The organism is Microbacterium sp. ACRRU (assembly GCF_022346945.1).
GTDB lineage: Bacteria > Actinomycetota > Actinomycetes > Actinomycetales > Microbacteriaceae > Microbacterium > Microbacterium mcarthurae.
This window is the reverse complement of record NZ_JAKRNI010000005.1, coordinates 1-57,375: the sequence shown is the minus strand read 5'-3', so window position 1 is coordinate 57,375 and position 57,375 is coordinate 1. Positions and strand designations below refer to the sequence as shown.

General features: G+C 69.7%; 53 protein-coding genes and 1 tRNA gene. 22 read left to right on the top strand and 32 right to left on the bottom strand.

Annotation, left to right across the window (positions count from 1 at the left end):
- Positions 1-35: 35 nt before the first annotated feature.
- Positions 36-614, bottom strand: coding sequence for an orotate phosphoribosyltransferase (gene pyrE, locus MHY30_RS04735; RefSeq protein WP_239275540.1), 579 nt, complete (start codon positions 612-614; stop codon positions 36-38).
- Positions 615-693: 79 nt separating this feature from the next.
- Between pyrE and MHY30_RS04730 the strand changes: the two genes are divergently transcribed.
- From MHY30_RS04730 to MHY30_RS04715, 4 genes are all read left to right on the top strand, one after another.
- On the top strand, positions 694-1,539 hold the full coding sequence (locus tag MHY30_RS04730) for an exodeoxyribonuclease III (protein WP_239275538.1): 846 nt from the start codon (positions 694-696) through the stop codon (positions 1,537-1,539).
- Positions 1,540-1,620: 81 nt separating this feature from the next.
- The gene (locus MHY30_RS04725; RefSeq protein ID WP_239275536.1) at positions 1,621-1,854 is read left to right on the top strand and encodes a hypothetical protein; all 234 of its coding nucleotides are present in this window, start codon (positions 1,621-1,623) and stop codon (positions 1,852-1,854) included.
- Between the two features lie 165 nt (positions 1,855-2,019).
- Positions 2,020-2,433: a YciI family protein gene (locus MHY30_RS04720; protein WP_239275534.1), complete on the top strand. Its 414-nt coding sequence runs from the start codon at positions 2,020-2,022 to the stop codon at positions 2,431-2,433.
- An 11-nt stretch (positions 2,434-2,444) separates the two neighbouring features.
- Positions 2,445-3,374: an RNA polymerase sigma factor gene (locus MHY30_RS04715; protein ID WP_374204589.1), complete on the top strand. Its 930-nt coding sequence runs from the start codon at positions 2,445-2,447 to the stop codon at positions 3,372-3,374.
- Between the two features lie 107 nt (positions 3,375-3,481).
- Here the strand turns inward: MHY30_RS04715 and MHY30_RS04710 are convergent, their stop codons facing one another.
- The gene (locus MHY30_RS04710) at positions 3,482-4,054 is read right to left on the bottom strand and encodes an NADPH-dependent FMN reductase (protein WP_239275532.1); all 573 of its coding nucleotides are present in this window, start codon (positions 4,052-4,054) and stop codon (positions 3,482-3,484) included.
- A 143-nt stretch (positions 4,055-4,197) separates the two neighbouring features.
- Between MHY30_RS04710 and MHY30_RS04705 the strand changes: the two genes are divergently transcribed.
- From MHY30_RS04705 to MHY30_RS04690, 4 genes are all read left to right on the top strand, one after another.
- Positions 4,198-5,469 (top strand): sensor histidine kinase, encoded by a 1,272-nt coding sequence (locus tag MHY30_RS04705; protein ID WP_239275530.1) that lies wholly within the window; start codon positions 4,198-4,200, stop codon positions 5,467-5,469.
- Positions 5,462-6,148 carry a response regulator transcription factor gene (locus MHY30_RS04700; RefSeq protein WP_239275528.1) on the top strand — a complete coding sequence of 229 codons (687 nt, stop codon included), beginning with the start codon at positions 5,462-5,464 and terminating at the stop codon, positions 6,146-6,148. Before MHY30_RS04705 ends, MHY30_RS04700 begins: the two co-directional genes overlap by 8 nt.
- Positions 6,149-6,305: 157 nt before the next feature.
- Positions 6,306-7,190 carry an ABC transporter ATP-binding protein gene (locus tag MHY30_RS04695; protein ID WP_239275526.1) on the top strand — a complete coding sequence of 295 codons (885 nt, stop codon included), beginning with the start codon at positions 6,306-6,308 and terminating at the stop codon, positions 7,188-7,190.
- On the top strand, positions 7,187-8,314 hold the full coding sequence (locus MHY30_RS04690; RefSeq protein ID WP_239275524.1) for an ABC transporter permease: 1,128 nt from the start codon (positions 7,187-7,189) through the stop codon (positions 8,312-8,314). Before MHY30_RS04695 ends, MHY30_RS04690 begins: the two co-directional genes overlap by 4 nt.
- Before the next feature lie 92 nt (positions 8,315-8,406).
- Here the strand turns inward: MHY30_RS04690 and MHY30_RS04685 are convergent, their stop codons facing one another.
- On the bottom strand, positions 8,407-9,102 hold the full coding sequence (locus tag MHY30_RS04685; RefSeq protein ID WP_239275522.1) for a hypothetical protein: 696 nt from the start codon (positions 9,100-9,102) through the stop codon (positions 8,407-8,409).
- Positions 9,103-9,129: 27 nt separating this feature from the next.
- Positions 9,130-10,899 carry a glycoside hydrolase family 15 protein gene (locus tag MHY30_RS04680; protein ID WP_239275520.1) on the bottom strand — a complete coding sequence of 590 codons (1,770 nt, stop codon included), beginning with the start codon at positions 10,897-10,899 and terminating at the stop codon, positions 9,130-9,132.
- Positions 10,900-11,014: 115 nt separating this feature from the next.
- Between MHY30_RS04680 and MHY30_RS04675 the strand changes: the two genes are divergently transcribed.
- Positions 11,015-12,382 (top strand): glucose-6-phosphate dehydrogenase, encoded by a 1,368-nt coding sequence (locus tag MHY30_RS04675; RefSeq protein WP_239275518.1) that lies wholly within the window; start codon positions 11,015-11,017, stop codon positions 12,380-12,382.
- Positions 12,383-12,482: 100 nt separating this feature from the next.
- Positions 12,483-13,067 (top strand): nitroreductase family protein, encoded by a 585-nt coding sequence (locus MHY30_RS04670; RefSeq protein ID WP_239275516.1) that lies wholly within the window; start codon positions 12,483-12,485, stop codon positions 13,065-13,067.
- 242 nt (positions 13,068-13,309) lie between these two features.
- Here MHY30_RS04670 and rraA read toward each other — a convergent pair whose 3' ends face one another.
- The 3 genes from rraA to MHY30_RS04655 all read right to left on the bottom strand — a co-directional run bounded on the left by rraA (position 13,310) and on the right by MHY30_RS04655 (position 17,419).
- Positions 13,310-13,777 carry a ribonuclease E activity regulator RraA gene (rraA, locus tag MHY30_RS04665; protein ID WP_239275514.1) on the bottom strand — a complete coding sequence of 156 codons (468 nt, stop codon included), beginning with the start codon at positions 13,775-13,777 and terminating at the stop codon, positions 13,310-13,312.
- 265 nt (positions 13,778-14,042) lie between these two features.
- Positions 14,043-16,247, bottom strand: a complete 2,205-nt coding sequence (locus MHY30_RS04660; RefSeq protein WP_239275512.1) for an ATP-dependent Clp protease ATP-binding subunit — start codon at positions 16,245-16,247, stop codon at positions 14,043-14,045.
- Between the two features lie 185 nt (positions 16,248-16,432).
- Positions 16,433-17,419 carry a GlxA family transcriptional regulator gene (locus MHY30_RS04655; protein ID WP_239275510.1) on the bottom strand — a complete coding sequence of 329 codons (987 nt, stop codon included), beginning with the start codon at positions 17,417-17,419 and terminating at the stop codon, positions 16,433-16,435.
- Positions 17,420-17,503: 84 nt separating this feature from the next.
- Between MHY30_RS04655 and MHY30_RS04650 the strand changes: the two genes are divergently transcribed.
- A complete protein-coding gene (locus tag MHY30_RS04650; RefSeq protein WP_239275508.1) occupies positions 17,504-17,743 on the top strand; it encodes a hypothetical protein in 240 nt (79 codons plus the stop codon).
- On the opposite strand, the gene MHY30_RS04645 is transcribed toward MHY30_RS04650, so the two are convergent.
- The 4 genes from MHY30_RS04645 to MHY30_RS04630 form a co-directional block, all read right to left on the bottom strand.
- Complete coding sequence (locus MHY30_RS04645) at positions 17,719-18,960, bottom strand: glycosyltransferase family 4 protein (protein WP_239275506.1); 1,242 nt, start codon at positions 18,958-18,960, stop codon at positions 17,719-17,721. The two genes, MHY30_RS04650 and MHY30_RS04645, sit on opposite strands and share 25 nt — an antisense overlap.
- Positions 18,961-18,964: 4 nt before the next feature.
- Positions 18,965-20,173, bottom strand: a complete 1,209-nt coding sequence (locus tag MHY30_RS04640) for a glycosyltransferase (RefSeq protein WP_239275504.1) — start codon at positions 20,171-20,173, stop codon at positions 18,965-18,967.
- 442 nt (positions 20,174-20,615) lie between these two features.
- Positions 20,616-22,637 (bottom strand): ABC transporter ATP-binding protein, encoded by a 2,022-nt coding sequence (locus tag MHY30_RS04635; RefSeq protein ID WP_239275502.1) that lies wholly within the window; start codon positions 22,635-22,637, stop codon positions 20,616-20,618.
- Entirely contained in the window at positions 22,634-24,361 is a 1,728-nt protein-coding gene (locus tag MHY30_RS04630) for an ABC transporter ATP-binding protein (protein ID WP_239275500.1), read from the bottom strand. The genes MHY30_RS04635 and MHY30_RS04630 overlap by 4 nt, the downstream gene beginning before the upstream one ends.
- Before the next feature lie 180 nt (positions 24,362-24,541).
- Here MHY30_RS04630 and MHY30_RS04625 point away from each other — a divergent pair, with 180 nt between their 5' ends.
- A complete protein-coding gene (locus MHY30_RS04625; protein WP_239275499.1) occupies positions 24,542-25,135 on the top strand; it encodes a hypothetical protein in 594 nt (197 codons plus the stop codon).
- A 30-nt stretch (positions 25,136-25,165) separates the two neighbouring features.
- Here MHY30_RS04625 and MHY30_RS04620 read toward each other — a convergent pair whose 3' ends face one another.
- The 6 genes from MHY30_RS04620 to MHY30_RS04595 form a co-directional block, all read right to left on the bottom strand.
- Positions 25,166-25,888: a potassium channel family protein gene (locus MHY30_RS04620; protein WP_239275497.1), complete on the bottom strand. Its 723-nt coding sequence runs from the start codon at positions 25,886-25,888 to the stop codon at positions 25,166-25,168.
- A gap of 75 nt (positions 25,889-25,963) precedes the next feature.
- Positions 25,964-26,410, bottom strand: coding sequence for a heat shock protein transcriptional repressor HspR (locus MHY30_RS04615; RefSeq protein WP_239275495.1), 447 nt, complete (start codon positions 26,408-26,410; stop codon positions 25,964-25,966).
- Positions 26,411-26,477: 67 nt separating this feature from the next.
- Positions 26,478-27,464 (bottom strand): DnaJ C-terminal domain-containing protein, encoded by a 987-nt coding sequence (locus MHY30_RS04610; RefSeq protein ID WP_239275493.1) that lies wholly within the window; start codon positions 27,462-27,464, stop codon positions 26,478-26,480.
- An 8-nt stretch (positions 27,465-27,472) separates the two neighbouring features.
- Positions 27,473-28,081, bottom strand: a complete 609-nt coding sequence (grpE, locus tag MHY30_RS04605) for a nucleotide exchange factor GrpE (protein WP_239275491.1) — start codon at positions 28,079-28,081, stop codon at positions 27,473-27,475.
- Positions 28,082-28,093: 12 nt separating this feature from the next.
- Complete coding sequence (gene dnaK / locus MHY30_RS04600) at positions 28,094-29,962, bottom strand: molecular chaperone DnaK (protein WP_239275488.1); 1,869 nt, start codon at positions 29,960-29,962, stop codon at positions 28,094-28,096.
- Positions 29,963-30,382: 420 nt separating this feature from the next.
- On the bottom strand, positions 30,383-32,125 hold the full coding sequence (locus MHY30_RS04595; protein WP_239275486.1) for a DEAD/DEAH box helicase: 1,743 nt from the start codon (positions 32,123-32,125) through the stop codon (positions 30,383-30,385).
- A 138-nt stretch (positions 32,126-32,263) separates the two neighbouring features.
- Here MHY30_RS04595 and MHY30_RS04590 point away from each other — a divergent pair, with 138 nt between their 5' ends.
- Positions 32,264-33,646 (top strand): MFS transporter, encoded by a 1,383-nt coding sequence (locus MHY30_RS04590; RefSeq protein ID WP_239275699.1) that lies wholly within the window; start codon positions 32,264-32,266, stop codon positions 33,644-33,646.
- Positions 33,647-33,748: 102 nt separating this feature from the next.
- On the opposite strand, the gene MHY30_RS04585 is transcribed toward MHY30_RS04590, so the two are convergent.
- On the bottom strand, positions 33,749-34,264 hold the full coding sequence (locus tag MHY30_RS04585) for a MarR family winged helix-turn-helix transcriptional regulator (RefSeq protein WP_239275484.1): 516 nt from the start codon (positions 34,262-34,264) through the stop codon (positions 33,749-33,751).
- A 109-nt stretch (positions 34,265-34,373) separates the two neighbouring features.
- Here MHY30_RS04585 and MHY30_RS04580 point away from each other — a divergent pair, with 109 nt between their 5' ends.
- On the top strand, positions 34,374-35,171 hold the full coding sequence (locus MHY30_RS04580; protein WP_239275482.1) for a MarR family winged helix-turn-helix transcriptional regulator: 798 nt from the start codon (positions 34,374-34,376) through the stop codon (positions 35,169-35,171).
- A 167-nt stretch (positions 35,172-35,338) separates the two neighbouring features.
- Here the strand turns inward: MHY30_RS04580 and dcd are convergent, their stop codons facing one another.
- Complete coding sequence (gene dcd / locus MHY30_RS04575) at positions 35,339-35,944, bottom strand: dCTP deaminase (protein WP_239275480.1); 606 nt, start codon at positions 35,942-35,944, stop codon at positions 35,339-35,341.
- 242 nt (positions 35,945-36,186) lie between these two features.
- Between dcd and MHY30_RS04570 the strand changes: the two genes are divergently transcribed.
- A tRNA-Gly gene (locus tag MHY30_RS04570) sits at positions 36,187-36,260 on the top strand.
- Positions 36,261-36,340: 80 nt separating this feature from the next.
- Here the strand turns inward: MHY30_RS04570 and MHY30_RS04565 are convergent.
- Complete coding sequence (locus MHY30_RS04565) at positions 36,341-38,851, bottom strand: MMPL family transporter (RefSeq protein ID WP_239275478.1); 2,511 nt, start codon at positions 38,849-38,851, stop codon at positions 36,341-36,343.
- 112 nt (positions 38,852-38,963) lie between these two features.
- Between MHY30_RS04565 and MHY30_RS04560 the strand changes: the two genes are divergently transcribed.
- Positions 38,964-39,545: a TetR/AcrR family transcriptional regulator gene (locus MHY30_RS04560; RefSeq protein WP_239275476.1), complete on the top strand. Its 582-nt coding sequence runs from the start codon at positions 38,964-38,966 to the stop codon at positions 39,543-39,545.
- On the opposite strand, the gene MHY30_RS04555 is transcribed toward MHY30_RS04560, so the two are convergent.
- The 3 genes from MHY30_RS04555 to MHY30_RS04545 form a co-directional block, all read right to left on the bottom strand.
- Positions 39,542-39,991 (bottom strand): BLUF domain-containing protein, encoded by a 450-nt coding sequence (locus MHY30_RS04555; RefSeq protein WP_239275474.1) that lies wholly within the window; start codon positions 39,989-39,991, stop codon positions 39,542-39,544. The two genes, MHY30_RS04560 and MHY30_RS04555, sit on opposite strands and share 4 nt — an antisense overlap.
- On the bottom strand, positions 39,991-40,272 hold the full coding sequence (locus tag MHY30_RS04550) for a hypothetical protein (protein ID WP_239275472.1): 282 nt from the start codon (positions 40,270-40,272) through the stop codon (positions 39,991-39,993). Before MHY30_RS04550 ends, MHY30_RS04555 begins: the two co-directional genes overlap by 1 nt.
- 84 nt (positions 40,273-40,356) lie before the next feature.
- Positions 40,357-40,746 (bottom strand): ester cyclase, encoded by a 390-nt coding sequence (locus MHY30_RS04545; protein WP_239275470.1) that lies wholly within the window; start codon positions 40,744-40,746, stop codon positions 40,357-40,359.
- A gap of 127 nt (positions 40,747-40,873) precedes the next feature.
- Between MHY30_RS04545 and MHY30_RS04540 the strand changes: the two genes are divergently transcribed.
- The gene (locus MHY30_RS04540) at positions 40,874-42,181 is read left to right on the top strand and encodes a cytochrome P450 (protein WP_239275468.1); all 1,308 of its coding nucleotides are present in this window, start codon (positions 40,874-40,876) and stop codon (positions 42,179-42,181) included.
- A gap of 120 nt (positions 42,182-42,301) precedes the next feature.
- A complete protein-coding gene (locus MHY30_RS04535) occupies positions 42,302-43,633 on the top strand; it encodes an APC family permease (protein WP_239275466.1) in 1,332 nt (443 codons plus the stop codon).
- Between the two features lie 30 nt (positions 43,634-43,663).
- Here the strand turns inward: MHY30_RS04535 and MHY30_RS04530 are convergent, their stop codons facing one another.
- The 5 genes from MHY30_RS04530 to MHY30_RS04510 all read right to left on the bottom strand — a co-directional run bounded on the left by MHY30_RS04530 (position 43,664) and on the right by MHY30_RS04510 (position 48,817).
- Positions 43,664-45,148: an amino acid permease gene (locus tag MHY30_RS04530; protein ID WP_239275697.1), complete on the bottom strand. Its 1,485-nt coding sequence runs from the start codon at positions 45,146-45,148 to the stop codon at positions 43,664-43,666.
- A gap of 73 nt (positions 45,149-45,221) precedes the next feature.
- Positions 45,222-46,220 carry a magnesium/cobalt transporter CorA gene (gene corA, locus MHY30_RS04525; protein WP_239275465.1) on the bottom strand — a complete coding sequence of 333 codons (999 nt, stop codon included), beginning with the start codon at positions 46,218-46,220 and terminating at the stop codon, positions 45,222-45,224.
- Between the two features lie 44 nt (positions 46,221-46,264).
- Positions 46,265-46,597, bottom strand: coding sequence for a DUF3140 domain-containing protein (locus MHY30_RS04520; RefSeq protein ID WP_239275464.1), 333 nt, complete (start codon positions 46,595-46,597; stop codon positions 46,265-46,267).
- Positions 46,598-46,671: 74 nt separating this feature from the next.
- A complete protein-coding gene (locus tag MHY30_RS04515; protein WP_239275462.1) occupies positions 46,672-47,541 on the bottom strand; it encodes a DMT family transporter in 870 nt (289 codons plus the stop codon).
- A gap of 7 nt (positions 47,542-47,548) precedes the next feature.
- Positions 47,549-48,817 carry a serine hydrolase gene (locus MHY30_RS04510; RefSeq protein ID WP_239275695.1) on the bottom strand — a complete coding sequence of 423 codons (1,269 nt, stop codon included), beginning with the start codon at positions 48,815-48,817 and terminating at the stop codon, positions 47,549-47,551.
- A gap of 171 nt (positions 48,818-48,988) precedes the next feature.
- Between MHY30_RS04510 and MHY30_RS04505 the strand changes: the two genes are divergently transcribed.
- Positions 48,989-49,642, top strand: a complete 654-nt coding sequence (locus MHY30_RS04505) for a heme oxygenase (biliverdin-producing) (protein ID WP_239275460.1) — start codon at positions 48,989-48,991, stop codon at positions 49,640-49,642.
- Positions 49,643-49,672: 30 nt separating this feature from the next.
- Here MHY30_RS04505 and MHY30_RS04500 read toward each other — a convergent pair whose 3' ends face one another.
- The gene (locus MHY30_RS04500; RefSeq protein ID WP_239275458.1) at positions 49,673-51,049 is read right to left on the bottom strand and encodes an ATP-dependent RecD-like DNA helicase; all 1,377 of its coding nucleotides are present in this window, start codon (positions 51,047-51,049) and stop codon (positions 49,673-49,675) included.
- A gap of 9 nt (positions 51,050-51,058) precedes the next feature.
- Positions 51,059-51,514: a MerR family transcriptional regulator gene (locus MHY30_RS04495; protein WP_239275456.1), complete on the bottom strand. Its 456-nt coding sequence runs from the start codon at positions 51,512-51,514 to the stop codon at positions 51,059-51,061.
- Between the two features lie 19 nt (positions 51,515-51,533).
- Here MHY30_RS04495 and MHY30_RS04490 point away from each other — a divergent pair, with 19 nt between their 5' ends.
- Together MHY30_RS04490 and MHY30_RS04485 are read left to right on the top strand one after the other, a co-directional pair.
- On the top strand, positions 51,534-52,400 hold the full coding sequence (locus tag MHY30_RS04490; RefSeq protein ID WP_239275454.1) for an NAD(P)/FAD-dependent oxidoreductase: 867 nt from the start codon (positions 51,534-51,536) through the stop codon (positions 52,398-52,400).
- Between the two features lie 56 nt (positions 52,401-52,456).
- Positions 52,457-53,536: a hypothetical protein gene (locus MHY30_RS04485; RefSeq protein WP_239275452.1), complete on the top strand. Its 1,080-nt coding sequence runs from the start codon at positions 52,457-52,459 to the stop codon at positions 53,534-53,536.
- 14 nt (positions 53,537-53,550) lie between these two features.
- Here MHY30_RS04485 and MHY30_RS04480 read toward each other — a convergent pair whose 3' ends face one another.
- Together MHY30_RS04480 and MHY30_RS04475 are read right to left on the bottom strand one after the other, a co-directional pair.
- Positions 53,551-55,548, bottom strand: a complete 1,998-nt coding sequence (locus MHY30_RS04480; protein ID WP_239275450.1) for a cytochrome c oxidase assembly protein — start codon at positions 55,546-55,548, stop codon at positions 53,551-53,553.
- A 79-nt stretch (positions 55,549-55,627) separates the two neighbouring features.
- Positions 55,628-55,915, bottom strand: a complete 288-nt coding sequence (locus MHY30_RS04475) for an HU family DNA-binding protein (RefSeq protein ID WP_022878194.1) — start codon at positions 55,913-55,915, stop codon at positions 55,628-55,630.
- A 544-nt stretch (positions 55,916-56,459) separates the two neighbouring features.
- Between MHY30_RS04475 and MHY30_RS04470 the strand changes: the two genes are divergently transcribed.
- A partial coding sequence (locus MHY30_RS04470) for an ETX/MTX2 family pore-forming toxin (RefSeq protein WP_239275448.1) occupies positions 56,460-57,375 on the top strand: 916 nt, incomplete at its 3' end.

Genomic DNA, 57,375 nt, shown 5'->3' with positions numbered 1-57,375 from the left:
AGGGAATCGCCTGTTCTCGGAACGGCCGCGAGGAGTTACTGCGGCTGCAGTCCGAGGTCGTCGAGGTCGATGGATGCCAGCCACTGCAGGCCTTCGGCCTCGATCGCGGCCTGCGCTCCCGTCTTCCGGTCGACGATGACGGCGACCGCGACGACCTCGGCACCTTCACGACGGAGGGCCTCGACGGCCTTGAGAGCCGACTGGCCTGTCGTCGACGTGTCCTCCACGACGACGACGCGCTTCCCCTTCACGTCGGCGCCTTCGATCTGGCGTCCGCGACCGTGGTCCTTGGGCTCCTTACGCACGACGAACGCATCGAGCGGGCGGCCCGCGTGCACCGACTCGTGCATGACGGCGTTGGCGATGGGGTCGGCACCGAGCGTGAGTCCGCCGACGGCGACCACGCCGTCGAGGTCCTTCACCAGGTCGAGGACCAGCCGCCCGATCGCGGGGGCGGCGCGGTGATCGAGGGTGAGCTTGCGCATGTCGACGTAGTACGTCGCCTTCTTCCCGCTCGAGAGCGTGAAGTCGCCGTGGAACACCGCCTCGTCGGAGATCAGGCCGATGAGGGCCTGGCGGTCGGCTTCGAGCTCGGGCGTGGAGGCGGCGGTCACGGCGACGAGTCTATTGCGCCGGCAGCGGGACACCCCGGGAGGGACGGCGGTGTCGGCGGCCGAAAGTAGGCTGGATGCCATGCGCCTGGCCACCTGGAACGTCAACTCCATCCGCGCCCGCGTCGCCCGCACCGTCGAATTCGCCGTGCGCGAGCACATCGACGTGCTGGCGATGCAGGAGATCAAGTGCAAGACGGAGCAGTTCCCGTACGCCGCGTTCGAAGAGGCCGGGTACCACGTCGTCGCGCACGGGCTGAACCAGTGGAACGGCGTCGCGATCGCCAGCCGTGAGCCGATCGAAGACGTCGAGATCGGCTTCCCCGGCATGCCCGGGTTCGAGAAGGGCAAGGAAGGCCCCGACCTGCCGAAAGAGGCGCGCGCGCTCGGCGCGACCATCGACGGGGTCCGGGTGTGGAGCCTGTACGTCCCGAACGGCCGCGGGCTAGACGACCCCCACTACCGCTACAAGCTCGACTGGATCGACGCCTTGCGTCGCCACACGGAAGACACCCTCGCGGCGGATCCCCGCCTTCCGCTCGCCCTGACCGGTGACTTCAACATCGCCCCGACGGATGCCGACAACGGCGACCCCACGGTCATCGAGGGCGTGACCACGCACGTCTCGCCGCCCGAGCGCGCCGCCTTCACGGCGTTCGAATCCGCCGGACTCGCCGATGTCGTGCGCCCGCTGGTCCCCACGGGCTACACGTACTGGGACTACAAGCAGCTCCGCTTCCCCCGCAACGAGGGGCTGCGCATCGACTTCATCCTCGGCTCTCCGGCGTTCGCCGATGCCGTCCAGGGCGCCGAGATCCACCGCAACGAACGCAAGGGCGAGGCGCCGAGCGACCACGTCCCCGTCGTCGCCGACCTCGACCTCTCGCGCGGGGAAGTCGACGACGACCTCCCGATGATCTTCGGCTGACGGCATCCCTCTTCTCCGTCGCACGGGGGAGGCGCGGCAGCGGCGGTGTTCGTAGGCTCTGAGCGATGAAGGAGGTGCTCCATGGCATCGACCAAGGATCCCCACGGATCGACCGCCGTCGGGTATTTCGTCGCGGCCGTGTTCGTGCTGACCCTCCCGAACCTGCTGTTCCCCGAGGTGCATCTGGCCCTGCGGGTCGCGTTCCTCGCGGCCGGCCTCGCGTTCATGGCCGTCGGGTTCGTACAGCTCCGTCGCGAGACCGCTGCGCGAAACCGGCGAGCCGACGGTGGAGGCTCCGACCCCGGAGACGAGTGATCGGATCCGGGTTTCGACGGCGCGGTGTCGCGGATGATCCGCGAGTGACGGCATCCCGGAAACTTCCCCGACGCCCTGTCGATTCCGCCCGCCGCCGTTCGACGCGATAGTAGGGGCAAGCATCCGCTCCCCCGGAATCCACGTCAGCAGGGAAGAGAAGAGACCATGACGAAGTACATGCTGATCATGCGCGGCACCGACGAGGCGTACGCCGCGTACAAGCAGATCCCGTTCGAGCAGGTCATCAACGAGATGGGTGCCTACAACGAGGCGATGATGACGGCCGGCGTGCTCGTCGCCGGCGACGGCCTCGCCGAGGACATGAGCCAGAACTTCGTCGTCGAGTTCGGCGGCGAGGAGCCCGTGGTCACCGACGGCCCCTACGGCGAGACGCACGAACTGTTCAACGGCTTCTGGATCATCGAGGTGTCGTCGCGGGACGAGGCGATCGAGTGGGCGCGACGCGCGCCGCTGATCGCCGGCAACAAGCTCGAGGTGCGCCGGGTGACCGACGAGACCGACTTCGCGGCGTTCGCCGACAACGAGTACATCCAGAAGGAAGAGGGCTGGCGCGAGTAGCAGTCCGCGCGGTGACCTCCGACCCCGACCTCCCGCGCCGCGTCGCGGCGATCTGGCGCATCGAAGGTGCCCGGATCGTCGCGACGCCGGCTCGCGTCGTCGGCGGCCTCGACATCGAGGCGATCGCACGGATGTTTCTCGTGTCCGTCCCCACGATGCAGCAGCGGATCGTCCGCGCCAAGAAGGCGCTGAGCGCGGCGCGCGTCCCCTTCGCGGTGCCCGAGCCCGCCGAGTGGCCCGCGCGGCGCAGAGCGGTCCTCACCGTCGTCTACCTCATCTTCACCGAGCGCTACGTCGCGAGCACGGGCGACGCCGTCCTGCGGACCGAACTGGCCCACGAGGCGCTGCGCCTCGGCCGCGTCCTCGATCGGCTGCTCCCCCGTGAGCCGGAGGTGCTCGGCCTGTCCGCGCTGATGGAGTTCCAGGCATCCCGATTCGCCGCCCGCGTCGACGCGAACGGGGATCCCGTGCTCCTCGCCGACCAGGACCGCCGGCGCTGGGACCGCTCGGCGATCGCTCGCGGACGCGAACTCCTCGAACGCGCTGACGCCCTCGGCAAGGGGCGTGGTCCCTATCAGCTGCAAGCCGCGATCACGTTGTGTCACGCGGAGGCCGCGAGCGTCGAGACCACGGATTGGGACCGCATCGTGTTGCTGTACGAGCTACTCGGCCGCATCACCGCGAACCCCGTCGTCGAGCTGAATCGTGCGGGTGCCGTGTCGATGGCATCCGGCCCCGAGGAGGGCCTCGCGATCGTGGACGCGATGGATGCCACGGGCCTCGGCGGCTCGCACCTGCTGCCCTCGGTACGCGGCGAGCTGCTCGCGCGCCTGGGACGCATCGAGGACGCCCGCGCCCAGTTGCTCGCCGCCGCGACGCTCACGCGCAACAAGCGAGAGGCCACGCTGCTGCGTCGAAAGGCCGACGCGCTCGGCGGTTGACCCGACGCGGTCGTTCGGCCCCGCGTTTGGGGCGCGTTCTCCGCCGTGGGGCGTGAAAAAACACGCCCCAGAACGCGAAACGCGCCCCAAACCGGGAAGGCGCAGCGTCAGGCCGCGGGAACCTCGGCGGGTGCCGTGCGTCGCACCAGCGTCACGAGCGCCTCGATGATCGAGCGGAGGAACGCCGCGGTCGACTCGTCGGTGACAGTGCCGTCGTCCTCGAACAGACCGGGCGTGGACTGGATGTAGCCCTCGGGCTGACCGAGAACGAGAGCGTTGTAGTGCAGGAGCACCGAGCGCAGGTGCTGCTGCCCGGCCGCGGTGGCGATTCCGCCCTGCGAGGTGCCGACGACGGCGGTGGGCTTGTCGTTGAACGAGGCCTCACCGTACGGGCGGGCGGACCAGTCGAGGGCGTTCTTGAGGACGCCGGGGATCGAGCGGCTGTACTCGGGGGTGACGATGATGACGCCGTCGGCGTCCTCGATCGCGCTCTTGAACTCCTGCGCGACCGGGGGGAAGTTGCCGTCGTAGTCGGGCGAGTAGAACGGCAGCTCCTTGATCGGGATCTCCTTCAGGGTCACGCCCTCGGGCGCCACCTTCTCGAGCGCCTTCGCCAAACGGCGGTTGATCGAGGTGCTGGAGATGCTTCCGACGATGTAGCCGATCGTGTACTCGGTCACGATGTTCCTCTCTGGGACGACGAGGGCGGGAAACGCCCGGTGCATTCACTTGCAAGCTTTTCTTCCTCGGCCCTATTCCCCCCGGGGGTTGACTCCGCCCGGAGGGGGATGCCGAACGCCGGGCGTGCCCATAACGTGGAAGGATGCCGAACCTCTCGCGAGCGCAGTGGCGCAACGACATCGTGCTCGCGGCTGTGCTCTTCGTCGGCGGTCTGCTGAGCGCGGTGCTGTCCTCCGTCGCCGGAATCTACGGCGACCGCCAGTCCGAGTTCGTGCTCGCCGTCGTGTACGTCGCCGTCCTGTCGGTCCCGCTCGCGTTCCGCCGCCGGTGGCCGTCGGTCGTGGCGGTGATCGTGTCGCTGGCGTACTTCTTCGCCGTGACGCTGCGCATCCCCGAGGTGTACGCGGGCAACATCGCCATCTTCATCGCGATCTACACCGTGGGGGCGTGGTCGACCGACCGACGCCGGGCGACGATCGTCCGCGTGGCCATCACCCTCGCGATGTTCGCCTGGCTGTTCGTGACGATGTTCCAGGACGCGACGGTGCCCGTGGATCAAGTGCCCGAGGGGTTCCCCTCCCGGACGGGCGCGTTCTCGCCCTTCGTTGCGTCACAGTTGCTGGCGCTCGGACTCAATGCCCTTTTCTTCGGAGGCGCGTACTACTTCGGCGAGCGCTCGCATCAGCAGCGGATGCAGCGCGCGGCCCTCGAGGAACGCACCGCCGAGCTCGAGGCCGAGCGCGAGATCACGGCCGCACAGGCGGTGGCCCTCGACCGCGTCCGCATCGCCCGTGAGTTGCACGACGTCGTCGCCCATCACGTGTCGCTCATGGGTGTGCAGGCCGGCGTCGCCCGTTCCGTCATGGACCGCGACGCCGATAAAGCACGCGAGGTGCTCAGCGGTGTCGAGGAGTCCGCGCGCACGTCGCTGCGCGAGCTCCGCCACCTCCTCGAAACCCTGCGGACCCCGGATGCCATCGAGGGAGACGTACCCGGCACCGACACCGCCCCGACCACGCACGGCTTGGCATCCATCCCGTCGCTCGTCGCGGAGGCGTCGGCCGCGGGGCTGCCGACGACGTTCGCCGTCATCGGCGACCCGCCCGTGGAGCCGCCACCGCTCGTGCAGGTGAATCTGTTCCGTATCGCTCAGGAGGCGCTCACGAACGCCCGCCGCCACGCGGGACCTGACGCGACCGCCGACGTGCGCGTGCGTTACGACGACACCAGCGTCGAACTCGAAGTCACCAACACCGGCCGCGGCGGCTCCGCCGCGCCGGGGCTGGGCCAGCGGGGCATGCGCGAACGCGCCGCGGTCTCGGGCGGCAGCATCGAGATAGGGCCGCGGGCGCGCGGAGGGTATCTCGTACGGGTCCGCGTGCCCCTGGTGGACGCGGGGGTCTCGCATGTCTGAACTGCGGGTGCTACTCGTCGACGACCACGCGATGATGCGGGCTGGCTTCCGGACGATCCTGTCCCTCGAGGCCGACATCACGGTCATCGGAGAAGCGGGCACGGGCGTCGAGGCCATCAGCGCGGCCGCGGAGCTGCAGCCGGACGTGATCTGCATGGACGTGCAGATGCCCGATATGGACGGTCTCGAGGCGACGCGCCGCATCGTCGCCGACCCCGCTTCGCACGCCGCCGTCCTCATCGTCACGACGTTCGACCGCGACGACTACCTGTTCGACGCGCTCGCGGCGGGGGCCAGCGGTTTCCTGTTGAAGAACGCCGGTCCCGAGGAGCTGGTGGCCGCCGTGCGGGTGGTCGGAGCGGGCGACGCGCTGCTCGCGCCCGAGGTCACGCGTCGGGTGATCGCGCGGTTCGCGGGTGCCGGCGCCGAGGCGGTGGCATCCACACCCGCCCCGCGCGCGGCCACGGCCGAGCCTCTCGGGTTGGCCGAGCCTCTCACCGAACGCGAAGCCGAAGTGCTCCGCCTCGTCGCGCAGGCGCTCAGCAACGCCGAGATCGCCGCGCGCCTGTACATCGGCGAGGCCACGGTGAAGACGCACGTGTCGAACGTGCTGCAGAAGCTCGGGGCGCGCGACCGCGTGCAGGCGGTCGTGCTCGCCCACCGCCACGGCCTGACGTAGGTCGCCCCGGGACCGCGACCCGGGCGCCGGTCATCCCGCGTCGCGTCCGCCTCCGACGTCTCCCCCGCACGGGGGAGGAGCGCAAACCCTCCCCGAGGCGGATGCCGCTGCCCGGCGCCATCCGTAGCGTGGAGCCATCACCAGAAAGGGGTGGACCGTGCTCGAACTGGACGGCATCACCAAGAGCTACGGCGGTCGCCGCGTCCTCGACGACGTGAGCTTCACCGTGGCCCCCGGCCGGCTCACCGGCTTCGTCGGCGGAAACGGCGCCGGGAAGACGACGACCATGCGCATCGCGCTGGGCGTGCTCGCCAAGGACGCGGGCACCGTCGCGATCGACGGCGCGGCCCTGACCGCCGCCGATCGGCGACGCTTCGGCTACATGCCCGAGGAGCGCGGCCTGTACCCGAAGATGAAGGTCGTCGAGCACATCGCCTACCTCGCGCGGCTGCACGGCTTCGGCAAGGCAGAGGCCACGGCCAAGGCCACGGCGCTCCTCGAGCGGCTCGGCCTCGGTGAGCGCCTGGGAGACCTCGTCGAGACCCTGTCGCTCGGCAACCAGCAGCGCGCGCAGATCGCCGCCGCACTCGTCCACGAGCCCGATGTGCTCATCCTCGACGAGCCGTTCTCGGGTCTGGACCCGCTCGCGGTCGACGTCGTCGCCGGCGTCCTGCAGGAGAAGGCGTCCACCGGCACCGCCGTGCTGTTCTCCTCGCACCAGCTCGACGTCGTGGAGCGTCTGTGCGACGACCTCGTCATCATCGCCGGTGGCACGATCCGTGCGGCCGGTAGCCGTGAGGCCCTCCGCGCCGAGCACGCGACGCACCGCTACGAGCTGCTCTCGGGTGGGGATGCCGGCTGGTTGCGCGAACAGCCCGGAATCACGGTAAGGGACTTCGACGGCGGATACGCCGTCTTCGACGCCGCCGACGACGACACGGCACAGGCCGTGCTGCGGGCGGCCGTCGCCCGCGGCGACGTCGCCAGCTTCGCGCCGCAGCGTCCGACTCTCGCGGACATCTTCAAGGAGGTCATCCAGTGAGCACCGTAACGACGCCGCGCCGGTCGACGCCCGGCGCGCCCGGCGAGCTGCAGAGCGTGTGGCTCGTCGCCGAGCGCGAGATCGGCTCCAAGCTGCGCAGCAAAGCCTTCGTCATCTCGACCGCGATCCTCGTCGTCGCCGCGCTGGCGTCGGTCCTGTGGGGCGGTTTCGCCGCACGCGATGCGGTCGGCAGCGGCATCCCGGTCGCCGTGACGAGCCAGACGCAGTCGGCGCTCTCGGGTCTCGAGGGCATTGAAGCGACGGTCGCCGATTCCGACGACGCCGCGCGAGCCCTCGTCGAAGACGACACCGTGGATGCCGCCCTGGTATCGGGGTCGTCGAACCCCGCGTTCGACTACACCGTCGTGGTGAAGGACGGGGTGCCGGGCACTCTGCTGCAGATGCTGAGTGAGACGCCCCCCGTGGAGTCGCTCGAACCCGGCGCCGGTGCCGCCGACGTGCTCCGCTACTTCATCGCGCTCGGTTTCGGCGTGGTCTTCCTCATCGCCGCGAGTACGTTCGGCGGCACGATCGCCCAGAGCGTCGTCGAGGAGAAGCAGACCCGCGTCGTGGAGATCCTGATCTCGGCGATCCCGGTGCGGGCGCTGCTGGCCGGCAAGGTGCTCGGCAACACGATCCTCGCGATGGCGCAGATCCTTCTCCTGGCAGCGGTGGCGGTGGTGGGTCTGGCCGTGACGGATCAGATCGGAGTGCTCGGGGCGCTCGGCGCACCGATCGCGTGGTTCGCGATCTTCTTCCTCTTCGGCTTCGTGCTGCTGGCATCCCTGTTCGCGGCGGCCGCGGCGATGGTTTCGCGCCAGGAGGACATCGGGGCCACCACGACGCCCATCACGATGCTCGTCATGGCGCCGTACTTCCTCGTGATCTTCTTCAACGACAACCCCGTCGTTCTGACGATCATGTCGTACGTGCCGTTCTCGGCCCCGGTCGGGATGCCGCTGCGGATGTACCTGGGCGACGCGCAGTGGTGGGAGCCCGTGCTGTCGCTCCTGATCCTCATCGCCTCGTGCGTCGCGGCGATCGCCATCGCGGCCCGGATCTATCAGAACTCCCTGCTGCGCATGGGGGCCCGCGTCAAGCTGGCGGAGGCGCTGCGGGGCTGACCGGCTCGGGCCCGGTCACCGGCGGGATGGATGCCACGGCTTCTGGCATCCATCCCGCTTCTCGTGTCGTTCCGTGAGGGCCGCGGGGTCGCTCACTCGGTGACGTAGGCCGTCACCGAGTCGGACAGGCGCACCGGCGTCCCCCGGATCGACATCCGCGACGTGTCGCCGAGCGCGATGCTCAAGTGCTGGTCGATGCCGAAGACGGCACCGTCGTCGAAGGGGCTCCCGGTCGTGCACCCCGCCGACCAGGGCTGGTCGTTCACGACGATGAACGTGACGACGCAGACGCCGTCTCCGCGTTCGGGTTGAGCCAGGAACACGCGGAAGCCCCGCATGACCGCGATGTAACGGGTGGTGGCGCGATCGATACCGCTGTCGTCGATGAGGCTCGCGGAGATCACGTCGTCGTCGGTCTGCGGCAGGACCAGCTCCGGGTAGGGCTCCGACGAGGTGGGAGACGGCGTCGGCGAGGCGGCGAGGAAGGCGGGCGAGGCGACACCGGCGGCGAAGCCCGCCCCGAGCAGGACGCCCGCTCCCGCGAGCGCCGCGAGGACGACGACTCCGCGGTGATGACGGGGCGCGGGGGTGTCCGGCTCGTCCTCGGGTTCCGCGGTCGGGTCCGGTGCGGTGGCAGCGGGCGGGGCGACCCGGTCCGGGGTCCGCCGCGCTCGGACCATCTCCTCCAGCTCGGCGAGGCGCGCGATCTCACCCGGGGTGGCCGGTGCTCCGGTGTCGCCGTAGACGCGCTCGCGCAGGCGGTTCAGCTCGACGTCGTCGTCGCTCATGGCACGACTCTAGAGCCCGCGCGCGGCTCACGGGCCGGTGGTGCCGAGAGCGTCCGCTGCGGCGACGAGCGCGAGATGCGACAGTGCCTGCGGGGTGTTGCCGGCGTGCCGTCGTCCGCGCGGGTCGTACTCCTCGGACAACAGACCCACGTCGTTGGCGACCGCCGTGAGCCGTCGCATCAGGGTGACCGCATCGGCGCGGCGCCCCGACCGCGCATACTGGCCGACGAGCCAGAACGAGCATGCGAGGAAGGGGTGTTCGTCGCCGGCCAGACCGTCGACGCCGGTCGTGCGGTACCGCAGCAGCCACCCGTCGGGCATCAGGGTCTGCTCCATGCGGGCCACGGTGGCGAGCATGCGGGGGTCGTCGTACGCGCAGAACCCCACCTGCGGCAGGATCAGCAGCGACGCGTCGACCTCGTCGGTGTCGAAGTGCTGCGTGAACCACCCGCCGGCGTGCACACCGCGCGCGTCGATGTCGGCGCGCGCGCGGTCACGCAGGACCCGCCACGTCTCGACCTCGCCGTCGAGCCCGTCCCGCTCGACGGCCCGGATGCCGCGGTCGAACGCCGCCCACACCATCGCCCGTGAGTGGGTGAAGAAGTGCGGTTCGCCGCGCATCTCCCAGATGCCGTTGTCGGGGCGGTCGAACCACTGCACCAGCTGAGCGAGCAACGCGCGTTGCAGCGCCCACGAGAACGTCGTCTCCGACACTCCGGCGTTGCGCGCGGCCTCCAAGGCGACCATGACCTCGCCGATGACGTCGGCCTGATACTGATCGACCGCGCCGTTGCCGATGCGCACCGGCCGCGCGCCGCCGTAGCCCGGCAGGTTCGCGACTTCGCGCTCGGGGAGATCCCGCTCCCCCGCGATGCCGTACATGATCTGCACGTCGGCCGGGTCGCCCGCGATCGCCCGCAGCAGCCAGCGGCGCCAGCGCCGAGCCGCCTCGAGGAAGCCGTGGTCGATGTAGGCGCTGAGCGTCAGGGCCGCGTCGCGCAACCACACGTACCGGTAGTCCCAGTTGCGCTCGCCCCCGAAATCCTCGGGCAGCGAGGTCGTGGCGGCCGCCACGATCCCGCCGGTCTCGGAATGCGTCAACGCGCGCAGCACGAGGAGTGATCGGGTCACGAGCTCGGCGTGCTCGCCGCCGGCCATCACCCGTGCGGCCCACTCGGCCCACCACTCGGTCGTGCGTTTGAGCGTGGCATCCACGTCGATCGGGGCGGGCGGGTCCTGCCACGACGGACCCCACGCCAGCACCGAGTCGACGCTCTCCCCGGCGACGGTGGTCCACAGCGCTCGGTGGGCGGTGTCGACAGCGATCAGCCGCGGACCACGCAGCACCACGGCATCCGGGCCGGCGACCGCGAGGATCGCGTGCTCGTGTCCCTGACCGACCTGCCGCACCCACGGCACCGCCCGCGCGTAGTCGAAGCGGAAGCGCACCTCGCTGACGAAGTCGACGGCACCCGAGATGCCGACGACCCGCCGGATCACCGCCTCGACGCCCTCCTCGATCGGCATGGCCTCGTGCACCTCGGCGACGCCGGTCGGCGTCTCCCACCGCGAGACCAGCACGAACGTGCCCTCGTCATACCGACGTGTGACCGTGGCATCCGGGTCGGTGGGCCGCAACGACCACGCCCCGTGGGATTCATCGCCCAAGAGCGCTGCGAACATCGACCCGCTGTCGTACCGGGGCAGGCACAGCCAGTCGATGCTGCCCTCCCGCGACACGAGAGCCGCCGACCGGCAGTTGCTGAGGACGGCGTAGTCTTCGATCGGGGTGCTCACCCTCGCGATTGTGGCAGGGGATGCCGACATCCGGACAGAGCGTCGCGCTAGTGGCATCCGCGGGCTCGGTGCAAGCGACCTCGCGACGTCGGCGGGGGGCGCTACGGTGGGCGGCATGTCGGCGGACACCACCCTGATCATCCTGGGCGCCTCGGGCGACCTCACCTCGCGTCTCCTGCTCCCCGCTCTCGGGCAGCTGCTCACGCGCGAACCGAACCGGTCGGTGCGGTTGCACGGCGCGGGGATGGACGACTGGACCGACGAGCACTGGCGCGACGTCGTGCGCGCGGCGTTCGCGACGACCGGCGCCGAGGGGGCCTTCGCGACCGTGGCCGACACGACCTACAGTCAAGCCGACATCACCCAGGCCGCGGATCTGCAGCGACTCCTGGATGCCGCCGAGGGACGACCGGCGTTGTACTTCGCCGTTCCGCCCGCCGTCGCCGAGAAGGCGTGCGCCGCCCTGGCCGACGTGACGATTCCCGAGGGGACGATCCTGGCCCTGGAGAAACCGTTCGGCACCGACGAGGCCAGCGCTCACGCGCTGAATGCGCTCGTGGCCAAACTGGTGCCCGAAGAGCAGGTGTTCCGCATCGACCACTTCCTCGGCCGCTCGACGGTGCTGAACCTCCTCGGTGTTCGGTTCGCGAACCGCCTCATCGAGAGCGTCTGGTCAGCGGACGACATCGCCACCATCACGGTGGACTACCCCGAGAAGCTCGGGCTGGAGGGCCGCGCCGGCTACTACGACCACGCCGGGGCGCTCGTCGACATGATCCAGAGCCATCTGCTGCAGGTCATGGCGTTCGTCACGATGGAGCCGCCCTCCTCGCTCGACCAGCTCGATCTGCGTGACGCCACGTCCGCGGTCCTGCGGGCGACCCACGTCTGGGACGACGACCCGGTCACGAGCTCCCGTCGCGCGCGTTACACCGAGGGCACGATCGGCGACCGGCACTTCACGTCGTACGTCGACGAGCCCGGTGTCGACCCGTCCCGGCAGACCGAGACGCTCGCCGAGATGACCGTCGAGGTGCGCACCGCCCGCTGGCAGGGCGTGCCGATCGTGCTGCGCTCGGGCAAGGGCCTCGGATCCGACGGCGGTGACCGGGCGGTGACCGTGACCTTCAAGCCGGTTCGACACCTGCCCGGCGGGTTCATCGGCGAGAGTTCGCCGACGGTGCTGACGTTCTCGCTCGGCCCCGACACCATGAGCCTCGGGTTGAACGTCAACGGTGCGGACGACCCCCTCGAACTCGAGCGCGTGAGCCTTGCCGCCGACCTCGGCGAGGGCGGGCTGAAGGCCTACGGCGAAGTTCTCTCCGGCATCCTCGACGGCGACGCCATGCTCGCGGTCCGCGGTGACGCCGCCGAGCAGTGCTGGCGCATCGTGCAGCCGGTCATCGACGCGTGGCGCGCCGACGAGGTGCCGCTCGACGAGTACCCGGCGGGCACCGCGGGGCCGGCATCCTGGGGTCTGTGACCGGACTTTCTCCGTCACACGGGAACATCACGCGCGACGACGGCGTTCGATGGAAAGGGTCAACGGCGCCCCCGCACCGTATCGATCCCCAGGAGTACTGATGTCCCCCGTTCTCGACCGCACCGCACAGACCGACGTCCCGATCCTCGACGTCCTCGCCGAGCGCTGGAGCACCCGCGTCTTCGACGCCGAGACCCCGATCGACGAAGAGGCCCTGCGTGCCGCCCTCGAGGCCGCCCGGTGGTCGCCGTCCGCGAACAACAGCCAGCCGTGGCGCTTCCTGCTCGCCCGCCGCGGCACCGACGCGCACGCGCGCATCGTCGATTCGCTCGTCGGCTTCAACCAGGGGTGGGCACCGGCTGCCGGTGCACTGCTCGTCGTGCTCGCCGAGAACACCGACGCCGAGGGGAATCCGCGCCCCTGGGCCACCTACGACGCCGGGCAGGCCGCGGCGTTCTTCACCATCGAGGCGCACGCCCGCCGACTCGCGACCCACACGATGGGAGGGTTCTCGGCCGACGCCCTCCGTACGGCGTTCGAGCTCGACGCCCGCCTCGCCCCCGTGACCGTGATCGCGGTCGGCGCCTTCGGCGATCCGGATGCCGCGGACGCGGCGGTCCGCGCCCGCGAGGCCGCGCCCCGCAAGCGTCGCCCCCTCGACGAGACGCTGCTGCTCGACGCCTGAGACGGGTCGGGGCGCGCCGCTCGCGCCGGGCGCCGATCGCGCCGGTCGCCGTTCGTGCCGGTCGCCGTTCGCGCCCGTGCCGCGCGCGCCCCGCGCCGTTCGCGCCCCGTGCCGCGCGCGCCCGGTGTACTTCGCCGAGACTTCATCGCGCCGACATCGCGGCGGCAGCCTGCGCCTTTCTCGTCGGCGGAATGCGGTCTCGCCGCGACGCTTCCGAACGGGAATCGGTGTGTCTCAAGCACTCAGCGTTCGACCACGACACCGTCGTCATCGGCCCAGACGTGCCGGCCGGGCGCGAACACGACACCCGCGATCGTCACGGGGACGTCGATCTCACCGACGCCGCCCTTCGCGCTCTTGCGGGGATTCGACCCGAGCGCCTTGACCCCGAGCGGCAGGGATGCCATCGCTTCGCGGTCCCGGATCGCCCCGTGCACGATGATCCCGGCCCAGCCGTTCTCGACCGCCGACGCGGCGATGAGGTCGCCGACGAGGGCGGACTCGAGCGATCCACCGCCGTCGATGACGAGCACGGCGCCGTCGCCGGGGGTGGCCAGCACCTCCTTCACAAGCGCGTTGTCGCGGTGGCAGCGCACCGTGCGCACCGGGCCGTCGAACGCGACGTGTCCGCCGAGGTCGAGCAGCTGCAGCGAGAGGGAGTCCAGTTCGTCGCCGCGCTCGTCGTAGAGGTCGGCCGTCGCGATGGTCATGCGGCCAGGGTAGCGAGGCCGCGCGCGCACCCGCGCGCAGGCCGGGCGGGGCGTCGCGGCGGGCACCGCCGTGGCATCCCGCCCCACGCATAAACGCGATCCGCGACGATAAACACGGGGACACCGCGTTTATGCGCGCGAATCGCGTTTATGCATGAGTGCCGACCCCGGCGTGGCCCGCAGCGCGACACCGCGGGGGCCGCAGCACCGCAGCACCCCGCAGCACCACAACGCCGCAGCACCGCATTGCCGCGGCGCCCGACAGCTACTCGATGATCTCGGCCTCGATCACGTCGTCGTCCACGGCGCCGCCCTGCTCGGCCGCGGGGCCCGCGCTCGTGAGCACGAGCGACTCGCCGTCGCTCGCCACGTCGACCTTCACCAGGTCTCCGTCATGCACCCCACCGGCGAGGATCGCCATCGCGAGGCGGTCCTGCACCTCGGACTGGATGAGCCGCCGCAGCGGACGCGCGCCGTACACCGGGTCGTACCCGCGCTCGGCGAGCCACGACCGCGCGTCGGGCGTGACCGCGAGGGTGAGGCGACGTTCGCGCAGCCGCTTGTGCAGGGCGTCGACCGCGAGCTCGACGATCTGAGCGAGGTCGTCCTCGGTCAGCGCCTGGAAGATGACGATGTCGTCGAGACGGTTCACGAACTCCGGCTTGAATGCCTGCCGCACCAGCGCCTGCACCTGCTCGCGCTTGACCTCGATCGAGAGCGTCGGGTCGATGAGGATCGGCGAACCGAGGTTGGACGTCAGGATCAGGATGACATTGGTGAAGTCGACCGTGCGGCCCTGACCGTCGGTCAGCCGCCCGTCGTCCATCACCTGCAGCAGGATGTCGAAAACCTCGGGGTGGGCTTTCTCGACCTCGTCGAGCAGCACGACGCTGTACGGGCGCCGACGCACCGCTTCGGTGAGCTGACCGCCCTGCTCGTAGCCGATGTACCCCGGAGGGGCACCGACGAGCCGTGCGACGGAGTGCTTCTCGCCGTACTCTGACATGTCGATGCGCACCATGGCGTGCTCGTCGTCGAAGAGGAAGTCGGCGAGCGCCTTCGCGAGCTCGGTCTTTCCGACACCGGTGGGGCCCAGGAACAGGAAGGAGCCGACGGGGCGATTCGGGTCGCTGATGCCCGCCCGCGAACGCCGGACGGCGTCGGACACCGCCTTCACGGCATCCTTCTGTCCGATCAGGCGCTTGCCGAGCTCGCGCTCGAGGTGCAGCAGCTTCTCGGTCTCGCCCTGCAGGAGACGCCCGACCGGGATGCCGGTCCACGCGGCGATCACGGCGGCGATGTCTTCGTCGGTGACCTGCTCGTTGACCATGCGGTCGCCGGCGGGCTCTTCGCGTTCGGCGGTCATCAGCTCCCGTTCGAGCGCCGGGATGTCGGCGTACAGCAGGCGCGACGCACGCTCGAGGTTGCCCTCGCGTTGGGCGCGCTCGGCATCCACGCGGGCGGCGTCGAGGCGGGTCTTGAGGTCACCGACGCGGTTGAGCGACGCACGCTCGCGCTCCCACCGGGCCTGCAGCTCGTCGAGCTTCGCCTGCTCGGCGGCCAGGGTCTCGCGGAGGGTCGCCAGACGCTCCTTCGAGGCGGCGTCCTTTTCTTTTTTCAGCGCGAGCTCTTCGAGCTTGAGCCGGTCGACGTGCCGGCGGAGCTCGTCGATCTCGAGCGGGGCCGAGTCGATCTCCATGCGCAGGCGCGACGCGGCCTCGTCGATCAGGTCGATGGCCTTGTCGGGCAGCTGCCGCGACGGGATGTACCGGTTGGAGAGGGATGCCGCCGCGACCAGCGCCGCGTCGGCGATCGCGACCTTGTGGTGCGCCTCGTAGCGCTCTTTGAGGCCGCGGAGGATCGCGATGGTGTCTTCGACCGTGGGCTCGCCGACGTACACCTGCTGGAAGCGGCGTTCGAGCGCGGCATCCTTCTCGATGAACTCGCGGTACTCGTCGAGCGTGGTCGCGCCGATGAGGCGCAGCTCACCGCGGGCGAGCATGGGCTTGAGCATGTTGGATGCCGCGACCGAGCCCTCGCCGCCACCGGCACCCATAAGCACGTGCAGCTCATCGATGAACGTGATGATGCGCCCGTCGGACTCGGTGATCTCCTTCAGGACGCTCTTCAGGCGCTTCTCGAACTGGCCGCGGTACATGGCACCGGCGACGAGTGCCGAGATGTCGAGAGCGACGAGCTCCTTGTTCTTGAGGCTTTCGGCGACGTCGCCCGCGACGATGCGCTGCGCGAGGCCCTCGACGACGGCGGTCTTGCCGACGCCGGGTTCGCCGATGAGCACGGGGTTGTTCTTGGTGCGACGGGTGAGGACCTGGCTGACGCGCCGAATCTCGCTGTCGCGCCCGATGACGGGGTCGAGCTTGCCCTGGCGGGCCCGGTCGGTGAGGTTGATGCCGAATTGCTCGAGGGCGCTGCGGGCGTCTTCCTGCCCCGGCTGCTGCGTGGCGTTCATTCGTTCTCCTGGGAAGTCTTTCGCAAACTTGAGCTGCGTTGACTCAAGTTTAGCAGCGCACTCCCGAGGCGGCAATGGGTCACCGGGTTCGCAACCGCGAGACGTTATCGCACCGACGAGACCGGCGCAGGCTGCGCGGGAGATGACGGCGCGATGACGTCTCGCGGACCGGAGAGAGCCGCGCGTCAGGCGGGGATGGGCTCCCGGGATGCCACGGGCTCGTGCGCGCACGAGAATCGGGCGCGGTACGCGGTCGGGGTGAGCCCCATCGTGCGGGCGAAGTTCTGCCGCAGCACCGCGGCGGAACCGAAGCCGCACTCCGCCGCGATGCGATCGAGTCCGAGATCGGTCTCTTCGAGCAGCCGCTGGGCGTGCAGCAACCGTTGCCGAGCCAACCACGCCGCCGGTGTCGCACCGAAGTCGGACTTGAACCGGCGGGCGAACGTCCGCGGCGACATGTGCGCGCGGGCGGCAAGGCGTTCGACGGGCAGGTCGTCGTGGAGGTTCTGGAGCATCCATTCGGTCACCGGCGCGAGGGAGAGCGAGGTGTCGACGGGAAGCGGCGAAGCGATGAACTGCGCCTGCCCGCCGTCGCGCTGCGGCGCGACGACCATGCGCCGCGCGATGCGGTTCGTCAGCTCGGCACCGAGTTCCTGACGCAGAAGGTGCAGGCAGGCGTCGAGCCCCGCCGCGGTGCCGGCGCTGGTGATGATGTTGTCGGACTGCACGTACAGCACATCGGGGTCGACGTCGATCTCCGGGTACATGCGGCTCATGGTGTCGGCGTAGCGCCAGTGCGTGGTGGCGCGGCGACCGTCGAGCACGCCGGATGCCGCGAGGACGAACGACCCGCTGCATACGCTCAGCAGCCACGCGCCCCGGGCGTGAACGCGCCGCACGAGCTCCAGGACCCGCTGGTCCACCGCGCCCCACTGTGCACGCGGAATGGGAGCGAGCACGAGGATGTCGACGTCCTCGGCCGCGTCGAGCCCTCGTTCGACGTTGATCGAGAAGCCCATGTTCGACGGGACCGCCCCGGGCTCGGGGCTGACGATCCGGAAATCGAAGTTCGGGATGCCGTCATCGCTGCGATCGAGTCCGAACGCCTCGCACGCGAGACCGAATTCGAACGGCGCGAAACCGGGCTGGACGACGACGGCGACGGAACGCATGGACCCTCCGATGGCAGAAAAGCGATGATGGACGTCCATCATGCCACTCGTGGGCATGATTCGTACAGACGTAGCTTCTCTGCCATGGCTTACTTCATTGCTCTCGGCGTCCTCGTCCTCCTCGGCATCGGTGCATCGGCGTGGCTCATTCACACCGACGGCTACGGCCGCGTGCCCACCGACCCCCGCCGGCTCCCCGGAGGCGTGGATGCCACGACCTCCCGAACCCCTCCGGCACGCGCGACGACCCCGGAGAACACCGCTCCGCCTCGGACGGCCGCGATTCGCCCCGGTCGGGCTCAGCGCCGAGCTGCGCGCGCGTAGACCTCGACCATCGCGGCCGTGCGCGACGACTGGCGGAACCGCTCTCCGATCGTCGGATCCACCGGGACCGGGGAACCTGCGGCGATATCCGCGGCGGCGCGGCGGAGCGTCTCGGCGAGCGCGGACACCGTGGCATCCGTCACCCTCCACACGCCCGCGCCGAGCTCGTCCGCGATGTCGGGGTCGCTCACGACGGCGGGAGTGCCGAGCGACGCGGCCTCGAACACCGTCATCCCCTGCGTTTCGAAGCCGATCGAGGTCTGCACGACGGCGTCCGCGGCGGCGAGGCGCGCGAGCGTCTCGGCGTACGGCATCCTCCCCGAGAAGCGAATGGATGCCACCGGCCGTGCGCGCTCCACCAGGCGGCGGGCCGCGCGGAGCTGCGCCCCGCCGCCGATGACCTCGACCTCGGCGTCAATGCCCGACGTCGCCACCGCCTCGAGGAACGGCAGCAGACGCTTCTCGGGGCTCATCCGACCGATCCACACGAAGCGCGGGCGGCCGGGACGACGTGCGGCCGTGCCCTGAGCGAGAGCCGCGTCGAGGAGGTCGTCGTCGATGCCGTTCCACACCACGTCGACGCCGCCGTGCGCGGCCGCATGACCGGGAGCCGATGCATCGCCGCTTCGTGGCACCGCGCCGTGGGCCTCGAGGCGCCGAGCGAAGTGCGCGGAGGGGGCGGTGACCGCGGCGGAGAGGGCCGCGAGACGCCGCAGGTAGGCCCAGCCGTCCGATCCACCGCTGCCCCCTGCGCTCCGCACCGCCGGGCGCAGCGCCCGCCGCGCCCACGCGTTCAGCACTCGCAGCACGAAACCGGGAAACGGCGCGGTCGCCTCGATGCCGACGTCGACGCGGTTGTGCATCGTGTGAACGACGGGCAGCCCGTGCCGCGCCGCGTAGCGGTGGCCGATAAAGGCCCCCCAGAAGTCCGCCTGCACATGCACCACGTCGACGGGCGGACGGTCCGCGAGAGCGGCATCCACGAAGCGATCCGTGCGGGCGCCCGGCCACGACAGCGCATATTCGCGATCGAGGGTGACCGGCACCGAGGGCAGGTCGACGTACGCGGCGTCGGTGGGAGCGGGGCGGTGCATCCGTGGGGCGACGATCGTGACGGTGTGCCCGGCGCGCTCGAGGAATCGTCGTTGCAGCCGCATCGACACCTGCGCTCCACCCAGCGATTCCACGTGCTGGTCGGCGAACATCACCACGTGCACGTGGTCACTCCGGCAGTGGGCGTCCGCGGTACAGCGCCTCGAAGGTGTCGAGCGTGCGACCGATGTCGTGCACGCGGACGCCGTCGAGCGAGGCCTGCTGCATGCGCCGACGGTCGTCGGGCGCGGCGACGAGGACGTCGGTGAGGCGCGCGGCGAGTTCTTCGGCGTTCCCGGGTTCGAAGAGGTACCCGTTCTCGCCGTCGTGCACGAGGTGCGGGAGGGCGACGGCGTTCGCGGCGACGACCGGAAGCCCGGATGCCATGGCCTCCATCGTCGCGATGGACTGCAGCTCGGCGATGGAAGCGATCGCGAAAACACTGGCGCGCGTGTAGAGCGCGCGCAGGTCCTCCTCCGACGCGTGCCCGTGGAACGTGACGCGGTCGGTCACTCCGAGCTCCTCGGCGAGCTGCTCGAGGTTGCGGCGCTGATCGCCACCGCCGACGATGTCGAACGTCGCGTCCAGCGCCGGATCGAGCTGCGCGAGAGCGCGCAGAACGACGTCGATGCCCTTCTCGGTCGTCAGACGCCCCACGAACAGGATGCGGTTCGCGTCGCGCGGCTCGAGGTCGGCGGTGTAGTTCGAGCGGTCGATACCGCAGGAGATCGGGATGACGCCGTCGATGCCGAGCGTGGATTCGAGGAAGTCCGCCGCGCGGCGGGTCGGTGTCGTCACTGCGCGCGTGAGGGCGAACGTGCGCTTGGCGTCGGCCCAGGCGAGCTTGACGAGAACTCGGTCGAGCGCGTCGGGGAGGGTCGTGAAGTCGAGGATGTTCTCGGCCATGACGTGATTGGTCGCGATGACCGGGATGCCGCGCTTGCGGGCCTCGCGGGCGAGACCGCGGCCGATGACGATGTGCGACTGGATGTGGACGACGTCCGGCTTCACCCGGTCGAGCACCTGGCGGGCGTAGTGCTTCGACCGCCACGGCAGGACGAAGGTGAGCCAGTCGTGCGGCAGGAAGCGGTATGCCGGGAGGCGATGCATCGTCATCGGCTCGCCCTCGATCACCTCGGTGAAGGTGCCGGAGTTGCCGTGGCCGACGCTCGGCGCCGAGACGTGCACATCGTGCCCCCGCGCCACGAGGCCCGCGGCGAGTCGCTCCGCGAAGCGCGCGGCTCCGTTCACGTGCGGGAGGAAGGTGTCGGCGCCGATGAGGACCCGGAGCGGCCGATCGGGGGAGGAATCGGGGGCGGGCGTCGCAGGAGTGGTCACGGGTGGTGAGGCCTATCTGTGCGGCGGAACGGGTCGCACGGTGCGGTGCATGCGCCCGACAACTGTACCCGAGGGGTTCTGGGGCCCCCGGATGCCACGGCCCACAGGGCTGGCACCCGCGCACCGGGGCGGCACCCGCGCACCGGGGCGGCAGTCCCGCACCGGGGGCCGGTAGCCGCGCCCGGGCGACATCCGTGCACTGGGGCGGGTTGCCGCGCCGGGGCGACATCCGTGCACTGGGGCGGTCATCGCGCGCCCCGGTGCACGCATCGCGCCCCGACGCGCGATCAGCTGCACGCATCGCGCCCCGACGCGCGATCAGCTGCACGCATCGCGCCCCGGCGTGCGGTCAGCTACACGGATCGCGCCCCGGCGTGCGGTCAGCTACACGGATCGCGCCCCGACGTGCGGTCAGCTACACGGATCGCGCCCCGGCACGGCGTCAGCTGCGCGAAGCGTCCACCTCGACGAGCGTCTCCTCGTCGGCGGCGCTCTCGAACTGCGACTGGTACAACCGCCAGTACGCGCCCTGGCGCTGGATGAGTTCGTCGTGCGAGCCCTGCTCGACGATGTCACCGTGCTCCATCACGAGGATGAGGTCGGCGTCGCGGATCGTCGAGAGACGGTGCGCGATGACGAACGACGTACGCCCCTCGCGGAGTGCGGCCATCGCCTGCTGCAGCAGCAGCTCGGTGCGCGTGTCGACCGATGACGTCGCCTCGTCGAGGATCAGCACCGACGGACGCGCGACGAACGCGCGCGCGATCGTGATGAGCTGCTTCTCCCCCGCCGAGACGTTCGCGGCGTCCTCGTCGAGAACCGTGTCGTAGCCTTCGGGCAGCGAGTGCACGAACTGGTCGACGCGTGTGGCGACGGCGGCCTCGATGATCTCGTCGTCGGTGGCGGATTCGCGGCCGTAGCGGATGTTGTCGCGGATCGTGCCGGCGAACAGCCACGGGTCTTGCAGCACCATGCCGGTGCGTGAGCGCACGTCGTCGCGACGGAGGTCGGCGATGTTCTGACCGTCGAGGAGGATGCGTCCCCCGTCGAGTTCGTAGAACCGCATGATGAGGTTCACGAGGGTGGTCTTGCCGGCACCGGTCGGGCCCACGATCGCCACCGTCTGCCCCGGTTCGACGCGGAACGACAGATCGCGGATGAGCGGTCGCTCGGGCGTGTACGCGAAGCGCACCGACTCGAACTCGATGACGCCGCGACCCTCGACATGGGCGGGAGCGTCGGCGGCATCCGGGTCTTGCTCGTCCGCATCGAGGAGCGCGAACACCCGCTCGGCCGACGCGGTGCCCGACTGCACGACCGCGGCCATGCCGCCCAGCTGCGACAGCGGCTGGGTGAACTGCTGCGAGTACTGGATGAACGCCTGCACGTCGCCGAGGCGGATCTGCCCGCCGGCGACCATGAGGCCACCGAGCACCGCAATGCCGACGTACGTCAGGTTTCCGACGAACATCATGCCGGGCATGATCATGCCGGAGAGGAACTGCGCTCGGAAGCTCGCCTCGAACAGCTCCTCGTTCTCGACCTCGAACTTGGCGCGCGCGTCCTTCTCACGGCCGTAGACCTTGACCAGCGCGTGGCCGGAGAATGACTCCTCGACGCGGGCGTTGAGGCGGCCGACCTTCTTCCACTGCTCGCCGAAAGCCTTCTGCGACTTGGGGCCGATGACGCCGAAGATGATGGCCATGAGCGGCAGCGACACCAGCGCCACGAGCGCGAGCTGCCACGAGATGCTGAACATCATGATGAGCACGCCGACCACCGTCAGCACGGAGGTCAGGGCGCTCGAGAGCGATTGCTGCATCGTCTGCGTGATGTTGTCGATGTCGTTGGTGACACGCGAGATCAGCTCGCCGCGCTGCACCCGGTCGAAGTACGACAGCGGCAGGCGGTTGATCTTGGCTTCGACGTCTTCGCGCAGGCGCCACATGGTGCGCACCATGATGACGTTGATGACGTATCCCTGGATCCACGACAGCAGGGAGGAGCCGACATAGATCGCGAGGACGGTGACGATCACCATCCGGAGCGCGTCGAAGTCGACCCCCGCGCCCACCTGAAAGTTGTCCATCGCTGAGACGATGTTGGCGATGTCGCCCTGACCCGCGGATCGAAGCGCCTCCACCACGGTCTCTTTGGGCGTCCCCTCGGGGAAGCCCTGCGCGAGCGACTTCGAGACGACGCCCTCGAAGATGATGTTCGTCGCGTCACCCAGCACGCGCGGCGCGAGCACCGCGAGGACGACACCGATCGCCCCCAGGAACGACACGAACGCGAAGGCCCAGGCGTAGGGCCGCAGCAGACCGATGAGGCGGCGGAAGCTCGGGCCGAACTCCGCCGCTTTGCCGGGGGCGACGCTGTTCCAGTCGCCGGAATTCTGGCGAGCCTGCTCGGCGAGTTCGAGCTCGGCGCGGTCCTCCTCGGTGAGGGCGTCGGGGGCGGTCATGCTTCCACCCCCAGCTGCGACTCGACGATCTCGCGGTACGTGGCGCTGCTCTGGAGGAGTTCGTCGTGCGTGCCGAGACCGACCATGCGACCGTCTTCGAGGACCACGATGCGATCGGCCCCCGTGATGGTCGAGACGCGCTGCGCCACGACGATCTTCGTCACGTCGGGCAGCTCGTCCCACAGGGCTCTGCGCAATCGCGCGTCGGTGCTGAGGTCGAGGGCCGAGAACGAGTCGTCGAACACGAGAACGCGGGGTCGGTGGACGATCGCGCGCGCGATGGCGAGGCGCTGTCGTTGTCCGCCCGAGACGTTGGTGCCGCCCTGCGCGATGCGAGCCTCGAGACCGCCCTCCATCTCGGAGACGAAGTCTCGCCCCTGAGCGATCTCGAGTGCGCGCCACAACTCGTCGTCCGTGGCCTCTTCGCGACCGAACCGAAGGTTGGATGCCACGGTGCCGCTGAAGAGGAACGGGCGCTGCGGCACGAGACCGATGCCCTTCCACAGCTCATCGAGGTCGGCCTCGCGAACGTCGACACCGCCGACGCGGACCGCGCCGTCGGTGACGTCGAACAAGCGCGGGATGAGAGAGACCAGCGTGGTCTTTCCCGCCCCGGTCGACCCGACGATCGCCACCGTCTCGCCCGGCGCCGCCGTGAAGGTGATCCCGGAGACGACCGGAGCCTCGGCACCCGGATACGCGAACGCGACATTGTCGAACACCACTTCGCCCGGCGTGGGGAAGACCGCCACGGGAGACTCGGGCCGCACGAGCGTCGACCGGCTGTCGAGCACCTCGCCGATGCGCTCGGCCGAGACAGCGGCGCGCGGAATCATCACGGTCATGAAGCTCGCCATCAGCACGCCGCCGAGGATCTGCGCGACGTACTGGATGAAGGCGAAGAGCGTACCGATCTCGACGCCCCCGGCATCGACCTGGATGCCACCGAACCAGATGACACCCACGACAGTGACGTTGAGCACGAGCATCGCGAGCGGGAAGAGCAGGACGAACAGCGAACCCACCTTGCGACCCACCACGAGGATGTCGGTGTTCGCGCCGCGGAACCGTTGCTCTTCGATGCGCTCCCGCACGAACGCCCGCACGACGCGCACGCCCGTCAGCTGCTCGCGCATGATGCGGTTCACGGCGTCGAGCTTGGTCTGGTAGCTGCGGAACAGCGGAACCATGCGCGCGATGATGAGGGCGACAGCGACGAGCAGAACGGGGACGGCGACGCCGATCAGCCAGCTCAGTCCCACGTCTTGCTGGAGAGCCATGATGATGCCACCGATGGCGAGGAGGGGTGCGCTCACGAGCATCGTCGCGCCCATCATCGCCAGCATCTGCACCTGCTGCACGTCGTTGGTGTTGCGCGTGATGAGCGAGCCGGCACCGAACTGCGAGAGCTCACGCTCGGAGAAGCCGCTCACCCGCTCGAAGACGTCGCGCCGGATGTCGCGGCCGGCGGCCATGGCTGCTCGCGCCGCGAAGTAGGTGGCGATCACCGAGGCGGTGATCTGCCCGAGCGAGATCACGAGCATGATCACGCCGCGGGACCAGATGTAGCCGGTGTCGCCGCGCGCGACGCCCAGGTTGATGATGTCGGCGTTGAGGCGCGGCAGATAGAGCGTCGCGACCGCGGACGCGGCCTGGAACACGAGGATGGCCACAAGAAGCCAGCGGTACTTCGAGAGATACCGGATGAGGAGTTTTCCGAGCACGACGTTCTCCGGATGTCAGATCGGGGCGGCACGAGCACCGCGCATCAAGAGTGGCACGAACCATCGACATTGCGGGAGCGCTTCCGCCGCAGGCGTACGCGAGCGCGGGGATCTGGCATCCACGCCCCCGACACCGGAATCTGCCAGGTGCCCGCGTGCCGGTGATCGTAGTCTGAGACCATGCCTCGTCTCCAGGCCGACGCCCCCGCCGACCTCTGGGTGCCCGTCACGGGTTCCCTCGGCTGGCGCGGCCGACGCCACCGCAAGGCGGCCATCCGCATGCTCTTGGCGCAGGCGAATCGCGCCGTCGGCGCGACCGAGCGTCCGGGAAGCGGTGTTTTCGCCTGGGTGGCGAGCCAGGCTGCGCCGCTTCTCATGCGCCGGGCAGCCGGCCGAGTACTCGTGTGGGTGTGGCGAACCGACCCCGATCTGCTCGTCGTGATGGCACAACTGCAGGAGGCGACGCCGCAGCTGCGAGCCGCCCGGGCCATGATGCCGATGGAGTACGACGACACCGAGGCCTTCCGCAACCCGCATCTCGGAGTGGGCGAGAAGCTCGCGATGCCGCTTCCCGCCGACGAACGCACCCCGCCATTCGCGACCTACACCTGGGACACCGGGGCGCACTTCGTCACCGTCACCGCGGTCTGCGCCGACCGTGAACGATTCGGCACGGTCATCGGCGCGGTCGACGACGTTGCGCGCACGCTGCGCGTCGTCGACGACCTGCGCGTCGGCGAGTCCGCCACGGTGCTGCGCCTCGATCCCGCGTAAGGTGCGGGCGCCCGCCGCGCGCGGGACGCGTCACCGCGACGGGGGCGTCGGGTCGTCGCCCTGGACGGTGGATGCCGGCTCCCGTCGCCGGGCGTGCGAGACGCGCTCCGAAGCCCACGACGAGATCGTCGCGACGATGAGCCCGACGAGCACCACGCCGCCGGCCATGAGGACGACGGCCGCGACGCGGCCCACGACCGTGACCGGGGCGTAGTCGCCGTACCCGACGGTCGTGACGGTGCAGAAGGCCCACCACACCGCGTCACCGAAGGTGAGGATGTTCGCGCCGGGAGCGTGCCGCTCCGCCTGCAGCACGACGAGCGACACCTGCCAGATGAGAAGCAGCACGCTACCGATGCCGTAGATGAGCAGCTCGGCCCGGAGGGAGCTGCCGACGGTGCGCGTGAAGCTCGCCAGGCGGGTCAGTGCCCCCAGCAGTCGCACCGGCCGCAGAGTGGGAACGAAGACCACGGCGAGGTCGAGCAGGTGATGGCGGAACCACGATCCGCGTGGAGCGGCCCACATCAGCCGGATCAGATAGTCGCCGGCGAAGACGAGCTGCGCTGCGAGCATGAAGATCCCCGTCACGCCCTGCCACGTGCCCCGCACGTCGCCGACCACCTGAGCGGTATACACGATGACCCAGAGCAACGCGAGCCCGGTCAGCGGCCAATAGGTCCACTTCTCCCAGCGCTTCGTCGCGGCAGTCTCCCCCCGCGCGCGCGGCGAGGGGTGTGCGGAGGACGGCGTCATCCTCGCACTCTACGGCCGCCGCTGCCCGCCGTCCCAGGCGCCCGAGCGATCGGCCGCGATCGTCGCCGCGCGCCGTCAGCCCTCGTCGTGGCCGAGGACGCCGTGCGGGCGCCACAGCACCACGTCCGTTGCGCGACGCACGCGTGCACCGTGACGGAGCGTTACGACCGAGCCCGTGGCGCCGGCGGCGAAGACCCGCGCACCGGGACGCGACTGCCGCTCGGCCATCAACTGACGCTCGAGGTCCGCGACGCGGCGCGAGAGGTCGTGCACGCGCTCCTCGAGGGCCAAGAGACGCGCGATCGCGGGCAGGCTCATGCCTTCGCTCGACAGTCGCGCGACCTCCCGCAACTGTTGCACGTGCCGGCTCGAGTATCGCCGCGATCCGCCCTGTGTGCGCGCGGGCACGACCAGACCCAGCCGGTCGTACTGCCGCAGCGTCTGCGGGTGCATGTTCGACAGCTCCGCGGCGACGGCGATCGCGAAGATCGGTGCGTCCTCGTCGAGTTCTCTCTCGGACACGGCCTCTCCTTTCGCGTCGATCGCCTGTCCCTGGCATCCGATTGTCCCGGATGCCAGGGACTCGGCGTTACTGTCGCGCCTTGGCCATGAGGTCGGCGCGGGGGTTTTCCTTCGGTTCGAGCGCGTGGAAGCGCTCGAGGGCCTCACGGGCCGCTTCATCGAGGTGGTCGGGCACGGCCACCTGGACTTCGGCGAGAAGATCGCCGGTGCCCTTGGACGAGTGGATGCCACGTCCCTTGACGCGGAGCACACGACCGGACGGGGTGCCCGGGGCGACCCGCAGCCGCACGGGGTCTCCGCCCAGGGTCGGCACCTCGATCGTGGCGCCGAGGGCCGCCTCGGTGAAGGTCACCGGGACCGTCAGCCGCAGGTTCAGCCCCTCGCGGGAGAACACCGGGTGCGGCCGAACGGCCACCGTCACCACGATGTCGCCGCTCTCGCCCCCGTCCGGGGACGGGCGGCCACGACCGCGCAACCGGATCTTCTGGCCGTCCGCGACACCCGCGGGGATCTTGACCTTGAACGGTACGTTGTCTTCGCCCTGCAGCGTGATCGTCTCGCCCTTCGCCGCGGTGACGAAGTCGAGCGTGGTGCGTGCCGTGACGTCGGCGCCTCGCTGCGGACCGCCGAAGCCCCGGTATCCGCCCGACGGCTGGCCGAAGCGACCCGACCCGAAGCCCGCCCCCTGCTGGTCGAACATCGAGAAGAAATCCTCGAATCCGCCCGCCGTGGTCCCACCGCGCTGCTGCCCGAACCGGCTGAAGACGTCGTCGAAGCCGCCGCCCGCACCGGATCCCGGCGCCGAGAAGCGCGCCCCCGAGCCCATGGCCCGGATCTGGTCGTACTCCTCGCGCTGCTCGGGGTCGTTCAGCACGGCGTACGCCTCGCTGATCTCCTTGAACTTCGCTTCGGCCTTCGCGTCGCCCGGGTTCGAGTCGGGGTGGTACTGGCGCGCGAGCTTGCGATACGTCTTCTTCAGATCGGCAGCACTCACGCCCTTGTCGACACCGAGGACCTTGTAGAAGTCCTTGTCGAACCAGTCCTGACTCGCCATGCGTCCTCCTACTCAGCCGGCACGGCGACGACGACCTTGGCCGGTCGCAGCTCGACGGAGCCGAGGCGGTAGCCCACCTCGACGACCTCGAGCACCGTGGCCTGGGTCACGCCCGGAGTGGGCGCCTGGAAGATCGCCTCGTGCTGCTGCGGGTCGAAGGGCTCACCGGCGGTGCCGTACGAGACCACTCCGAGCCGCTCGGCCACCGCGCGCACCTTCTCACCGATCGCGGCGAACGGGGTGCCTTCGACGAGGTCTCCGTGCTTCTCGGCGCGGTCGAGGTCGTCCATGACGGGCAGCAGGCCCTTCACGGCTTCGCCCTTGGCGCGTTCGATCTCGCGCTCGCGCTGCTCCTCCGTCCGCCGACGGTAGTTGGCGTACTCGGCCTGGAGCCGCTTGAGGTCGATCAGCAGCGAGGCCTCCTTGTCGGAGGAGGCGCCCTCTGCCGCGGCTTCGGGGGTCTGCTCGGCGCCGAGGATGTCCTCGATCGTCAGGCCCTCGGCATCCGGAGCCTGCTCGCCCGACGGCGCGGGGCCGGAGGTGTTCTCCTCCGGCCCCGTCGTCTCGTCAGGACCGGCGCCCGAGCCCTGGGGCTGTTCGTCGTCCTTGTGTGCCATCAGTTCTGTCGCTTACTTCTTGTCGTCGTTGTCGTCGTCGACCACTTCGGCGTCGATGACGTCTTCCTCGGGGTTCGGCGTCTCACCGTTGCCGGGCTGACCGACGTTGGGGTCGGCCTGCTCGCCCTGGGCCTGCGACGAGGCGTAGATGGCCTCGCCGAGCTTGCCCTGGCTGGCGTTGAGCTTGTCGAACGCGGTCTTGACCGCGTCGTCGTCGTCGCCGGCGAGCGCCGTCTTGAGGGCGTCGACGTCGGCCTGCACGTCGTTCTTGACCTCTTCGGGCAGCTTGTCCTCGTTGTCCTTGATCAGCTTCTCGATCGAGTACGACAGGGTCTCGGCCTGGTTGCGGGTCTCGGCGGACTCGCGGCGCTTCTTGTCTTCCGCCGCGTTCTCCTCGGCCTCGCGGACCATGCGCTCGATGTCCTCCTTGGGCAGCGACGAGCCGCCCGTGATGGTCATCGACTGCTCCTTGCCGGTGCCCTTGTCCTTGGCGGACACGTGCACGATGCCGTTGGCGTCGATGTCGAAGGTGACCTCGACCTGCGGGATGCCACGGGGAGCCGGGGCGATACCGGTGAGCTCGAAGGTTCCCAGCGGCTTGTTGTCGCGGGTGAACTCGCGCTCGCCCTGGAAGACCTGGATCGCGACCGACGGCTGGTTGTCGTCGGCGGTGGTGAAGGTCTCGCTGCGCTTGGTCGGGATGGCGGTGTTGCGCTCGATGAGCTTGGTCATGATGCCGCCCTTGGTCTCGATGCCGAGGCTCAGAGGGGTGACGTCGATGAGCAGCACGTCCTTGCGCTCACCCTTGAGGACACCGGCCTGCAGGGCGGCACCGACGGCGACGACCTCGTCCGGGTTGACGCCCTTGTTCGCGTCGCGACCGGTCTCCTTCTTCACCAGGTCGGCGACCGCGGGCATACGGGTCGAGCCGCCGACGAGCACGACGTGCGCGATGTCGTCGACCTTGACGCCGGCCTCACGGATGACATCCGAGAACGGCTTGCGGGTGCGGTCGAGCAGGTCCTTGGTGAGGTCCTCGAACTTGGCGCGGCTGAGCGTCTCGGACAGCGACACGGGGCCGGAGTCGGTGAGCGACAGGTACGGCAGGTTGATGGACGTCGAAGTCGAGCTCGACAGCTCCTTCTTGGCCTGCTCCGCGGCCTCCTTGAGGCGCTGCAGGGCGATCTTGTCGCCCGACACGTCGACACCGGTGGTGTCCTTGAACTGCTTGATCAGGTAGTCGACGACCCGCTGGTCCCAGTCGTCTCCACCGAGGCGGTTGTCACCGGCGGTGGCGCGCACCTGGATGGTCGAGAAGTCGTCGTCCTTGCCCACCTCGAGCAGCGACACGTCGAACGTTCCGCCACCGAGGTCGAAGACGAGGATGAGCTCGTCCTCCTTGCCCTTGTCGAGGCCGTACGCGAGGGCTGCGGCGGTGGGCTCGTTGATGATGCGCAGGACGTTCAGGCCCGCGATCTCACCGGCCTCCTTCGTGGCCTGACGCTCGGCGTCGTTGAAGTACGCGGGCACCGTGATGACGGCATCCGTCACGCTGTCGCCCAGGTACTCCTCGGCGTCGCGCTTGAGCTTCTGGAGGATGCGCGCGGAGATCTCCTGCGGCGTCCACTTCTTGCCGTCGACGTCGAACGTCCAGGTCGTGCCCATGTGGCGCTTGACGGACGAGACGGTGCGGTCGACGTTGGTCACGGCCTGGCGCTTGGCGGTCTCGCCGACGAGCACCTCGCCATCCTTGGTGTACGCGACGACCGAGGGGGTCGTGCGGAAGCCTTCGGCGTTAGCGATGACCTTGGGCTCGCCACCCTCGAGCACGCTCACGACGGAGTTGGTCGTCCCGAGGTCGATTCCCACTGCACGTGGCATATGTGTCTCCTTGATCATGAGCCGGGCGGATGCCACGACTCGGGGTTTGCGGAAAGTCTGCTGCGCGGGTTGAGCCGCGATGACTCAAGGCTATCGCAGGCCCCTCGCGACGTCAAGCAGACTTGATATGAATTGGCTCAACTTCCGGTGTCGCGCCCCACCCAGCGCCGCCGCCCGTCGTCCCCGCGCCCCGGCCCCCCGCGGCCGCGACAGCATCGGGGCGCCATCCGTGCACCGGGGCGGTCGATAGACGCCCCATTGCACGAGTTCCGCCCCGCACGGATCCGGGGGGGCGACGGACCACCGGCCAGGAGCGCGACACGGCCCGGCCGAAGTCGGCACCTCGCGAGCGACGCGGACGTGGACGCCGACGCCCCCGCAACCGAGAGGTCACGGGGGCGTCGAAGGGATGCCGTGGGCTCAGTCGCGGTCGCGCGGGCGGCGCTGCGGCCGGTCGCTGCGCTTCGCCGAGCGACCGCCCTGGTCGAGGCGCAGGTCGATGAGCACGCCCGAGATGCGCGTGTCGGTCAGGCGGTCGAGGGTGTCGCGAGACAGATCCGCCGGCAACTCGACGAGCGAGAAGTCCTGCCGGATCTGGATCGCCCCGAAGTCGTTGCGGCGAAGGCCCCCCTCGTTGGCGAGGGCACCCACGATCTGACGCGGCTCCACTCGCTGCCGACGACCCACGGCGATGCGGTAGGTCGCGAAGCGGGCGTCGCGCTCGCGGCGCGGGCCCCCGTCGCGTCCTCCTTCGCGAGGAGCGCGATCGCGGTCGCGGTCGAACCGCGGCTGAGCGATCGTCTCCTCCTCGAGCAACAGCGGGGTGTCGCCCTGCGCGACAACGGCGAGCGCGGCGGCGACGTCCGCCTCGGGCACGTCGTGGTGCGCGACGTAGTGCGCGACGACGTCGCGGAACGTCGCGATCGCGGCGGTGTCCTCGAGCGCGGCGGTGATCGCGTCGTCGAAGCGCGTGAGGCGCGTGGCGTTGACATCATCGACGCTCGGCAGCGACATCTCGGTGAGCGGCTGGCGCGTGGCCTTCTCGATCGCGGTGAGCATGCGGCGCTCGCGCGGCGTGACGAAGCTGATGGCATCCCCGGTCCGGCCCGCGCGGCCGGTGCGGCCGATGCGGTGCACGTACGACTCGGTGTCGATCGGGAGGTCGTAGTTGACGACGTGGCTGATGCGCTCGACGTCGAGACCGCGCGCGGCCACGTCGGTGGCGACGAGGATGTCGAGCTTGCCGGCCTTGAGCTGGTTCACCGTGCGCTCGCGCTGCACCTGGGCGACGTCGCCGTTGATCGCGGCGGCGGTGTATCCGCGGGCACGGAGCTTCTCGGCGACCGTCTCGGTCTCGTTCTTCGTGCGGGTGAAGACGATCATGCCCTCGAAGTTCTCGACCTCGAGGATGCGCGTGAGGGCGTCGATCTTCTGCTGGTACGACACCACGAGGTAGCGCTGGGTGATGTTCGCCGAGGTCGTCGTCTTGGTCTTGACGGTGATCTCTTCGGGATCGTTCAGGTACTGCGCGGAGATGCGACGGATCTGCGCCGGCATCGTGGCCGAGAACAGCGCCACCTGCTTGTCGGCCGGGGTGTCGGCGAGGATCGTCTCGACGTCCTCCGCGAAGCCCATCTTCAGCATCTCGTCGGCCTCGTCGAGCACGAGGTACTTCAGCTCGCTGAGGTCGAGGGTGCCCTTGTCGAGGTGGTCCATGATGCGACCGGGCGTTCCCACGACGATGTCGACGCCGCGGCGCAGTGCCGACAGCTGCTGGCCGTAGCCCTGGCCACCGTAGACGGGCAGCACCGAGACACCCTTGATGTGCGCCGCGTACTTCTCGAACGCCTCGCACACCTGCAGCGCGAGCTCGCGGGTCGGGGCGAGCACGAGAGCCTGCGGGTTCTTGTGGCCGGTCTCCATCTGCGACAGCACGGGAAGCGCGAACGCGGCGGTCTTCCCGGTTCCGGTCTGGGCGAGGCCCACGACGTCGCGGCCCTGGAGGAGAACCGGAATGGTCGCGGCCTGGATGGCCGACGGGGTCTCGTACCCGACGTCCTTGAGGGCCTTGAGCACGGCGGCATCCAGTCCCAGGTCGGCGAAGGTGAGCTGCTCGGGGGCGTTGTCCGCCTCGGCTGCGGGGACGGGGGTTTCGGATGCCATGACTCCACGGTAGTCCGCCACCCCGGGAAACCCCCGCTCGAGGACCTTCGAGGGTCTAGCCTGAGCGCACGCGCCGACGACGACGCGTCCTCGCGCGTCGTATCCGCGCGTTCACCGAAGGGTCCTAGCGTGAGCGACATGTCCACTCCCGGCGCCGCGCCCGCGGCATCCATTCCCACCGAAAAGGGTCGCCGCCCGGTCCTGGCCTGGGCGCTGTGGGACTGGGGGTCGGCGGCCTTCAACGCCGTCGTCACGACCTTCGTCTTCAGCACCTATCTGTCGAGCACGCTGTTCGTCGACCCCGCGATCGTGGCCGCCGCCGGGGACGACGAGCGCAACCCCGAACTGGTGAAGGCCCTGGCGGAGAACGCCGCGGTGGTCGCCAACGCGCTGATGTTCGCCGGCATCGCGGTCGCGCTCCTCGCCCCCGTGCTGGGTCAGCGCAGCGACGGCACGGGTCGGCGCAAGCTGTGGCTCGGCGTCAATACGGGCGTCGTGGTGCTCGCGATGGCGGCGATGGTCTTCGTCGACGGCACGCCCGGCTACCTCGTGCTCGGCGCGACGCTGCTGGCGGTGGGCAACGTGTTCTTCGAGTTCGCCAGCGTCAACTACTACGCGATGCTGTCGCAGGTCTCCACGCGCGAGAACATCGGCCGCGTCTCGGGCTTCGGCTGGGGCATGGGGTACGTCGGGGGCATCGTGCTGCTGCTCGTGCTGCTCGTGCTGTTCATCCAGGGCTTCGGGAACCCGGATGCCGCGGGCCTGCTCGCCGTGTCGAAGGACGGCGGTCTCAACGTGCGGCTGGCGGTGCTGGCATCCGCGGTCTGGTTCGCGGTCTTCGCCATCCCGGTGCTCCTGCGGGTGCCGGAGATCCCCGCGCAGAGTCGCCGCGTGCGCGTCGGCTTCCTGCAGTCGTACGTGCTGCTGTGGGGCACGCTCCGGTCGCTGTGGCGCGACAGCCGCCCGGTGCTGCTGTTCCTCGTCGCCAGCGCGGTCTTCCGCGACGGACTCGCCGGCGTCTTCACCTTCGGCGCGATCATCGCGGCGCAGGTGTTCGGGTTCTCCTCGACCGAGGTGCTGTACTTCGCCGTCGCCGCGAACGTGGTCGCCGGTGTCAGCACGATGTTCGCCGGACGCCTCGACGACCGCTTCGGTCCCAAGCGCGTCATCGTGTTCTCGCTGTCGGGGCTCATCGTGCTGGGCACCGTCATCCTGTTCATCGGCACGTCGCAGCCGGCGTTCTGGGTCGCGGGCTTGGCGCTGGGGCTGTTCGTGGGTCCGGTGCAGTCGGCCAGCCGCACCTATCTCTCGCGGGCGACGCCCGAGGGTCGCGAAGGCGAGATGTTCGGCCTGTACGCCACGACGGGCCGGGCGGTGTCGTTCCTGGCGCCGGGGCTGTTCGCGTTGTTCGTGTCCCTCACGGGGGACACGCGCCTGGGGATCCTCGGCATCGTGCTGATCCTCGCGGTGGGGCTCGCGCTGATGATCCCGGTGCAGAACCGCGGAGCGGCGATCCGCTGACGCGGGCGGGGCCCCGAGGGGGCGTCGCCCCCGCGGAGCGGCTCCTCCGAGATCGACCTCGCGCCGTGGCATCCCCCGTCCCGGCGGAAGGATGCCGCGGGCTCAGCCCTGCGGCCAGGCGTCGGCGAACTTCGTGAGGAGCCGGGCGAATTCGGCCCGCTCGGCGTCGGTGAACGATGCCAGCGCGGAGCGCACGGCATCCCGGCGTCGGCCGCGGACTCCCGACACGAGCCGCTCGCCCTCCGGCGTCACGCGCACCCGCGTGCGACGCGCGTCCTCGGGATCGGTTTCGCGTTCGACGAGGTGCATCTGCACGCCCTGCTGCACCAGACGAGACGCGCGCGGCTGATCGACGCCGACCGCGTCGGCGATCTCACTCACCGACAGGGGGGCGGAGGCGGAGACGAGGGCGTCGAGCATGCGCAGGCGTGCGACGCCGGCGAACCGCCCCTGACCCGGATCGCCCCACGGCGGACCCCCGTGGAACGGATGGGCTCCGTGCCCCGGGTGCTCGTGGGGGTGCGGGCGACCATGACCGCCGCCGAAGGGCGGGCGCGGACGACGACCGCGCAGGGTGGCGAGGGCGGCGGCGATCTCGTCGGCGGGGTCAGCGGTCACAGCCCGACTTTACATGTCGCTTGACATGCGTCGGGAATGCATGTCACAGTGCATCTGTTGTCACATGACATGTAATTGGCGGAACTTCCGCCGACGAAAGGAACACCCCATGAACACCTCCGCACCTCTGGACCCCCGCAGCCTCGCCCACCGCCTGACGATGGTCGGTCACGCGCTGCACCATCGCCTGTTCGCGCAGCTGCGCGACAGCGACCTGCACCCCAAGACCCTCCTCGTGCTGAGCGCGATCGACGGCCGCATCGACGCCCCGTGGGTCATCGACCGCCTCGCGCGCGGCGGCACGCGCGTCACGGCCCTGGCCGAGCGCGGGTGGATCGTACGCACGGACGACGGCTGGGCACTGACCGACGAAGGCCGTGCGGTCCTCGATCGGGTGGATGCCGATCGCTCGACGCTCCTCGCCGACATTCCCGCCGACGAGCTCGACCGTCTCGTCGCCGCGCTCGACGCGGTGTCGGCGGCGCTCGGCATCGACGAAGCCGACACGGCGGCGTTCGGCCGCGGGCGCGGCCCGGGCATGCGCGGCTTCGGGCGCGGCTTCGGCTTCCCGGGGCGCGGTCGGGGTCCCGCCTTCGGCCCTGGCGCGCACGGCTTCGAGCCGGACGCCGGTGCCGGCGAGCACCACGGCCCCCGCGGCGACGATTACGGCCCCCGCGGCGACGACGGCGCCGACGGCCACATCCCCCACCACGAACGCGCGCACGCCGGTCACGGACGCGGCTGCGACCCGCGCGGCGGCCACGGACATCACCGTGCACACGCACACCACGGCCGGGGTCACGACGACCGCCGGTCCGCGCAGAGCGCTTACGAGCGCGGCTTCGACGCCGGTTTCCGTCGCGGCCGCGAGTCCTCGGCATCCGGTGAGCCCACGGCATCCGAGTGATCCTCGATAAACGCTTCTCGCGACGAGAAACACGTGCACACCGCGTTTCTGCCCGCGAATCGCGTTTATCGCGAGCGAGGACGCCGCCCACGCGCCGCCTCCCGAACGCAGAAACCGAACAGCCCCGCCGAGGTCGACTCGACGGGGCTGTTCTTCGTGCGGGCGGCTCAGCTGCCGGCGGCGCCGGCGTCGGTCGTGCCGACGTCGGTGCGATGGAAGTTCAGGGCCGAGCGCGACGCCGTCGGGCCGCGCTGCCCCTGGTACCGGTTGCCGTACGGCCCCGAGCCATAGGGGTTCTCGGCGGGCGAGGTGAGGCGGAAGTAGCAGACCTGCCCGATCTTCATGCCCGGCCAGAGCTTGATCGGCAGTGTCGCGACGTTCGACAGCTCGAGCGTGACGTGACCCGAGAAGCCGGGGTCGATGAAGCCGGCGGTGGAGTGGGTCAGCAGCCCGAGGCGGCCGAGCGACGACTTCCCCTCGAGGCGGGCCGCGACGTCGTCGGGCAGAGTGACGCGCTCGAACGTGGATCCGAGCGCGAATTCACCCGGGTGCAGGATGAACGGCTCGTCGGGCTCCACCTCGATGAGGCGCGTGAGCTCGGGCTGGTCCTCGGCCGGGTCGATGAACGGGTACTTGTGATTGTCGAACAGCCGAAAGTACCGGTCGAGGCGCACGTCGACGCTCGAGGGCTGCACCATGGCGGGATCGAAGGGGTCGAGCCCCAGGCGTCCGTCGGCGAGTTCGGCGCGGATATCGCGATCGGAGAGCAGCACGGCCCCAGCCTAGGCCGTGGGGTCGGAGTGCGTGACGCCGGACTCCCCGGCCCCCGTCACTCGGCAGCGAGATCACCTGCGTTTCGCGAAACGACCCGCAATCGCGCCGAATCGGGGGGCATCTCGGCATCCACGGGTCATCTGGCGAGGGTCGACGCGCCAGGACGGCCCGAGCATCGACGCGGCGCACCCGAATGCCGAGGAAGACGCTGTTATGCTGGCGGAAGTGCCGTACGGCGCTCGGGGCTGTAGTTCAATGGCAGAACTTCTGCTTCCCAAGCAGACAGCGCGGGTTCGATTCCCGTCAGCCCCTCCAGAGGTCCGACAGACCGGCGCAGCCGGTGTGCCGGACCTTTCGCGTGAGGCACCGCCTGGCGTCGGGTGGGCGCCCGGCGCTCAGTGGTGAGCCGGATGCCGCCGTTCGAGCGCGGCGCCCTCGACGTCGACGTTCGGGATGACGCGGTCGAGCCAGCGAGGCAGCCACCACGCCGACCGGCCGAGAAGGTGCATGACCGCGGGCATGAGCAGCATCCGGACGACGAACGCGTCGAGCAGCACACCCACCGCGAGGCCGAGGCCGAACGACTTGATGATCACCGCCTCGCTCGTGACGAAGCCGCCGAACACGGCGATCATGATGATCGCGGCGGCGATGACGACCGTGCGTCCGGCGCGGAAGCCTTGCGCCACGGCCAGCCGTGCCGGAGATCCGTGCACGAACGCCTCTCTCATGCCGGTGGCGAGGAACAGCTGATAGTCCATCGCGAGCCCGAACAGGATGCCGACGAGGATGACCGGCAGGAAGCTCAGGATGGGCCCGGTCTGATGGATGCCGAGGAGGGGACCGAACCAGCCCCACTGGAAGATCGCGGTCACCGCGCCGTACGTCGCGAAGAGCGACAGCACGAATCCTCCCGTCGCCACGAGGGGGACGAGGAGCGAGCGGAAGACCATCACCATGATGAGGAACGACAGTCCGACGACGACCGTGAGGTACAGCGGCAGGATGTCGGCGAGCCCCTCGGAGATGTCGATGTTGATGGCCGCCTGGCCGGCGACGCCGAGCGTGATGTCGCCGTCGACGGGCGGCAGGGCGCGCAGATCGCGCACCAGACGTTCGGTCGACTCGCTGCTGGGCCCCTCGGCCGGCACGACCTGGAAGGCGGCGAGGCGCGAATCGTCCGAGACCGCGACGGGAGCGACCGCGACGACGTCGTCCTGCGCGGCGAGCACGCGCGCCACCTCGAGCTGCGCCTCCTGCACCTGGACGTCGCCGAGTCCCTCGGGCAGGTCGGCGGTGACCAGGAGCGGTCCGTTCACGCCCTGACCGAACTCGCGCTCGGTGATCGTGTAGGCGCGGTAGGCCGTCGAGTCCTCCGCTTCGGAGCCGCCGTCGGGGAGCCCGAGTCGCATCGACAGGGCCGGGATGGCGATGACCAGCAGCGCCACGATCGAAACGACGACCGTGACGACGGCGCGCAGCCCCGACATGGGGCGCACGCGCGAGCGCGACGTGTCTGCGCTGTCGGCGGCACGCACGGCACGTTCGCGCGCGCGTCTGCTCAGCACTCGGCCCTTCGCGAGCCCGAGGAACGCCGGGATGAGCGACACCGCGATGAGCACGGCGATCGCGACGCTGATCGCACCGGCGGTTCCCATGAGACCCAGGAACGGGATGCCGGTGATGTTCAGCGCGAGGAGCGCCACGATCACGGTGGTCCCGGCGAACACGACCGCGGTGCCCGCGGTGCCGTTGGCCAGACCGATGGATTCGACGACGTCGGCTCCCTGCAGGAGCTGACGGCGGTGGCGGTACACGATGAAGAGCGCGTAGTCGATGCCCACCGCGAGGCCGAGCATCACGCCCAGGAACGGGGTGACGGATGCCATCTGGATGACGCCCGAGAACGACAGGGTTGCCGTGGCGCCGATGGCGACGCCGACGAGCGCGGTCACGATGGGGAAGGCCGCGGCCAGCACCGATCCGAGCACGACGACGAGCACGATGGCGGCGATCGCGACGCCGATGGCCTCGCCCACGCCGAGGATCTCGGGGATGCCCTGCGAGATGTCGGTCGAGATGCCCACTTCGACGCCGTCGATGGGGGTGCCCTCGAAGTGCTCGATGACGGCATCCTTCGATTCCTGCGCCAGCTCGAGGCGGGGTTCGGTGAACGACACGTTGACGATGGCGGTGGAGCCGTCGTCGGAGACCACGCGGATGCCATCGGCATACGACAGCAGCTCTGCGCCGCGCTCCAGTTCGGCCTCGGAGGCGTCGAGCGTGGCCAGGCCGTCGCGCACCTGCTGTTCGCGGGCGTCCAGCTCGGCCCTCCCGGCATCCAACTGGGCCTGCTGCGGATCGAGGGCGGCGAGTCCGGCCCTGCGCTGCGGCTCGGGAGCGGCCTGCAGCTGCGCGCGGGCGGCATCCAGCTGCGCCTGTCCCGCCTCGAGCTCCTGGCGGGCGGCGTCGAGCTGCTGGCGACCGCCTTCCGCCTGCTCTCGCCCGGCGGCGATCTGAGCACGTCCGTCTTCGACCTGCTGCCGTCGATCGGCGAGCTCCTGCGACGTCGCGAACGGGTCGATGACGTCGGCCACGTCGGGCAGGTCGCGCGCCGATTCGACGAGCGCAGCGATCTCCCGGCGCTGCTCGTCGCTGAGGCTTGCGCCGTCCTCGGTGGAGAAGACGATGGTGCCGCTCGCGCCGCTGAAGTCCGGGAGCTCCTCTTCGAGCTGGGCGATCACGTCGCCGGACGCCGTTCCGGGGATGTCGAAGCTGGAGGACAGCCCCCTGAAACCGACGAGGAACCCGCCGACGGTGACGGCGAGGATCAGCGTCCACGTGGCGATGACCACCCACGCGCGGCGTGCCGCGAACGCGCCCAGTCGGTGGAGAAGCTCGGCCATCGGCGTCCTTCGGCTCGTAGAATCGGTGGCTCGCGACCGAGTCCCCGGAGGGCGCCGGCGGGCCGCCCAAAAGATAACACGCACCGTCTCGTCTAGAGTGGGAGGAGCCTCCATGGCACAGACCCGTACGGGTCCCGTCCGCAGCGAAGCCGCTCGTCGGTCGATCCTCACCGCCGCCGCCGAGATCTTCGCGGAGCGCGGGTACGACCACTTGACGATCGAGGGCATCGCCGCCCGCGCGGGCGTCGGTAAGCAGACGATCTACCGGTGGTGGTCGTCCAAGAGCGACATCGTCGCCGAGTGCCTCCTCGAGCGCGACCTGCTCCCGCGGCAGCTCTCCCTTCCCCAGACCGGCGACATCCGCCGCGACCTCACCGTGTGGCTGCACTCGATCGCCTCGGTCATCGACAGCGACGCCGGGGAACCCCTCATCCGCTCGCTGATCGCCGCGGCGACCGAGAACGCCGAGATCGGGCGCCGGCTGCGCGACAGCCTCGCCGACGCCGACTCACTCGCCGACCGTCTGCGTGCCGCTGCCGGCATCGAGCCGAACCTTGCCCCCGATGCCCCGTTCACGGAACTGTCCGAGGCACTCGTCGGCGCGATCATCCTGCGCGTGCTGAGTCGGTCGCCGATGGACGACGCGGTCATCGACCGGCTTCTGATCGCCGTCCTCGGGCCGTCGCGCCCTTAGGCGACGCGGCGCGGAGCGGCGACCGACCGCACGCGGAACCACAGCGCCAGCTCACCGAGGGCGCGAGCGGTGAGCGTCTCGTCTCCCGAGTCGAGGTCGTCGAAGCTGTCACGGAAGCCGGCTGGAGGCGGCGTCGCCGCTGCCCCGATCGGCTCGTACCCCATCGTCCAGTCGGCGAACCGGCGCTTCTCGATCGGCTCCGCCACCAGGATCCGGACATCACGGTGGCGCGGATCGTTGCCGATGCGGTCGATGGCATCCCGGACCGCCGGCTCCGGACCCTCGAGCACCTGCAGGAACCGGCCCTTCCGGTACAGCAGCAAGCCGGAGAGGTCGGTGGCGACGTTCGAGACGCGGCTGGCCTCGAGGAGCTGGGCCAGGGCGTCGTCGTCGAACGGCACCGCCGCGGTGCTCGAATACGTCAGCGAGAACAGATCCGCGGTCATCAGCGCACCACCGGCCCAGAGGAGACGTCAGGGATCTGACGCAGTTCGATCTCGGAATCCACACCCGTCACGTCGTCGTGTGCGTGAGCGACGGCCGCCATCGCCGCGACGAGCGCCGGGAAACGCCCCACGGGGCGGGAGCGCCCGTTATAGGCTAGGTAGCTCCCGTCCGCCTCCCGGTCGATGTAGCCGAGGAAAGCCCCGCGCGCGCTCGCGACATGGAATCCCTCCTCGACACGCGCCCACACGACCCCGGAACCGGGTCGATCGTCAGCAGTCATGCGTGTGTCCTCTCACCCCTCGCGGGGTTTCCGAACGTATCCGGGCGCGCGTCGCGGAGGAGCCGCTTGACAGACGGCGCGGAGTCAGATCAGGGCCGCGCGGATGGCATCCGCGTCGTCGGTTCCGGATGCCTCGACGATGCGGCCGTTCGCGACCCGGTACATCGCGAACGAGGCGATGCTGACCCGTCGGCGCGTCGGCGGGATGCCGTGGAACACACCGGTGTGGGCGCCGCCCCCGCGGAGGTGAACGGCGAGGCGATCCTCCTCGACGAGCACCTGGATCCGGCGCCACTGCCAGTCCGGGAACCCGTGCAGGAGGTCGGCGTAGTCGGAGAGCCACGCCTCGGCCCCCGCGGGCAGATGCGCGCGCCGGACGTCCGGCGCGAGGAGCCCGCGCAGACCCTCACCGTCGTGGCGGTTGAGCGTGTCGAGGAACTCCTGGAACCACTCGCGCATCTCCCAGGGCTCCACCGGTCCATTATCGACGGCGGCAGACGGTCGGGCCGGCCCCGGGCGGGAAACCGAACCGCGCTATCACACGGCGACTCTGGACGCCGCCCCCTGGGCGCCGAAAGCCCGGGGTGGAACCGTGATCGGCATGGCATCCCTCCCGGCCCCGCTCCGTGACGACTCGCTCTCGCTCCTGATCCGCGGCTATGGCTTCGGAGCCCACGTGTGGCGCAGAGCCGGGCGCGGCGCCCGCGCCGTCCCCTTCCGTCTGCTCGGGCGCCCCGCGCTTCTCGTCCGCGGCGAAGAGGGGGTGCGGCTGTTCTACGACGAATCGCGCATCCGGCGCCACGGAGCCATGCCGGCATTCATTCAGGAATCGCTCTTCGGCCACGGCTCTGTGCATAGTCTCGACGGCGACGACCATCGCCATCGCAAGGCCACCTTCGTCGACGTTCTCTATGACGACACCGAAGTGCAGCGCCTGCTTCCGGAGATCGAACTCGAGTGGCGTAGCGAACTGGACGCCTGGGTGGCCGGGGGCGAGCAGACCGCGTACGACGCCGCGGTGGGGGCGCTGGGCCGCGCGATCATGCGGTGGGCGGGAATTCCCGGCACCGCGGCGGCGCGGACACGCTGGGCTCGTCGTCAGGCGCAGATCGTCGACGGTTTCGGCGTCCCCTACTCCCCCGAGTTCCTCCTCGCCCTGGTCAATCGGCGCTGGTCGGACCGGCACGCGGAGGAGCTCATCGACGCCGTGCGTGCGGGCACGTTGCACCCGGACGCGGGCACCGCGCTCGCCGCATGGGCCCACCACCGCGACCGTGAGGGCGCCCTGCTGCCGGCCCGCCGGGCGGGCGTCGAGCTGCAGAACAGCTTCCGCCCGATGATCGCCGTGGCTCGGTTCGTTGCGTTCGCCGCCAAGGAACTGCACGACCGGCCGGAGTGGCGCGAACGGATCGCGGCCGAGACCGCCGAGCGAGGGCACCTGGTCGGCGGTGAGCTCGCAACGATGTTCGCCCAGGAGATCCGCCGCACCGCGCCCTTCGTGCCGATGCTGCCGGCGTGGGCCACGACCGATATCGAGCTCGACGGTCAGCGCGTGCCACAGGGGGGCCGGGTGCTGCTCGACATCCTCGGCACGGACACCGACGCACGGGAATGGACGCGAGCGCCGCAGTTCGACCCCGAACGATTCCGCGGCGTCGACGACTACGAAGCCCTCACCGCGTTCGTTCCGCACGGCGGTGCAGGTGTCGCTACCGGACACCGATGCCCCGGTGAGAAGCTCGCGATCGCGGGACTCGCGGCAGCGATCGCCACCCTCAGCGACCCCCGTATCCGCATCAGCGGGCGAGGTCTCGAGGTGAACCGGCGACGGATGCCGACGAAGCCGCGTTCGGGCGGACGTGTGCGCCGCGCCGACGCACCGTCGGGCTGCCCGTTCCATCGGGGCTGAACACCCCCGCACCCACCCCATCGGCGACGGCGGGGGCCGTTCCTTCGTGTGCGACTGACGGCATCACGCGATGCTGTCAACCCGCTTCGGCGAATACGTCACGGTCCCTACGGTCGGCCGGTGACCACAGAGACTCGGCGACCTTCCACATTGAAGCGGGGCATCGGCGGTCCTCTGCTGTTCGCCTTCATCCTCGGCGATGTCCTCGGCGCGGGTGTCTACGCGCTCATGGGCGTCCTGGCCGAGCGGGTCGGTGGGGTGCTGTGGGCACCGCTGCTCGTCGCTCTCCTGCTCGCTCTACTCACCGCCGGCTCCTACGCGGAGTTGGTGACGAAGTACCCGCGCGCCGGCGGCGCCGCCGTCTTCGCCGAGCGCGCGTTCAAGAATCGCCTCGTGTCTTTCCTGGTCGGCTTCTGCATGCTGGCCGCCGGGGTGACCAGCGCCGCGGGCCTGTCCATCGCTTTCGCCGGAGAATACCTGCGGACGTTTCTCCCGCTTCCGGTCGCGCCGGTCGCCATCGTCTTCCTCGCCGCGGTCGCCGCCTTGAATGCGCGCGGCATCCGGGAATCGATGGGGGCGAACTTCGTCATGACGGCGATCGAGGTCAGCGGACTCGTCATCGTCGTGGTCGTCGTCGGTGTCCTCGTCGTCGGGGGCGGCGGCGACGTGTCGCGCGTCGGGCAAACGCCGGAAGGGACCAACGCGGCGACGGCTGTGCTCGCCGGGGCGGTGATCGCGTATTACTCGTTCGTGGGGTTCGAGACCTCGGCGAACATGGTGGAGGAAGTGAAGGACCCGTCCCGGGTGTACCCGCGGGCACTGTTCGCCGCTCTGGTGACGGCCGGTGTGGTCTACGTCCTCGTGGGTCTGGCGAGCAGCATCGCCCTCCCGGCCGACGAGCTGTCCCGCTCGAGCGGGCCGCTCTTGGCCGTCGTTGAAGCGAGCGGTGTCGCGATCCCGTCCTGGGTGTTCAGCCTCATCGCCCTCATCGCCGTCGCCAACGGGGCGCTGCTTACTATGATCATGGCGAGCCGCCTCGCCTACGGCATGTCCGAGCAGGGACTGCTGCCCCGGGTGCTGTCGCGGGTTCTCCGCCGTCGACGCACACCGTGGGTCGCTATCGTCGCCACCACGCTCGTCGCGATGCTGCTGACGCTCGTCGGCGACCTGACGCTCCTCGCTGAGACCGTCGTCCTGCTTTTGTTGTTCGTCTTCCTGAGCGCGAACGTCTCGGTCCTGGTCCTGCGCCGCGACCGCACCGATCACGATCACTTCCGCGTGTGGACCATCGTGCCCGTTCTCGCAATCGCCTCGTGCATCGTCCTGCTGAGTCAGCAGAGCCCGACGGTGTGGCTGTTCGGCGCCATCCTGCTCGCGGTGGGAGTGGTGCTGTTCGTGCTCGCCCGCGTCGGCCTGCGCCGGGACGAGTCCCGCCCCGACTCGCCGCGGTGACGCCCCCACGCCACCGCGGCGAGGCCGCGTTCAGTCGCGCGAGAAGGGGCTGGGCACCACGGGGAACGCGCCCGTGTAGCCCTCGCGCTCCGCGGCGAGCTCGGCGATGCGCGCGCGGCAGGCGAACCAGCCGATCGTGATGAGAACGCTCGCCACGAGCGCGACCAGCGCCGTCGCGGGCGAGTCGATGAACACCAGGATGAGCACGGCGGCGAGGAACGCGAGCGTCAGATACGCCGTGTAGGGCGCCCCGAAGAGCCGGAAAGACGGCCGGACGAGATGCCCGCGGTCGGCGAGATACTTCAGCCGCATCTGGCACGCCACGATCGTCGCCCACTTCACCAGGATGCCGACGGCCGCAACATTGAGCACCGTCTCGAAGGCGTCGGTGGGCGCGACGAAGTTGATCACGACGCCGACCACCGCGACGCACGCCGTGATGGCGATCCCGCCGTACGGCACACCGGCCCTGTTCATCCGCGCGGCGAACTTCGGCGCCGAACCCGCCACCGCCATCGAGCGCAGAATGCGGCCCGTGGAGTACAGCCCCGCGTTGAGCGACGACAACGCCGCGGTGAGGACCACCAGGTTCATGATCACGTCGACGCCCGGCACCCCGATCGACGCGAAGAACGTCACGAACGGGCTCTCGTCCTTGGAGTACGCGGTGAACGGCAGCAGGAGCGAGAGGAGCAGCACCGAGCCGACGTAGAACACGGCGACACGGATGATTACCGAGTTGACCGCACGGGGGATGACCTTCTCGGGGTTCTTCGTCTCGCCCGCCGCCGTGCCGATCAACTCGACCGCGGAGTACGCGAACACCACGCCCTGCATGAGGATGATCGCGGGCAGGATGCCGTTGGGGAGGAAGCCGCCGTTCTCGGCGATCAGCGAGAAGCCGACCGTTCCCCCGGTGGGGGTGCCGAAGATCACGAAGTAGGTGCCGACGAGGAGAAATGCGACGAGCGCCGCGACCTTGATGAGGGCGAACCAGAACTCGAGCTCGCCGAACACCTTGACGGATACGAGGTTGACCGCGAGCACGGTCACGAGCGCGGCCAGCGCCCAGACCCACTGGGGGACGGCGCCGATCCACGGCACGTACTTCCCGAAGAAGTTCATGTACAGGGCCGCCGCGGTGATGTCGACCATCGTCGTGGTCGCCCAGTTGATCCAGTAGAACCAGCCCGAGACGAAGGCCGCTTTCTCTCCGAAGAACTCGCGCGCGTAGGACACGAACGATCCGGAGGTCGGGCGGTGAAGAACGAGCTCTCCGAGCGCCCTCAGGATGAAGAAGGCGAACAGCCCGCACACGGCGTACGAGAGCACGATGGCCGGTCCCGCCTGGGCGAGACGACCGCCCGCGCCGAGGAAGAGGCCCGTGCCGATGGCGCCGCCGATGGCGATCATCTGCACTTGTCGGGAGTTCAGGCGCTTGTGGTACCCGGCGTCCTCGAGTTGCACGGTGGATGTGGATGTCGGCTCGGCATCTTTGCCGAAGCCTGTCGCAATGGTGTCAGTCACCCGCTCATCTTCGGCATCCGGCGCGTGCGGGTCCGCCCGTCGCGCCCCGCGGATGGCAGGGTCACAACCAGTGCTTGCGTTTGAACGTCAGCCACAACCCCAGGGAGGTCGCGGCCATGAGGCTCAACGCCATCGGGTAACCGAGGGTCCAGTCGAGCTCGGGCATGTTCCGGAAATTCATGCCGTAGATCGCCCCGACCAGTGACGGGCCGAACAGGATCGCCGCCCATCCCGAGATCTTCTTCACCTGTTCGTTCTGCTCGAGCGACGTCGCGGTCTGTCGCTGAGCGACGAGCGTCGCATTGACGGTGAGAGCATTGTCGAGAATGGCGCGGAGCGCCGCGACCTTATCGCTCTGGCGCAGCACGTGGTCGAGCACGTCGCGCAACGATCGCTGCAGCTCGATGTCGACCCCGTACTTGTCGGCCCCGCGCAACAGCGCCTGCAGCATGTCGCGGAGGGGGTCGGTCGCACGCTGGAAGTGGATGACCTCGCGCGCCAGTTCGTAGATGCGCTGCGTGAGCTCGGCATCGCCGCCCTCGAACAGCTCATCCTCGATCTCGTCGACGTCGTTCTGCAGACCCCGCGCCACAGGGTCGTACTGGTCGACCACCTCGTCGAGGATGGCGTACAGAACCGCCTCCGGCCCGCGCGCGAGCAGCTCGGGGTTCTCCTCCATCCGGCGACGGACCCGTGAGAGGTCCGGCACCTCCGCGTGCCTCACCGTCACGACGTACTCGGGCCCGATGAACACGTGAAGCTCGCCGAACTCCACGGTCTCGGTCTCGTCGATGTACCGCGCCGGGCGCAGGACCGCGAAGAGGTTGTCGCCGTACCGTTCCAGCTTGGAACGCTGATGTCCGGCGAGCGCATCCTCGACGGCGAGCGGGTGCAGCGAGAACTCCGCCGCCACTCGCTCGAGCTCCTCCGGAGACGGACGCAACAGACCGATCCACGCCATGCCGCCGTGGGCCTCCATGTACTCGAAAGTCTGGTCCAGGCTCGACGGGTTCTGGATGCGGTGACCGTCGACGTACACCGCGCTGTCGATGATGGGCATGATGAGAATCCCCCTCAGGGGTGGGCGATGGATGAGGGTGGCGCTCAGTGTTTCTGCGGGTCGTGACCCCAGTTCATCAGCGAGTACCTCCAGTCAGTGTCGCTCACGTCGCCCTTCGGCCGCTGCGCTCGGTGCCGCTTGACGTACCCCACGACCTTCCGCATATGCGCGAGGTCGGCATCCGTGAGGTCGGCCTTCTTCTTCCCGAGGATCTCCACGATCCGACGCCCGCTGCGATGCCCCGTCGACTCTCCGCCGCCGTCCTTCTGCCCGACCGCCTTGGACTCGTCGGTGTCGAGCCACTTCTTCAGCTCGCTCGCGGTCATGTTCACCGCGTCGTCGAAGTCGGCACGGGTCTGCTGGTCGTCATCGTTCATCCCGTCATCCTGATCCGCGACGCGCTGCGACGGCCGACCCTTGCGCCGGGGGCCGGGACGTGGCATCCATCGGGTCAGCCGACGGGCTCGGTGGTCGTTCGACGGGACGCGGACCGGACGGCGCCGATACTCGCCGCGATGACCAGGGCGACGCCGCAGAGCTCGAGCCACGACAGGTGCTGGCCGAGCAGCAGGAAGCCGGCCACGGACGCCGTCGCCGGCCCGAGGCTCATCATGATCGCGAACGCCGAGGCCGGGAGGCGGCGCAGAGCGATGAGCTCCAGGGCGTACGGGACGGTCGACGACAGAAGCGCCACCGCCGCACCGAGGGCGAGGATCTCGCCGCGCAGCAACACCTCCCCCGCTTGCGCGACGCCGAACGGCAACGCCAGCACGGCGCCCACGGTCATCGCCAGGGCGAGGCCGTCGAGCCGGGGGAACTCCCGCCCCACCCGTGCCGAGGCGAGGATGTAGAGCGCCCAGCTGACGGCGGCGGCCAGCGCGAACAGCACGCCCAGCGGATCGAGCCGGTCCCATCCCCCGGCCCCCAGCGCGACCACTCCGGCGAGCGCCAGCCCTGCCCACAGCCAGCGGCCGACGCCGCTCGCGGTGATGATCGATAGAGCGAGCGGGCCGAGCACCTCGATCGTGACCGTCACGCCCAGGGGGAGACGCTCGAGCGCGAGATAGAACAGCCCGTTCATGGATGCCAGCACAACACCGAACCAGCTCACCGAGCGCCACGCCGCGGGGCTGTGACCACGCAGACGTGGACGCGCGATGGCGAGCAGGAGCAGCGCCGAGAAGACCAGACGCAGCATCACGATGCCGAGGGGCCCCGTCTGCGGAAAGAGCATGACGGCGAAAGACGCCCCCACCTCTTGGCAGGTCAGGCCGATCAGTACGAGCGCCGCGGCGGAATTCCGACCAAGACCCGCGGTCATCGTGCGGTCACTGCGCGGGAGGGCAGATCGCGATCGTCCCGAGGTTGTCGCGCATCTGCTGCGCCGTCCAGGGAAGGCCCGCTTCGGGGACGCTCCGGCCGTCGGCCGCCGGGGCCTTCGAGGCGATCGCCGCGAGCTCCCACGCGAGCCACGCTCCGGCTATCCCGTTGGCGCCGGAATTGTTCAGGACCACCGCGACCGACATACCCGTTTCGGGGTCGGCGAACGCGCCGACGATGTATCCGGGCGCGGAGCCGTACTGTCCGATGAGTGATCCCGCCTGATAGGCGCCCCCCGCGGCGGTGAACCACGTCGGCGAATCGGCACTCACGGGCAGGGGCGCGGCGAAGCGATCGTTCTCCTCGGACAGCAGCGCGCCGGAGGCCAGGGCCTGGGCGTACCGTCCCAGATCGGTGATGTCGGTGACGGCGCCGGAATCTCCCGCGCCGAAGCTCGCCGACGACACCGTGTAGTTTCCCGGGTCGCTGCAGTTCCAGGCGCCATCGGCGTTGGGCTGCGACCAGTAACCGTTGAGAGCGTTGGAAGAGGGCGCCGCGGCGGTCGGGCCGGGAAGCGAGGTCGCGTCGAGGCCGAGCGGCTGAGCCACCCGTTCGGCGATGAGCGTCGAGAGTTCCTGACCGGTGGCCCGTTCGACGGCCAGGCCGGCCAGGAGGTAGTTCGTGTCGGAGTCGGCGAAGGCCGCACCTGGGTCATTGCGGCGCGGGCTGGCGACGCCGTAGGCCATGAGCTCGCGCTCGTTCCACCCACGGCCGGGGTTGCTCAGCACCTGGTTCGCCAGGATCGGCTGGTACGAGCCCAGGCCGGACGTTCCGGCGCACAGCTGCCCGAGGGTGATGTCATCGAAGCCCGGCAGTCCGCTGACCCACGTCGACACCGCGTCGTCGAGCGAGAATGTGCCGGCCTCCGCGAGTTCGTAGACGATGTCGCACGTCATGGCACGCGTCACGTCGGCCGCACGGAAGCCCATGTCCGCGGTGACCTCGGCACCTCCGGGTCCCTGCGTTCCGAGACCGGTCACCCACGTGCCGCTCCACGGAGCCCATACGCCGACGATCGCGCCGGTGGAACCCGTGACAGCCATCGCCGAGGTGACGGCATCCTGCAACTGCGCGACGGTCTCTTCAGGAAGAGAGGTCTGAACCTGCTCGGGAACGTCGACGTCCGCCGACGCCTGCGGGGTGCACCCGGAAAGGACGAGGGCGAGGACACCGGCTCCCGCGACCGCCAGGGTCGCTGCGCGACGCCATCCCCGCATACTCACCCCACGTTCCCGGCGCGACGAAGCGCGCCTCCGAAGAATTCAAACACACGCGGAACACATGCCGTGGCGGCTTGCGCTCGCGCGGAGTCACGTCTGCATCACATCTGCGTGATCCCGCAGCAAACAGGGGTTAGGTTTACCTAACTCGTTGCGTATGATGTCCGCATGAAGGCCGTCGCTTCGTTCTCCGCCGCGCTGCGGGAGCGCTCGAGCGCCGCGCACGCGCCCTCCGAACTCGCAGACTTCATGGTCGACCTCATCACCGGTGCGGGTACCCGCGAGGACTACATCGCCCACGTCGCACAGCAGTGGTTCATCTACGAAGCCCTCGAGGCCGGCGCCGACCGATTGCGCGATGACCCGGTGGTGTCGGTGTTCCTCAGCGACAAGCTCACACGCCTGCCCGCCATCCGCGCCGACCTCGCATTCCTGATCGGCCCCGACTGGCGCGAGCGCATCTCGCCCCTGCCCACGACCCAGGCCTATGTGTCGCGCATCCGACGGCTCGCGGCCCGGTGGCCCGGCGGCTTCGTCGCCCACCATTACACGCGCTACCTCGGCGACCTCTCGGGCGGTCCCTCGATCGGCCGCCTGCTGCAGCGGCGCTTCGGGTTCGAGACCAATGGCATCGGCCTGTACCTGTTCGCCGACATCGCCGATCCCACCGCCTTCAAGCGCGTCTATCGCGAGCAGCTGGATGCCGCGCCCTGGGACGACGACGAGAAGGAACGCGTCATCGACGAGGTGCTCGTCGCCTATCGCTTCACGAGCGAGCTGTGCGCCGACCTGGCTCGCGCGAAAGCCGGCCGGGTGGCCTGACCACGAGAGCGCGCCGGGCGGTCGGCCCGCTCACGTCACCTGCGCCGCCTGCTGCCGACCGAGCCAGGCTTGCTTCATGAAACGGCGGACGTCCTCGTCGACACGGATGTCGCTCGGGCGCAGCGGCCGCGTGAGATACAGGCCGTCCAGCGACGTGAGCCGGCTCAGCGCCACATACGTCTGCCCCGGAGCGAAGGCCCCCGCGCCGAGGTCGACGACGGCGCGATCGTACGTCTTCCCCTGCGACTTGTGGATCGTGACCGCCCACGCCAGACGAAGCGGGAACTGCGTGAACTCCGCCACGATCTCGCGCGACAGATTCTTCGTGCCGGGGTCGTAGGCGTACCGATAGCGCTCCCAGACGGCCGGCTCGACGTCGTGCTCGACGCCGTCGACCTCGACGCGCACGCTGTCGCCGGCGATCCGCGTGACGGTGCCGATGGTGCCGTTGACCCAGCGCGGAGCCTCACCGAACTGCCCGGCGTCATTGCGCAGGAACATCACCTGGGCGCCGATCTTGAGCGTCAGCGCGAGCTCGGCCGGATAGTTGGCCTCGCCGCGGCCGAAATCGCCCGAGATCTCGGCGTTCGCGGTCTGCGTACGGCCGACGAGCTCGTCGAGGTGGCGCCGGTTGATCTCGTTGACGCGGTCGTTGCGCGTGGCGAGCGTGATCACGGGGTGCTCGCCATCCGCCGGGTCGGGGGGCGTGCGCGCGCCGGCGCTGTTGAGCACCCCCGCCATCTCGGCGGTGACCCGGCCGTAGCGTACGGCGTTCAGAAGCGTCTTGAAGCCGGGATCAGACTGGCGGTGGATCTCGACCAGCTCATTGACGTGCAGGTCGGCGCCGTGCCGACCGATGTCGATGAGCCCGTCGGTCGCGGCCTCTCCCGACCACACCTTCGCGTCGAAGAACCAGAACGACCGGTAGTGGTCACGGATGTACCGCGCCTCGTCGCCGCGAGGAGGCACGGGGGCCAGCTGGTACGGATCGCCGAACATCACGATCTGCGTGCCACCGAACGGCTCGGCACGACGACCGCGGGCCTGACGCAGCGAGCGGTCGATGGCATCCATGAGGTCGGCGTTGACCATCGAGATCTCGTCGATGACGAGCGTGTCGATCGCATTGAGGATCTTGCGGGTCGCGTCGTTCTGCTCGATGTCTCCGTTGGCGATGAGTCCGATCGGCAAGCGGAACAGCGAGTGGATCGTCTGGCCCTCGACGTTGAGCGCCGCGACGCCGGTGGGGGCGCACACCGCGATCTGCTTCTTCGTGTTCCACGCCAGGTGCTGCAGCAGCGTCGACTTGCCCGTACCGGCGCGGCCGGTGACGAACACGTGCTCGCGCGTGTCCTCGATCAGCCGGAACAGCGCCTGCTGCTCGGCCGAGAGAGGTGGCGTGGTCACCGGTTCATGCTAGTTCGCGGGCGCGCCCGCGGCACGGTGGGGCGGCTCGGTGTGGACGACGAGCCACTGGGCCTCTCCGGCGAGAACGTCGTCGATGTGGGCACGGAAGCGCGGGCACTGGGTGATGTCATGCGCCCGACACGAAAGGGCGTGCTCGGTCATCGCGCGGGCTTGCGCGATGTCAGCCGCACGACGGTCGAGTTCGGCGACGTGCTCCTGGAGAACGCGGTGCCGATCCGGTGCGCCCTCGTCGAGGAGCACGCGAATCTGCTCGAGCGACATCCCCGCCGCCTTGTTCCGGAGCACGACGGCGATCCGCACCAGGTCGTCGTCGCCGAATCGGCGTCGCCCCGCGGGGTCGCGCGCGGGGTGGAGGAGCCCTTCGTCCTCCCAGTGCCGCAGGACGTGAGTCTCGAGACCGAACCGCGCCGCGGCATCGCCGATGGACTCACCGTTTGACTTCATGTCGACATGAAGTCACATCATGGACCGCAACGCAAACGGAAGGGACCCCATGTACGAGGCGATCATCATCGGCGGCGGCCCCGCCGGCCTTCAAGCCGCTCTCACCCTCGGCCGCATGCACCGGCGAACCCTGCTGCTCGACTCGGGCGAGTACCGCAACGCCACCGTCCCCCACGCGCACAATCTCCTCGGCAACGACGGCACGGCTCCCGCCGACCTGCGCGGCCGCGGCCGCGACGAACTCGCCGCCTACGCCACCGTGGAGGTTCGGGATGCCACGGTCTCGGCCGTGGCATCCGACGACAACGGCGTGCGCGTCGAGATCGAGGGAGAGGTCCTGCACGCCGAGCACCTCGTCCTGGCCACCGGTCTCTCCGACGACCTTCCGGCCATCCCGGGGCTCGGTGAGCACTGGGGTGATCGCGTCGCCAACTGTCCTTTCTGTCACGGACACGAATTCGCCGGGCGGCCGGTCGCCGTGCTGAACGCCTCCCCGCATGCGGCGATGCTGGAGTCGATGCTCCGGCCGGTGGCATCCGAGGTGGTCGTCCTCGACCCCGCCGCCGTGACCCGCGCCGACGGCACCGCAACCGGGCTGCGGCTGACCCTCGAAGACGGGGGCACCGTCGAGGTGGCGGGCGCGTTCGTCGCCCCGGTGTCCCGGCAACGGGCGCCGTTCGCCGCCCAGCTGGGTCTGGAACTCCAGGAATCGGGTGCTGTGCGCGTCGATCCGTTCGGACGCACGAGTGTCGAGGGCGTCTTCGCGGCGGGTGACATGGCCCACGCCGATCATTTCCCCGGCCCGATGGCCAGTCTCGCCGGGGCGATCGCGGCCGGACAGCTCGCGGCCGTTGCGATCGTGCAGCGCCTCGCCGCCCGCGGATGACACCTGCGGAGCGACGCATTCCGCCCGCTCGCAGGCGAGCTTCCTAGACTGGGGGCGTGGAGAGCGCGGGTGGGGGACCGACGGCACCCGAGGTTGCCGCCGCGCGTCCGCGTCGCCTCGCCCGCGATCTCACGATCCTGGGGCTCGTCGGGGCTCTTCTCCTCGCCGCGCTGGGCGCCGGCGCCGCAGCCACCTATCGCGAGCTCTACAGCCCCCGCGCCTTCGTGCTGCACTATCTCGAGCTCCTGGAGGACCGACGCGCGGCGGAGGCGCTCGCCGTCCCCGGCGTCGCCGTGGATTCGGCCGAGCTCGAGGCCGCCGGCCTCCCGGCGACCGCGTCCGAAGCGCTCCTGCGCTCCGACGCCCTGCAGGGGATCGGCGACACCCGAGTCGTCGAAGAGGTCACCGACGGCGACGTGACCCGCGTCACCGTCGCCTACCGCGCCGCCGCCTACGACGGTCGCACCACCTTCGTCGTCCGGCAGGACGGCTGGATCGGCGTGGCGCCACGCTGGCGATTCGACGTCAGCCCCCTCGCCGTCGTCGACCTCACCGTGCGGGGATCGATGAGGTTCTCGGTGAACGGCTTCGAAGTCGACAAACGTCAAGTCTCCGTCGACGGGGTGGATGCCGACCCGTCCGCCGCCGTACCCCTCCTGGTGTTCTCCCCGGGCCTGTACTCCGTCGCCGTCGACACGGCGATCTCGGCCACACCGGGCGTTGCGATCCTCGCCGATGCCCCTCTGACCGGCGTGCCCGTCGACGTGCAGGCGGAACCGACCGAGGAGTTCGTGTCGGTCGTGCAGCAGCGGGTCGAGGATTTCCTCACCTCCTGCGCCGAGCAGGAGGTGCTCCAGCCCACCGGCTGCCCCTTCGGGTTCACGGTCCGCAACCGCATCGACGACGCCCCGACCTGGTCGATCGTCCAGCAGCCCACCGTGTCGGTCGTTCCCGACGGTGCCGGGTGGCGCATTCCTTCGGCGAAGGCCGTCGCGCGTATCGAGGTCGACGTGCGATCGATCTTCGACGGCTCGGTCCGCACGGTGGAGGAGGACGTGCCCTTCACCGTGGACGGGGAGATCAGCGTGCAGCCCGACGGCTCGGCATCCATCACCGTCGGCGGACGCACCGACTGACGAAGCGACGGGCCTCAGCGTCCGCGTGCGGCCTCACGCTCGGCGAGCCGGGCATCGCGGGCGGCGAGGCGCGCGAGTTCGGCGTTGTACTCGTCGAGCTCGACGTCACCCACCCGGTCGACGTGGCGATCGCGGCGACGCTGCTGACGCTCGTCGCTGCGGCTCCACTGAATTGCGACGGCGATCGCGAGGATCAGGGTCGGGATCTCGCCGACGCTCCACGCGACGCCGCCTCCCGCGTACTGGTCCTCGAGAGGTGTGAGACCCCATTCGCGACCCATGGCTCCGAACCACTCGGCGGCCATGAGCCCGGAGTTCATCATGATCGCGATGCCGAAGAACGCGTGCATGGCCATGACGGTGATCAGCACGAGGAGCCGCCCCGGATACGGCAGCCGGAAGGGCACCGGGTCGATGCCGATGAGGCTCAGCACGAACAGATACCCCGTGATGAGGAAGTGCGCGACCATCCAGATGTGGCCGATGTGGTCGTACAGCGACCACCGGAACAGGTCGGTGTAGTAGAACGCCCACAGCGACCCGATGAACAGTCCCGCGGCGACGAACGGGTTGGTGAGGACCGTCGCGACGGGGTTGTGCACGGCCCACAGGATCCACTCGCGGCCGCCGCGCGTGCCGTCGTCGCGCTTGCGGATGGCACGCGCAGCGAGAGTCACGGGGGCGCCCGCCACGAGCAGCAGCGGGATCGCCATCGACAGCAGCATGTGCTCGATCATGTGCACGCTGAACAGGTAGTCCTGGTACACGCTCAGCGGGCCCGACGTGACCCAGAAGATCGCGACCATACCGAGCGACCACAGCACCGTGCGATGGATCGGCCACGCGTCGCCCCGGCGGTGCAGACGCCACGCGCCGGCGAGGTAGAAGAAGAGACCGAAACCGGCCACGAACGCCCACAGCAGATCGACGTCCCAGGCGGTGAACCAGCGATCGATCGTGAACTCGGGCGGGAGCGGCGACCCGGTGAGCACCTCGGCCGGGGTCTGGCCGATCGGGGGCAGCGCGCTCGCCGGCGGAGCCGTGCGGGCCAGGGCGACGGCGACACCACTCGCGACGCCCATGAACACCAGCTCGAGCAGGATGACACCCCAGAACCGCCGCGATCCGTCGTCGTCGCTCATGCGCGCGATGAGGCGCCGGCGGTACCACGCGCCGAGGAGGCCGATCGCGATCAACGCCGTGACCTTGACCAGCACCAGCACGCCGTAGGGCGAGAGGAGGTTCTGCCATCCGAGCAGCCCGATCGAGGCGCGCACCGTTCCCGAGATCGCCACGACGAGGAAGGCGACGAGCGCGAGCGTCGAGTACCGCAGAAGCGTCGTTTGCAGCTGCGGTCGGGTCATGGCCGGCCGCACCACGACGAGCAGAACCAGTCCACCGAGCCACACGGCCGCGGCGAGGATATGGAGAACGAGCGAGGTGACCGCGGCGGTGTGGCTGGCCTCGGTACCGGCGTGCCCCTGCGTGCCCATCGGGATCAAGGACGCGAGGGCGAGGATCGCCACGAGGAGCGTCGGAATCCACGTGCGTACGGCGAAGGTCAGCACCGTGAGGACGGCACCGGCGATCGTGGTGATCAGCCACGCGGGACCGATCTCGGTCTCGACTAGGAAGCGCCCTAGCTGCTGTCCGAAGACCGCGTCGAGCGTCGGGGTTGCGTTGATGACGTTGAGGAACGTCAAGAATCCGGTGGCCGCGGATGCCACGGTGAAGATCGCCGCGCCGATGGATGCCGTGTCCAGCGCGATCTCGAAGGGCCGCTCGCCCGCCTGCAGCGCGAAGAGGGCGAGCACGAGCGAGCCCACCATGGTCGCCGCGGAGAGGTTCACGGCGAGTGTCGCGAGGGGAAGACCCCAGCGCACGACGGGGCCGGGGTCCGCCAGGAGCGAAGGGGCGGCCCCGCCGCCGTAGACGAGGCCCGCGACGACGCAGACCACCGAGACCACGACGAGGATGACGGGTCCGGCCACGCGCAGGGCTCGGGAATTCACCCCCCAAGCCTACGTCGCGTGGGATGACAAGAGGGGGGATGCCGGCTGGCATCCCCCCTCTCGACAGGTCTTTGTCGCTTTACTTGACGGCGGCCTTCAGCTTCGAGCCCGCGGTGACCTTGACGCGCTTGCCGGCGGGGATGGAGATCTCCTCGCCCGTCTGCGGGTTGCGGCCCGTGCGAGCGGAGGTCGCGACCTGCTCGAACGCGATCCAGCCGGGGATCGAGACCTTGCTGCCCTTGGCGACCGCCTCGGAGACGGTGGAGAAGAGGGAGTCGAGCACGCTCGACACGGCGGACTGGCTCTGCCCGGTCGCGCTGGCGATGCTCGCGACGAGCTCGGTCTTGGTGATGGACTTGTCGGCCATGTGGTTGTCCTCCAGGCGACGGTCGTGTCGCCTCTCGTTACTCGGACGAGGAGGAAATTCTCCTCGGTGGTCGGGAGACCGCCTCGACAGTATCAACCGAACCGCGGAATTACGCGGATTTTGACGGATTTCGCCCGCGAAGGGTCGGCGTGTCGCTCTCGAGCGCGAGTGCAGAGACCGGTCGGAGCTCCGGAAGCAGGGAACACCGCGGCCGAGGTGTGCCATCGATCGCGCCGTCTCCCGCTGATCGGGTGAACTCCAGCGGGGAAGGGTCTAGCCGATGGTCGAGCCCCCGCTCGAACGATCGACGGCGCGCGGACCCGCCCGCAACGACGAATCCCCGCCGCATGACGCCGGAGGAGCATCAAATCGATTCGACGAACAAGGCTCTCACCCCGACTTTCAGAGTCGACGAAGTCATTGTCCTCGGCGAGGAACCGGGTGAGCATCGCTGCGCGGAGCGGCGAGGCTCTCGGACCACGTCTCCCTGGCTCGGGGCACCGACGTCCGCGACTCACAACCCCAACCGAAGGGTCAAGGAACGATGACGTTCACCCAACCACGAACACCACGCACTCTCGCCGCGTTATGCATCGCGTCAGCGATGCTGCTGGCGGTCCCCGCCGGTACCGTGCTTGCGACCGCCCCCGCCGCCGCCGCGGTCTCTGAGGGCGATCCGAAGATCGAGGAAGCGTTGAAGAATGCGCCCGAACTCAAGGGCGCGACGTTCGACGTGTCTGGCGTCACTCTTGTGCCAGGAGAGATGACGGCGGAGAATGGCAGGTTCACGCCCAGCGGGCGGAAGGTCTTCTTCGACCATTCCCTGGCCAACCCCATCAACCCCGAGGATCGGGACCAACCGCCCCTCACCCTCACGAGCGTCTCCCAGTCGTGGACCCACACCGACAAGACGGTCTTCACGAGACAGAACAGCTTCGGTACGTCGTTGACACTGGGCATGACGTCGAAAGCCAAGGTCGAGATCAAGGGCATCTTCAGCTCCGAGTCCGACTTCAAGCGCGAGACCACCGTCAGCTACAACTACACGGACCAGCAGTCGACCTGGACCGAGGACTCCGTCACGGTGACGTCCTCGGCACAGAGCGCCCAGGTGCGACCCGGACACAAGGTGAGGATCCAGCAGTGGGTCGACATCGGTGACTACGAGGCCGACCTCACTTTGCACGCCACGCTTCAGGGCAACGTCGTCATCTATCGCTGTGGCACGTCCGTGTCGGTGCCGATCGGCCGCCTCGCTGCGATGACGCGCGATCCCGGCCAAGGTCCGCTCTTCCCGGGCGCGAAGCCCGACGGCGACGTCCTGCGCCTCACTTCGTCCGTCCACTGGAAGGCCAACCTGGCGTCCTCGGCGCGCACCGAGGTGACCGACTCCGTGCTGCCGGTCGCCACACCTGCCCCGACTGCCCCGTCCCCGACACCGAGTCCTACGACTGCATCCC

Coding starts and splice junctions, on each gene's coding strand:
- MHY30_RS04565 (WP_239275478.1), bottom strand. CDS start 38,851: ATGGCCGAGCTTCTCCACCGACTGGGCGCGTTCGCGGCACGCCGCGCG.
- MHY30_RS04510 (WP_239275695.1), bottom strand. CDS start 48,817: ATGCGGGGATGGCGTCGCGCAGCGACCCTGGCGGTCGCGGGAGCCGGT.
- MHY30_RS04495 (WP_239275456.1), bottom strand. CDS start 51,514: ATGAAGTCAAACGGTGAGTCCATCGGCGATGCCGCGGCGCGGTTCGGT.
- MHY30_RS04555 (WP_239275474.1), bottom strand. CDS start 39,991: ATGACCGCGGATCTGTTCTCGCTGACGTATTCGAGCACCGCGGCGGTG.
- MHY30_RS04560 (WP_239275476.1), top strand. CDS start 38,964: ATGGCACAGACCCGTACGGGTCCCGTCCGCAGCGAAGCCGCTCGTCGG.
- MHY30_RS04700 (WP_239275528.1), top strand. CDS start 5,462: ATGTCTGAACTGCGGGTGCTACTCGTCGACGACCACGCGATGATGCGG.
- MHY30_RS04590 (WP_239275699.1), top strand. CDS start 32,264: ATGTCCACTCCCGGCGCCGCGCCCGCGGCATCCATTCCCACCGAAAAG.
- MHY30_RS04620 (WP_239275497.1), bottom strand. CDS start 25,888: ATGACGCCGTCCTCCGCACACCCCTCGCCGCGCGCGCGGGGGGAGACT.
- MHY30_RS04610 (WP_239275493.1), bottom strand. CDS start 27,464: ATGGCGAGTCAGGACTGGTTCGACAAGGACTTCTACAAGGTCCTCGGT.
- MHY30_RS04515 (WP_239275462.1), bottom strand. CDS start 47,541: ATGACCGCGGGTCTTGGTCGGAATTCCGCCGCGGCGCTCGTACTGATC.
- MHY30_RS04520 (WP_239275464.1), bottom strand. CDS start 46,597: ATGAACGATGACGACCAGCAGACCCGTGCCGACTTCGACGACGCGGTG.
- MHY30_RS04595 (WP_239275486.1), bottom strand. CDS start 32,125: ATGGCATCCGAAACCCCCGTCCCCGCAGCCGAGGCGGACAACGCCCCC.
- MHY30_RS04725 (WP_239275536.1), top strand. CDS start 1,621: ATGGCATCGACCAAGGATCCCCACGGATCGACCGCCGTCGGGTATTTC.
- MHY30_RS04705 (WP_239275530.1), top strand. CDS start 4,198: ATGCCGAACCTCTCGCGAGCGCAGTGGCGCAACGACATCGTGCTCGCG.
- MHY30_RS04635 (WP_239275502.1), bottom strand. CDS start 22,637: ATGACCGCCCCCGACGCCCTCACCGAGGAGGACCGCGCCGAGCTCGAA.
- MHY30_RS04730 (WP_239275538.1), top strand. CDS start 694: ATGCGCCTGGCCACCTGGAACGTCAACTCCATCCGCGCCCGCGTCGCC.
- MHY30_RS04655 (WP_239275510.1), bottom strand. CDS start 17,419: ATGCGTTCCGTCGCCGTCGTCGTCCAGCCCGGTTTCGCGCCGTTCGAA.
- MHY30_RS04675 (WP_239275518.1), top strand. CDS start 11,015: ATGTCGGCGGACACCACCCTGATCATCCTGGGCGCCTCGGGCGACCTC.
- MHY30_RS04475 (WP_022878194.1), bottom strand. CDS start 55,915: ATGGCCGACAAGTCCATCACCAAGACCGAGCTCGTCGCGAGCATCGCC.
- MHY30_RS04660 (WP_239275512.1), bottom strand. CDS start 16,247: ATGAACGCCACGCAGCAGCCGGGGCAGGAAGACGCCCGCAGCGCCCTC.
- MHY30_RS04720 (WP_239275534.1), top strand. CDS start 2,020: ATGACGAAGTACATGCTGATCATGCGCGGCACCGACGAGGCGTACGCC.
- MHY30_RS04505 (WP_239275460.1), top strand. CDS start 48,989: ATGAAGGCCGTCGCTTCGTTCTCCGCCGCGCTGCGGGAGCGCTCGAGC.
- dnaK (WP_239275488.1), bottom strand. CDS start 29,962: ATGCCACGTGCAGTGGGAATCGACCTCGGGACGACCAACTCCGTCGTG.
- MHY30_RS04550 (WP_239275472.1), bottom strand. CDS start 40,272: ATGACTGCTGACGATCGACCCGGTTCCGGGGTCGTGTGGGCGCGTGTC.
- MHY30_RS04650 (WP_239275508.1), top strand. CDS start 17,504: ATGGCTTACTTCATTGCTCTCGGCGTCCTCGTCCTCCTCGGCATCGGT.
- MHY30_RS04490 (WP_239275454.1), top strand. CDS start 51,534: ATGGACCGCAACGCAAACGGAAGGGACCCCATGTACGAGGCGATCATC.
- MHY30_RS04580 (WP_239275482.1), top strand. CDS start 34,374: ATGAACACCTCCGCACCTCTGGACCCCCGCAGCCTCGCCCACCGCCTG.
- MHY30_RS04685 (WP_239275522.1), bottom strand. CDS start 9,102: ATGAGCGACGACGACGTCGAGCTGAACCGCCTGCGCGAGCGCGTCTAC.
- MHY30_RS04670 (WP_239275516.1), top strand. CDS start 12,483: ATGTCCCCCGTTCTCGACCGCACCGCACAGACCGACGTCCCGATCCTC.
- MHY30_RS04625 (WP_239275499.1), top strand. CDS start 24,542: ATGCCTCGTCTCCAGGCCGACGCCCCCGCCGACCTCTGGGTGCCCGTC.
- grpE (WP_239275491.1), bottom strand. CDS start 28,081: ATGGCACACAAGGACGACGAACAGCCCCAGGGCTCGGGCGCCGGTCCT.
- MHY30_RS04540 (WP_239275468.1), top strand. CDS start 40,874: ATGGCATCCCTCCCGGCCCCGCTCCGTGACGACTCGCTCTCGCTCCTG.
- corA (WP_239275465.1), bottom strand. CDS start 46,220: ATGCCCATCATCGACAGCGCGGTGTACGTCGACGGTCACCGCATCCAG.
- rraA (WP_239275514.1), bottom strand. CDS start 13,777: ATGACCATCGCGACGGCCGACCTCTACGACGAGCGCGGCGACGAACTG.